The sequence below is a fragment of the Thermomonas haemolytica genome, assembly GCF_004346265.1.
GTDB classification, from domain to species: domain Bacteria; phylum Pseudomonadota; class Gammaproteobacteria; order Xanthomonadales; family Xanthomonadaceae; genus Thermomonas; species Thermomonas haemolytica.
The window spans coordinates 1-42,099 of record NZ_SMAP01000012.1 but is presented as its reverse complement, the minus strand read 5'-3'; the positions used below and the strand labels follow the sequence as shown (position 1 = coordinate 42,099).

43 protein-coding genes and 2 tRNA genes are annotated in these 42,099 nt (G+C 69.9%); 20 read left to right on the top strand and 25 right to left on the bottom strand.

The genetic code is table 11. From position 1 onward, the window contains the following. Positions 1 to 338 precede the first annotated feature (338 nt). The 4 genes from EDC34_RS11735 to EDC34_RS11720 all read right to left on the bottom strand — a co-directional run bounded on the left by EDC34_RS11735 (position 339) and on the right by EDC34_RS11720 (position 2,952). Complete coding sequence (locus EDC34_RS11735) at positions 339 to 686, bottom strand: TfoX/Sxy family protein (RefSeq protein WP_114961058.1); 348 nt, start codon at positions 684 to 686, stop codon at positions 339 to 341. A gap of 4 nt (positions 687 to 690) precedes the next feature. Next, complete coding sequence (locus tag EDC34_RS11730; RefSeq protein ID WP_114961057.1) at positions 691 to 972, bottom strand: hypothetical protein; 282 nt, start codon at positions 970 to 972, stop codon at positions 691 to 693. Positions 973 to 1,064: 92 nt separating this feature from the next. After that, a complete protein-coding gene (locus EDC34_RS11725; RefSeq protein WP_114961056.1) occupies positions 1,065 to 1,415 on the bottom strand; it encodes a TraR/DksA family transcriptional regulator in 351 nt (116 codons plus the stop codon). Continuing rightward, positions 1,408 to 2,952, bottom strand: a complete 1,545-nt coding sequence (locus tag EDC34_RS11720) for a transglycosylase SLT domain-containing protein (RefSeq protein WP_114961055.1) — start codon at positions 2,950 to 2,952, stop codon at positions 1,408 to 1,410. The genes EDC34_RS11725 and EDC34_RS11720 overlap by 8 nt, the downstream gene beginning before the upstream one ends. Before the next feature lie 133 nt (positions 2,953 to 3,085). On the opposite strand from EDC34_RS11720, the gene EDC34_RS11715 reads away from it, so the two are divergent. Both EDC34_RS11715 and greB read left to right on the top strand, forming a co-directional pair. Beyond that, positions 3,086 to 4,600 (top strand): helicase HerA-like domain-containing protein, encoded by a 1,515-nt coding sequence (locus EDC34_RS11715; RefSeq protein WP_114961062.1) that lies wholly within the window; start codon positions 3,086 to 3,088, stop codon positions 4,598 to 4,600. A 19-nt stretch (positions 4,601 to 4,619) separates the two neighbouring features. Beyond that, positions 4,620 to 5,123 carry a transcription elongation factor GreB gene (gene greB / locus EDC34_RS11710; RefSeq protein WP_114961054.1) on the top strand — a complete coding sequence of 168 codons (504 nt, stop codon included), beginning with the start codon at positions 4,620 to 4,622 and terminating at the stop codon, positions 5,121 to 5,123. Positions 5,124 to 5,291: 168 nt separating this feature from the next. Here greB and EDC34_RS11705 read toward each other — a convergent pair whose 3' ends face one another. Genes EDC34_RS11705 through EDC34_RS11695 form a run of 3 tightly spaced genes read right to left on the bottom strand, consistent with a single transcriptional unit; the run spans position 5,292 to position 6,854 of the window. Beyond that, complete coding sequence (locus tag EDC34_RS11705; protein WP_114961053.1) at positions 5,292 to 5,570, bottom strand: GNAT family N-acetyltransferase; 279 nt, start codon at positions 5,568 to 5,570, stop codon at positions 5,292 to 5,294. Positions 5,571 to 5,598: 28 nt separating this feature from the next. Next, a complete protein-coding gene (locus EDC34_RS11700; RefSeq protein WP_114961052.1) occupies positions 5,599 to 6,201 on the bottom strand; it encodes a rhomboid family intramembrane serine protease in 603 nt (200 codons plus the stop codon). Between the two features lie 17 nt (positions 6,202 to 6,218). Further along, positions 6,219 to 6,854: a glutathione S-transferase family protein gene (locus EDC34_RS11695; RefSeq protein ID WP_114961051.1), complete on the bottom strand. Its 636-nt coding sequence runs from the start codon at positions 6,852 to 6,854 to the stop codon at positions 6,219 to 6,221. Positions 6,855 to 6,992: 138 nt separating this feature from the next. On the opposite strand from EDC34_RS11695, the gene EDC34_RS11690 reads away from it, so the two are divergent. The 7 genes from EDC34_RS11690 to EDC34_RS11660 all read left to right on the top strand — a co-directional run bounded on the left by EDC34_RS11690 (position 6,993) and on the right by EDC34_RS11660 (position 13,606). Beyond that, the gene (locus tag EDC34_RS11690; RefSeq protein WP_425477504.1) at positions 6,993 to 8,777 is read left to right on the top strand and encodes a M14 family metallopeptidase; all 1,785 of its coding nucleotides are present in this window, start codon (positions 6,993 to 6,995) and stop codon (positions 8,775 to 8,777) included. A gap of 94 nt (positions 8,778 to 8,871) precedes the next feature. Beyond that, positions 8,872 to 9,288 (top strand): guanyl-specific ribonuclease, encoded by a 417-nt coding sequence (locus EDC34_RS11685; protein WP_114961061.1) that lies wholly within the window; start codon positions 8,872 to 8,874, stop codon positions 9,286 to 9,288. A 21-nt stretch (positions 9,289 to 9,309) separates the two neighbouring features. Beyond that, positions 9,310 to 9,744: a barstar family protein gene (locus EDC34_RS11680; RefSeq protein ID WP_114961049.1), complete on the top strand. Its 435-nt coding sequence runs from the start codon at positions 9,310 to 9,312 to the stop codon at positions 9,742 to 9,744. A 34-nt stretch (positions 9,745 to 9,778) separates the two neighbouring features. Beyond that, positions 9,779 to 10,330: a GNAT family N-acetyltransferase gene (locus tag EDC34_RS11675; protein WP_114961048.1), complete on the top strand. Its 552-nt coding sequence runs from the start codon at positions 9,779 to 9,781 to the stop codon at positions 10,328 to 10,330. After that, entirely contained in the window at positions 10,327 to 10,656 is a 330-nt protein-coding gene (locus EDC34_RS11670) for a non-heme iron oxygenase ferredoxin subunit (RefSeq protein WP_114961047.1), read from the top strand. Before EDC34_RS11675 ends, EDC34_RS11670 begins: the two co-directional genes overlap by 4 nt. A gap of 176 nt (positions 10,657 to 10,832) precedes the next feature. Beyond that, positions 10,833 to 12,965, top strand: a complete 2,133-nt coding sequence (locus tag EDC34_RS11665; RefSeq protein WP_114961046.1) for a TonB-dependent receptor — start codon at positions 10,833 to 10,835, stop codon at positions 12,963 to 12,965. An 8-nt stretch (positions 12,966 to 12,973) separates the two neighbouring features. Next, a complete protein-coding gene (locus EDC34_RS11660; protein WP_114961045.1) occupies positions 12,974 to 13,606 on the top strand; it encodes a PepSY-associated TM helix domain-containing protein in 633 nt (210 codons plus the stop codon). Positions 13,607 to 13,631: 25 nt separating this feature from the next. Here the strand turns inward: EDC34_RS11660 and EDC34_RS11655 are convergent, their stop codons facing one another. The 4 genes from EDC34_RS11655 to EDC34_RS11640 form a co-directional block, all read right to left on the bottom strand. Continuing rightward, entirely contained in the window at positions 13,632 to 15,905 is a 2,274-nt protein-coding gene (locus tag EDC34_RS11655) for a thiamine pyrophosphate-dependent enzyme (RefSeq protein WP_114961044.1), read from the bottom strand. A gap of 47 nt (positions 15,906 to 15,952) precedes the next feature. Further along, positions 15,953 to 16,504, bottom strand: coding sequence for a GNAT family N-acetyltransferase (locus EDC34_RS11650; RefSeq protein ID WP_114961043.1), 552 nt, complete (start codon positions 16,502 to 16,504; stop codon positions 15,953 to 15,955). A gap of 127 nt (positions 16,505 to 16,631) precedes the next feature. Further along, positions 16,632 to 17,795, bottom strand: coding sequence for an acyl-CoA dehydrogenase family protein (locus EDC34_RS11645; protein ID WP_114961042.1), 1,164 nt, complete (start codon positions 17,793 to 17,795; stop codon positions 16,632 to 16,634). 192 nt (positions 17,796 to 17,987) lie between these two features. After that, complete coding sequence (locus EDC34_RS11640; RefSeq protein WP_114961060.1) at positions 17,988 to 18,818, bottom strand: glycine zipper 2TM domain-containing protein; 831 nt, start codon at positions 18,816 to 18,818, stop codon at positions 17,988 to 17,990. Between the two features lie 169 nt (positions 18,819 to 18,987). Here EDC34_RS11640 and EDC34_RS11635 point away from each other — a divergent pair, with 169 nt between their 5' ends. Both EDC34_RS11635 and EDC34_RS11630 read left to right on the top strand, forming a co-directional pair. Next, positions 18,988 to 19,209 (top strand): DUF6116 family protein, encoded by a 222-nt coding sequence (locus EDC34_RS11635; protein ID WP_114961041.1) that lies wholly within the window; start codon positions 18,988 to 18,990, stop codon positions 19,207 to 19,209. A 2-nt stretch (positions 19,210 to 19,211) separates the two neighbouring features. Continuing rightward, positions 19,212 to 19,997 carry a TatD family hydrolase gene (locus tag EDC34_RS11630; RefSeq protein WP_114961040.1) on the top strand — a complete coding sequence of 262 codons (786 nt, stop codon included), beginning with the start codon at positions 19,212 to 19,214 and terminating at the stop codon, positions 19,995 to 19,997. Here the strand turns inward: EDC34_RS11630 and EDC34_RS11625 are convergent. Next, complete coding sequence (locus EDC34_RS11625) at positions 19,975 to 20,808, bottom strand: tRNA threonylcarbamoyladenosine dehydratase (protein ID WP_114961039.1); 834 nt, start codon at positions 20,806 to 20,808, stop codon at positions 19,975 to 19,977. The two genes, EDC34_RS11630 and EDC34_RS11625, sit on opposite strands and share 23 nt — an antisense overlap. Before the next feature lie 132 nt (positions 20,809 to 20,940). On the opposite strand from EDC34_RS11625, the gene phaR reads away from it, so the two are divergent. After that, positions 20,941 to 21,426: a polyhydroxyalkanoate synthesis repressor PhaR gene (gene phaR / locus EDC34_RS11620; RefSeq protein WP_114961038.1), complete on the top strand. Its 486-nt coding sequence runs from the start codon at positions 20,941 to 20,943 to the stop codon at positions 21,424 to 21,426. A gap of 26 nt (positions 21,427 to 21,452) precedes the next feature. Here the strand turns inward: phaR and EDC34_RS11615 are convergent, their stop codons facing one another. Together EDC34_RS11615 and EDC34_RS11610 are read right to left on the bottom strand one after the other, a co-directional pair. Then, on the bottom strand, positions 21,453 to 22,346 hold the full coding sequence (locus EDC34_RS11615) for a M48 family metallopeptidase (protein ID WP_114961037.1): 894 nt from the start codon (positions 22,344 to 22,346) through the stop codon (positions 21,453 to 21,455). Between the two features lie 46 nt (positions 22,347 to 22,392). Continuing rightward, on the bottom strand, positions 22,393 to 24,237 hold the full coding sequence (locus tag EDC34_RS11610; RefSeq protein ID WP_240311134.1) for a formylglycine-generating enzyme family protein: 1,845 nt from the start codon (positions 24,235 to 24,237) through the stop codon (positions 22,393 to 22,395). Between the two features lie 90 nt (positions 24,238 to 24,327). Between EDC34_RS11610 and rnd the strand changes: the two genes are divergently transcribed. From rnd to EDC34_RS11590, 4 genes are all read left to right on the top strand, one after another. Next, positions 24,328 to 25,413, top strand: coding sequence for a ribonuclease D (gene rnd / locus EDC34_RS11605; protein ID WP_114961035.1), 1,086 nt, complete (start codon positions 24,328 to 24,330; stop codon positions 25,411 to 25,413). A 44-nt stretch (positions 25,414 to 25,457) separates the two neighbouring features. Further along, positions 25,458 to 25,533, top strand: a tRNA-Ala gene (locus EDC34_RS11600). 65 nt (positions 25,534 to 25,598) lie between these two features. Further along, complete coding sequence (locus tag EDC34_RS11595; RefSeq protein WP_114961034.1) at positions 25,599 to 25,916, top strand: YnfA family protein; 318 nt, start codon at positions 25,599 to 25,601, stop codon at positions 25,914 to 25,916. 23 nt (positions 25,917 to 25,939) lie between these two features. Beyond that, complete coding sequence (locus tag EDC34_RS11590; RefSeq protein ID WP_114961033.1) at positions 25,940 to 27,166, top strand: MFS transporter; 1,227 nt, start codon at positions 25,940 to 25,942, stop codon at positions 27,164 to 27,166. Between the two features lie 65 nt (positions 27,167 to 27,231). Here the strand turns inward: EDC34_RS11590 and EDC34_RS11585 are convergent. The 6 genes from EDC34_RS11585 to murJ all read right to left on the bottom strand — a co-directional run bounded on the left by EDC34_RS11585 (position 27,232) and on the right by murJ (position 34,303). Next, a tRNA-Thr gene (locus tag EDC34_RS11585) sits at positions 27,232 to 27,307 on the bottom strand. A gap of 28 nt (positions 27,308 to 27,335) precedes the next feature. Beyond that, positions 27,336 to 28,286 (bottom strand): 4-hydroxy-3-methylbut-2-enyl diphosphate reductase, encoded by a 951-nt coding sequence (gene ispH, locus EDC34_RS11580; protein ID WP_114961032.1) that lies wholly within the window; start codon positions 28,284 to 28,286, stop codon positions 27,336 to 27,338. 9 nt (positions 28,287 to 28,295) lie between these two features. After that, positions 28,296 to 28,793, bottom strand: coding sequence for a signal peptidase II (gene lspA / locus EDC34_RS11575; RefSeq protein WP_114961031.1), 498 nt, complete (start codon positions 28,791 to 28,793; stop codon positions 28,296 to 28,298). Further along, a complete protein-coding gene (ileS, locus tag EDC34_RS11570) occupies positions 28,793 to 31,579 on the bottom strand; it encodes an isoleucine--tRNA ligase (RefSeq protein WP_240311135.1) in 2,787 nt (928 codons plus the stop codon). Before ileS ends, lspA begins: the two co-directional genes overlap by 1 nt. Before the next feature lie 59 nt (positions 31,580 to 31,638). Beyond that, entirely contained in the window at positions 31,639 to 32,658 is a 1,020-nt protein-coding gene (locus tag EDC34_RS11565; RefSeq protein WP_114961029.1) for a bifunctional riboflavin kinase/FAD synthetase, read from the bottom strand. A 55-nt stretch (positions 32,659 to 32,713) separates the two neighbouring features. Beyond that, positions 32,714 to 34,303, bottom strand: a complete 1,590-nt coding sequence (gene murJ, locus EDC34_RS11560; RefSeq protein WP_114961059.1) for a murein biosynthesis integral membrane protein MurJ — start codon at positions 34,301 to 34,303, stop codon at positions 32,714 to 32,716. 197 nt (positions 34,304 to 34,500) lie between these two features. On the opposite strand from murJ, the gene rpsT reads away from it, so the two are divergent. After that, the gene (rpsT, locus tag EDC34_RS11555; RefSeq protein WP_114961028.1) at positions 34,501 to 34,770 is read left to right on the top strand and encodes a 30S ribosomal protein S20; all 270 of its coding nucleotides are present in this window, start codon (positions 34,501 to 34,503) and stop codon (positions 34,768 to 34,770) included. Between the two features lie 76 nt (positions 34,771 to 34,846). On the opposite strand, the gene obgE is transcribed toward rpsT, so the two are convergent. The 3 genes from obgE to rplU all read right to left on the bottom strand — a co-directional run bounded on the left by obgE (position 34,847) and on the right by rplU (position 36,652). After that, complete coding sequence (gene obgE / locus EDC34_RS11550) at positions 34,847 to 35,950, bottom strand: GTPase ObgE (RefSeq protein WP_114961027.1); 1,104 nt, start codon at positions 35,948 to 35,950, stop codon at positions 34,847 to 34,849. Between the two features lie 105 nt (positions 35,951 to 36,055). Beyond that, a complete protein-coding gene (gene rpmA / locus EDC34_RS11545) occupies positions 36,056 to 36,319 on the bottom strand; it encodes a 50S ribosomal protein L27 (protein WP_114961026.1) in 264 nt (87 codons plus the stop codon). A 12-nt stretch (positions 36,320 to 36,331) separates the two neighbouring features. Beyond that, entirely contained in the window at positions 36,332 to 36,652 is a 321-nt protein-coding gene (rplU, locus tag EDC34_RS11540; RefSeq protein WP_114961025.1) for a 50S ribosomal protein L21, read from the bottom strand. Between the two features lie 330 nt (positions 36,653 to 36,982). On the opposite strand from rplU, the gene uvrA reads away from it, so the two are divergent. The 3 genes from uvrA to EDC34_RS11525 are packed head-to-tail and all read left to right on the top strand — an operon-like array spanning position 36,983 to position 41,085. After that, a complete protein-coding gene (gene uvrA, locus EDC34_RS11535) occupies positions 36,983 to 39,877 on the top strand; it encodes an excinuclease ABC subunit UvrA (protein ID WP_114961023.1) in 2,895 nt (964 codons plus the stop codon). Then, positions 39,874 to 40,287, top strand: coding sequence for an acyl-CoA thioesterase (locus tag EDC34_RS11530; RefSeq protein ID WP_114961022.1), 414 nt, complete (start codon positions 39,874 to 39,876; stop codon positions 40,285 to 40,287). The genes uvrA and EDC34_RS11530 overlap by 4 nt, the downstream gene beginning before the upstream one ends. Before the next feature lie 39 nt (positions 40,288 to 40,326). Continuing rightward, positions 40,327 to 41,085, top strand: coding sequence for an enoyl-CoA hydratase/isomerase family protein (locus EDC34_RS11525; protein WP_114961021.1), 759 nt, complete (start codon positions 40,327 to 40,329; stop codon positions 41,083 to 41,085). A 102-nt stretch (positions 41,086 to 41,187) separates the two neighbouring features. Here EDC34_RS11525 and EDC34_RS11520 read toward each other — a convergent pair whose 3' ends face one another. Together EDC34_RS11520 and EDC34_RS12545 are read right to left on the bottom strand one after the other, a co-directional pair. Further along, on the bottom strand, positions 41,188 to 41,679 hold the full coding sequence (locus EDC34_RS11520; RefSeq protein WP_132982893.1) for a hypothetical protein: 492 nt from the start codon (positions 41,677 to 41,679) through the stop codon (positions 41,188 to 41,190). Continuing rightward, positions 41,664 to 42,023, bottom strand: coding sequence for a D-alanyl-D-alanine carboxypeptidase family protein (locus EDC34_RS12545; RefSeq protein ID WP_114961020.1), 360 nt, complete (start codon positions 42,021 to 42,023; stop codon positions 41,664 to 41,666). Before EDC34_RS12545 ends, EDC34_RS11520 begins: the two co-directional genes overlap by 16 nt. Positions 42,024 to 42,099: the final 76 nt, after the last annotated feature.

Below are 42,099 nucleotides of genomic sequence, written 5' to 3'. Positions count from 1 at the left end.
GCGAAGACCTGAAACCCTTGATCTACAAGCTTCTCAAGCAGACGTCGATCCAGGAACTCATGCCAACTTTGGTCCGGAAAGGCTAGGAATTACCTAAAATTATCATTAGCCATGCCCCCTCCGTGCACCCTAACGCTTGTATAGCCCTCAAACGAGAGCCCTAACCCCGATCATGATTCCCCCCGCCCACCCCGCCAACGCGAAGCAGGCGCCCCACCGCCAGATCGCCCTGAACACAGCGCCGCGGCCCCTCAAACGCACACGCGTCCAGAACTACGGTAGCGCAACAGCCCATCTGCGGAACATATCGCCCCAACCAGTCCCCTGCAAATCCCCGGCTATTTCTTCTCCGCCTTCCCGGCTGCTTTCGCCTTCTTCACCCTCGGCGCCGGCATCAATACCGCCGTTTCCAGCAGCAATTCCCGCAGGCGGTCGGCGTCGTCCAGCAGCTCATCGGCCACCGGATACTCCCTGGCGCCGGGGTACGGCGGGCGCTGCGGGAGGTGCGGGGCCAGCCGCGTGGCGGCGGCGGAGGGTTTGACGAACAGGCTGTTGTCGCAGGCGAAGGCCACCACCTTCTCGTCCACGTACAGGGCGTATTCCCCGAACATGCGGCGGTGGGTCAGGCGGGCGCCCAGCCCGGCCTGTTCCGTGAGATAGGCGATGAAATCGGTGTCGGTGGCCACGGCGCTAACCGCAGAGTGCGGCGCAACGCTGCTTCGCATAGTCCCAGGCGGAGAACCCGGCCTCGCCGTCCGGCACCGGGACGATGTAAGGGTCTTCGCCGAAGGCGGTGTATTGCGCGAACAGCGCCTCGGCGTCCATGCCCGGCCGATGCTGTTCCTCCAGCCAGCGATCCACGACCCGCCTGGCGGCGGTGACGGCTTCGGCCCATGTCGGGAACTCGCCGAGCGTGCAAGTCTCGTCTTCGTCCATGTAGTGGAAGTTGTCAGCGACGCGCACCACAAACATGCCGCCTCCTCGACGATGGACATCCTGACCTGTCGCCAAGGAAGCCTACTCCACTTTTGCTCTCCCCGGCTTCCACTGGAACTGGCCGCAAACTATCGGGATGCCTGATCCGCGCAGGCGATGCAGTGCGTGGCCAGCGGGTCGGCATGCAGGCGCCGGGGGTCGATCGGCTCGCCGCAGGCCAGGCAGTCGCCGTATTCGCCCTGCTCCATGCGCCGCAGCGCCGCGGCGATCTGCTGCAGCTGCCGCTGCCGGCGCTGTTCGGTCGCCAGTGCCATCTGCTGCGCCTGCAGGGCATCCATGCGCGACAGCCGGCCCACGCTGGCCTGGTCCAGCTCGACCGTCTGCCCCGCGGCGGCGGAAGCGCCGGCGATCGATTCCAGTTGCCCGCGCAGCGCCAGCAGACGCGCGCGCAGCTCCGGCCACGGCAGGGCATCAGGCATCGCAGCCTTCCAGCTTCAGCGTCTGCCCCGGCTTGATCGCGTACTTGGGCTTCTTCAGCTTGTTGGCCTTGGCCAGATCATCGAGATCGCACTGCAGCTTGCGGGCGATGCCATGCAGGGTATCCCCGCGCTTGACCTGGTACGTGCGCACCCTGGCCGGCTTGCGCTCGACCGGTGCGGGCGCGGGCGTAGCCTCGCCGGCGGACGGCCCATTGGCCGGGGTGGGCTCGCCCACCCGTACCAGCGCGGACTGCACGTTGCTGGCCACCAGCTGCTGGGCCAGCTCGAGGCGCTTGCCGTGGGTGCAGTTGAAGCGGTACAGCCAGGCGATGCGGGTGGTGACGTTGAGCACGGTGCCGGCGGGCAACATCACATCCGGGCTCCAGCGCGGGTTGAGGTTGCGCAGCGGGCGCAGATAGCCATTGCGCGAGCCCCAGTTGCCCAGGCAGATGGTGAGCTCGTACAGCGAGGCCGGCTGCGTCAGGGTGATCGTCGTCGGCCGCACGCTCACCTTGGGCCAGTGAATGCCGTATTCCTTGGGGTGCAGATACAGCCAGGCCGCGGCGATCACCATCGGCACGTAGTCCTTGGTCTCGGCCGGAAACTGGCTGTACACGTCGATGTCCCAGAAGCTGCGCCCGCCGGTGGTCTGATACACGCGCAAAGCGCGCCCTTCGCCGCCGTTGTAGCCGGCCAGCGCCAGCTCGATGCTATTGCCGAGCTCGGCCAGGCGTTCCTGCAAGTATTGCGCGGCGGCATCGGCGGCGGCGCGCGGGTCGTAGCGGGTATCGAAGCCGCTGCCATCATCGCCCAGGCCGAAACGGCGACCGGTGGCCGGCATGAACTGCAGCGGCCCCACCGCGCCGGCGCGCGAGCCGGCGTGCACCTTGCCGTTGGATTCCTTGGCCAGGATGCCAAACAGCAGCGCCTCCGGCAGGCCATAGCGGCGGAACGCGGGCGACATCAGGTGCTGCATGTAGCGGTAGTTCTCGTAGCTGTCCATCAGCTGCGGGCGCAGATCGGTGAGCCAGCGGCGGATGCCGGCCTGCACCGCGGGATTGAACTGCACCATCTTCACGAAGCGCTGGCCCTCCTCGCTCAGCAGCGCCGCCGCGCTGGCGGAATCGGGCACGTCGGCGGCGGTGAAATCGCGTTCGTCCAGCGGGTCGCCACCGTCGTCGGTCGCGGCATCGTCGAAGCGCGGGGTGTCCTGCAGCAGGCGCTCGTAGGTGGCCAGCATCTGCTCCACCTGGCAGCCGCGCTGCTTGCCACACGCCTCCACCACCGCCTTCATTTCGGCCAGCGCAGCGGTGGTGGCCTTGGCGGCGGCATCCTCGTCCTCGGCCTGCATGGCGTCGCGGTAGCGCTGCTCGGCCTCGCTCATACGCTGCTGCAGCGCCGCCACCGCGGCCTGGTCGCGACGCGATTCGGCCGCCGCGCCATTGCCGCGCTCGCGCCGCGCCTCGTCGGCATGGACAGGCAGGCTGAGGGCTACCAGCAGCGGCAGCAGGACGGCGGCGACAAAACGAAGGTGCATCGGCAGGCATCGAGCAGTGCGTGGGGGCAGGCAGGGTAGCCGCGGCGGCCGCGCAGGGGCAAGGTTTGCGGTATGAATGCGCGGGCTTGGCGATAGAATCCGGCGCATTCCCGAACCCCGACGGAGCATGCGCATGGATCCCATCCTGGTCGGCAAGGCCATCACCACCGAGGACGGCGGCCCGGTGTTCCTGCAGCCGGGGTTCGGCAACCGCCACGGGCTGGTGGCCGGCGCCACCGGCACCGGCAAGACGGTGACCCTGATGACGCTGGCGGAAGGCTTCTCGCGGATCGGGGTGCCGGTGTTCCTGGCCGACGTGAAGGGCGACGTGGCGGGGCTGGCGGTGCCGGGCACGCCCAGCGAGAAGCTGGCCGCGCGGATCGCCCAGCTGGGCATCGCGGACTACCGCAACGAAGCCGCGCCGGTGGTGTTCTGGGACCTGTGGGGCAAGGCCGGGCATCCGGTGCGCGCCACCATCAGCGAGATGGGCCCCACCCTGCTCGGGCGCATCCTCGAACTCAACGACACCCAGGCCGGAGTGCTGGACATCGTGTTCAAGCTGGCCGACGACCGCGGTCTGCTGCTGCTCGACCTGCCCGACCTGCGCGCGCTGCTGAATCTGATTGCGGAGGAGCGCAAGGATGTCAGCACTTCCTACGGGCTGGTCAGCACGCAGTCGATCGGCGCGATCCAGCGCGCGCTGCTGCGGCTGGAGCAGGAGGGCGCGGATGCCTTCTTCGGCGAGCCGGCGCTGGAACTGGCCGACCTGATGCGCACCACCCCCGACGGCCGCGGCGTGGTCAACATCCTCGCCGCCGACCAGTTGATCCTGAAGCCGCGGCTGTATTCCAGCTTCCTGCTGTGGCTGCTGTCGGAGCTGTTCGAGACGCTGCCGGAGGTGGGCGATCTCGACAAGCCCAGGCTCGTCTTCGTGTTCGACGAGGCGCACCTGCTGTTCGACGACGCCCCGGCCGCGCTGCAGCAGCGGATCGAGCAGGTGGTGCGGCTGATCCGCTCCAAGGGCGTGGGCGTGTACTTCTGCTCGCAGTTCCCGGACGACGTGCCGACCAACGTGCTCGGCCAGCTCGGCAACCGCTTCCAGCACGCGCTGCGCGCCTACACCCCGCGCGACCAGAAGGCGGTGCGCACGGCGGCCGAGACCTTCGTGGCCAATCCCGCGCTGGACGTGGCGCAGGCGATCGGCCAGCTCGGCGTAGGCGAGGCGCTGGTATCCACCCTGCAGGGCAAGGGCGTGCCGATGCCGGTGGAGCGCACGCTGATCGCGCCGCCGCGCTGCCGGATGGGCGCCATCACCGAGGCCGAGCGCGCGCAGGTGCGCGCCGGCAGCCCGGTGGGCGGCAAGTACGACACCCGCATCGACCGCGAATCCGCGGCGGAGCGGCTGGCGAAGAAGGCCGGGACGCGCGCCGAGCAGGCGCAGGCACCGGCCGCCAAGACCGCGGAATCGGAGTCGGCCGGCGATGGCAACGGCTTCGGCCAGGCGGTGAAGGATGCGCTGTTCGGCACCAAGCGCCGGCAGGGCATGATCGAAACCATGGCCAAGCAGACCGCGCGCACGGTGGGCAGCCAGGTGGGCCGGCAGATCCTGCGCGGCCTGCTGGGCGGCATGTTCGGCGGCAAGCGCTGACCCAGGCAGGAACACGCGTATGGGCCGCTGGCGTCCACCCGCCGAGAAAAGCACGGCGCTGATCACCCGCGCCGGCCACGACCGCCTGAAGGCGGAGCTGGACGAGCTCTGGCGCGTGCGCCGCCCCGAGGTGGTGAAGGCGTTGGCCGCCGCTGCCGCCGAGGGCGACCGCTCCGAGAACGCGGAATACACCTACCGCAAGAAGCAGCTGGGCGAGATCGACCGCCGCGTGCGCTACCTCAGCAAGCGGCTGGAAGCGCTGAAGGTGGTGGACGCCGCGCCCGCCGACCGCGAGGCGGTGTTCTTCGGCGCCGAGGTGGAGCTGGAGGACGTGGCCAGCGGCGACTGCGCCCGCTACCGCATCGTCGGCCCGGACGAAACCGACGCCGCGCGCGGCTGGATCAGCATCGACGCCCCGCTGGCGCGCGCGCTGCTGAAGAAGCGGATCGACGACGAGGTGCAGGTGCAGCTGCCCGGCGGCCCCGTGCACTACGTGATCGTGGACGTGCGCTACCCGGACTGAAGCGCCGCGCATCCCGCGCCCGCGTGACCCTCCCCACCCGTTCGTCCTGAGCCCGTCGAAGAATGAACGGGGCCACTGGCCCGTCCGTGGTTCGACAGGCTCACCACGAACGGGAGTGGGGTGACCCACCGCGAACGGGACTGGACACGCTCACTGCGAGCCGGCGCTTCAGGCGCGCAGGGCGTCGAACTCTGGGTGGCGGCGCATCCAGGCATCGGCATAGGAGCACTGCGGGTCCACCTTCCAGCCTTGCGCGCGGGCGTGCTCCAGCGCGGCCTGCACCAGCGCGCCGGCAATGCCGCGGCCGCCGATCTCGGGAGGCACGATGGTGTGGGTGATGGCCATCACCGCGCCGGTCGGATCGAAGGTGTAGTCCACCCGGGCCGGGTGGCCATCCACTTCGGTGCTGAAGCGCTGGTGGGCGGGATCGTGCTGGATCGTGTGCATCGCGGTCTCCTCTCCGGGAACGGAGCTTTCAGCCCAGCAGGCGGCGGAGGAAATGCGCGCCCACCGCCGGCTGCAGCAGCAGGGTGAACAGCACGCCATAGGCGGCGCCCCACAGGTGCGCGCTGTGGTTGACGTTGCCCTGCCCGCGCCGGTCCATCCACAGGCTGTAGCCGACGTACAGCACGGCGAACAGGAACGCCGGCACCGGCAGCGGGATCGGGAAGATGATCAGCGTGCTCCAGGGGTCGAACAGGATCGCCGCGAACAGCACCGCCGACACCCCGCCGGACGCGCCCAGGCTGCGGTAGTTCGGGTCGCGCTGGTGCGCAAGATAGGTGGGCAGGATCGCCACCACGATCGCCGACAGGTAGAACAGCACGAAGCCGGCGGTGCCGATCCAGCCGGCGAACACGCGCTCGACCGTGCTGCCGAACGACCACAGGGTGATCATGTTGAACAGCAGGTGCGCCCAGTCCGCGTGCACGAAGCCGTAGGTGAGCAGGCGCTCGTACTGGCGGTTGCGCGCCAGCGCCGGCGGCCACAGCAACAGGCGGTCGAGCAGGCGCGGATCGCCGAACGCACGCCAGCTCACCAGCACGGTGACGAGCACGATGAGAAGGGTGGCCGACATCGCTCAGCCCCGCCCGCTCAGGCCCACTCGGTGAGGCCTTCGCGCTGGTACAGCTGCGCGAACGAGGGCCGCGCCTTCAGGCGCTGCGCAAGCTGCGCCAGCTGCGGCCACTCGGTGGCCGGGCGCGGCATGTTGCGCGACCAGCGCATCAGCATCACCAGGTAGAAATCGGCCACGCTCACGGCCTCGCCCAACAGGTAGGGGCCGTGCGCGGCCAGGTGCGCGTCGATCCGGTCCCATTGCGCCTCGATGCGCGCGGCGCAGTGACTGCGCACCGCCTCGGCCTGCGCCTCGCCCGCCGGCTCGTGCGGATACCACCACTGCCGGAATAGCGGCTGCACCATGTTGGCGAGGTTGAACATCCACTGCAGGTAGTCGGCGCGGCGCGGATCATCCGCGGCCGGGGCCAGGCCGGTCTGCGGGTGGCGCTCGGCCAGCAGCATCGCCAGCGCGGCCGCCTCGTACTGCGGCTTGCCGTCCAGCACCAGGGTGGGCACCACGCCGTTCGGGTTCAACGCCAGGTATTCGGGCGACTTCTGCGCCTTGCTGGCGGTGTCCACCAGGCGCAGTTCGTGCGGCAGGCCGGTTTCGATCAGCAGCCAATGGACGAGGAAACTGGCGGCACCGGGGGCGTAGTACAGGACGTTGGACATGGCACGCTCGCGGGATGGGCGCGGGAGGGATGCCCGGATTTTCCCATAGCCGCCGCTACGTGCCCCGTGCCCTTGGGCAGGGGTCATGCGCGGGCCACGCTGGGCTACCATCGCGCGGCCCACCGGAGACTGCCCATGATCCGCGCGATCCGCCGCCATTCGCTCGCCCTCGCCCTGCTGGCCGCCTGCCTGCCGGGCATGGCCGCGCGCCCTGCGCTGTCCACCGTGGCCGAGCGCAGCGGCTACCAGCAGACCGGCCGCTACGACGAGGTGGTCGCGCTGTGCGATGCCTACCAGCGGGCCTTCCCGAAGGCGGTGCGCTGCTTCGACTTCGGCACCACCCCGCAGGGGCGGCCGATGAAGGCGCTGGCGCTCTCCACCCGCGGCGCGCTGACGGCGGAGGACGCCCGCGCCCAAGGGCTGCCGGTGGTGCTGGTGCAAGGCGGCATCCACGCCGGCGAGATCGACGGCAAGGACGCCGGCTTCGCGCTGGCGCGCGACCTGCTGCAGGGCAAGCTGGACACGCCGGCCCAGCGCCTCCTCGACCGCGTGGTGCTGCTGTTCGTGCCGGTGTTCAACGTGGACGGCCACGAGAATTTCCGAGCCTGGAACCGCCCGAACCAGCGCGGCCCGGAGCAGATGGGCTTCCGGGTCACCGCCCAGCGCATCAATCTCAACCGCGACTACGTGAAGGCCGATGCGCCGGAGATGCAGGCGATGCTAGGGCTCATCAACCAGTGGGACCCGCTGCTCACGCTGGATCTGCACGTCACCGACGGCGCCAAGTTCCGCCACGACATCTCCGTCACCGGCGAGCCGGTGAACGTGGGCGACGAGGCGCTGCGCGCGGCAGGGCGCACGATCAAGGACGGCATCCTTACGCGCCTGAAGGCGCAGGGCTCGCTGCCGGTGGGCTTCTATCCCAGCTTCGTGCGCGAGGACGACCCGTCCAGCGGCTTCGTGGAAAGCGCGTACCCGCCGCGCTTCTCCAGCAGCTATTTCCCGCTGCGCAACCGGCTGGTGATGCTGGTGGAGACCCATTCCTGGAAACCCTATCCGGCGCGCGTGCGCGCCACCTACAACGCGGTGCTGGACGCCCTGCAACTGGTGGCGGAGAACGGCGCGCAGTGGAGCGCGCTGGCCGCGCAGGCCGATGCCCGCGCCCGCCAGCTGGGCGGCACGGCGGTGGCGCTGGACTACCGCACCACCGAGGACAAGCGGGTGATCGACTTCCTCGGCTATGCCTACAAGCGCGTGCATTCGGACATCTCCGGCGGTGAGATGACGGTGTACGACGAGACCACGCCGCAGCTGTGGATGCTGCCGCTGCGCGACACCATCGTGCCGGCCACCACCGTCATCGCGCCCGCCGGCGGCTACCTGGTGCCGGCCGAATACGCCGCGCAGGTGGGCGCGCTGCTGCGCCTGCACGGGATCGACTTCCGCACCCTCTCGGCACCGCTGGCACAGGCATCGGTGCAGGTGTTCAACGCCGACAAGGTGGCGTTCTCCGCCACCCCGATGGAAGGCCACCAGCGCACCAGCCTGTCCGGGACGTGGGCGCCGGAGCGCGTCGATCTCGGCCCCGGCGCACTGTTCGTGCCGATCGCGCAGCCGAAGGCGCGCCTGCTGATGGCGATCCTGGAGCCGCAGGCACCGGATTCGATGGCCGCCTGGGGGCTGTTCAACAACAGCTTCGAGCGCAAGGAATACATGGAAGGCTACGTCGCGGAGGAGCAGGCGCGGCAGATGCTGGCGCGCGACCCGGCGCTGAAGGCCGCCTTCGCGCAGAAGCTGAAGGACGACCCCGAGTTCGCCAAGAGCCCGCGCGCGCGGCTGGACTTCTTCTACCGCCGCCACCCGGCCTGGGACGCCGGCTACGACCACTACCCGGTGCTACGCACCGACCGCGTGCCGGAGTGAGCGCGATGCCGGCGCGTGACGGCGGTCGCTTGCCTGCACCCGCAACGCGCGCCATGCTGCCGGGCATGTCCGGCATCCCGTCCTCCCGGTGCGGCTGAATTCCCCTGTCGCCTGGCTGCTGCTGGCTGCCCTGGTGGGGCTGGCCGGGCGGCATGGCCTGCCAGGCGCGGGCAACGCGCCCATCAACCCGCCCATCGCCGTACCCACGGCCGCCGCCGCGCGCAGCGATGGCCCCGCCCTGCCCGCCTTCCTGCCGGTGGAGGCGCGCGCCACCGTCGCCCTGATCCAGCGCGGCGGTCCGTTCCCGTATGCGCAGGACGGCAGCGTGTTCGGCAATTACGAAGGCCATCTGCCGCGCCAGCTGCGCGGCTGGTACCACGAATACACCGGGCCTACCCCCGGCGTGCGCAACCGCGGTACGCGCCGGATCGTCACCGGCGGCACTCCGCCGCGCGAGTGGTATTACACCGACGACCACTACGCGAGCTTCCGCCGCTTCGACGTGCCCTGATCCCGCGCGCAAGGACCGCCCATGAATGACGATGACGCCTTCACCCTCGCCCTGGACGACCCACGCCAGGCCGGCGTGTTCTTCGTGACCGGCGACGACCTGGACGCACTGGCGGCCTCGGCGCTGGATGCCGACCTGCTGCTGCGCCGGATCGACCTGCGCGACTGCGACGGCAAGGACGCGCTGCTGGCGCGGCTGCAGGACGCGCTGGCGATGCCGCTCGGCGGCCACAACTGGGACGCCCTCAGCGACCGCCTGCGCGACCTGTCGTGGCTGCCGGCGCCCGGCTATGCGCTGCTGCTGGCGAACGCCGGCGACCTGCGCGATGCCGACGAAACCAGCTTCGACACCCTGCTGGACATCCTCGACGTGGCGACGGTGGACTGGCAGCAGCGCAACGTGCCGTTCTGGGCCTTCCTGGCGCTGCCGGAGAGCGATTTCCCGCCGCCCGGCTGACCCGCGCGCGGGCCCCGCGCGCTAGCATATCGGCATGAGCCTGCCTTCCGCTGCGGCGCTGCGCCGCGCCACCCACGATGACATCCCGGCACTGGTGGACCTGGTGACCCGCGCCTACCGCGGCGACGCCAGCCGCGCCGGCTGGACCACCGAAGCCGACCTGCTGGACGGCAACCGGATCGACCCGGAGGTGCTGGCCGCCGACCTCGCTCGCCCGCGCAGCGTGGTGCCGGTGCTGGAACAGGACGGCCGCCTGCTGGCCTGCGCCCACGTGGCCGAGGACGATGGCGCCGGCTATTTCGGGATGTTCGCGGTGGACCCCGCCCTGCAGCGCGGCGGCATCGGCAAGCAGGTGCTGGCCGAGTGCGAACGCATCGCCCGCGACGAATGGGGCCTGCCGGTCATGCGCATGACCGTGATCGACGTGCGCGCGGAGCTGATCGCCTTCTACGAACGCCGCGGCTATCGCCGCACCGGCGTGTTCAAGCCGTTCCCCTACGGCGATGCGCGCTTCGGCCTGCCGCGCCGCGACGACCTGCGCTTCGAGGTGCTGGAGAAGCCACTGCGCGCGGAGGCCGCGGCATGAGCGCGGCCTGGACCTTCGTCTGCACCACCGCCGAACTGCTGCCCGGCGAGATGAAGACCACATTCGACGAGACCACCGGCACGCCGATCGTGGTGTTCAACCTTGACGGCACCCTGTACGCGCTGGAAGACCGCTGCTCGCACGAGGACTTCGAGCTGTCCGCCGGCCATTTCGACGCCGCCAACGGCGGCGTGGAATGCGTACTGCACGGCGCCCGCTTCGACGTGCGCGACGGCCGCGCCCTGTGCGCACCCGCCTACGAGCCGGTGGCCAAGTTCCCGGTGAAGGTGGAAGACGGCGGCGTGTACGTCCGCGACGACCGCTGACCTCCCGGCCCGCGCGGCGCGCGGGCATCCTCCGTGTGCATCCCCTTGCTGCACCGCCCGGCCCACGTTGGCCGCTGGGGGGTGTCGCGCGATCTTTTGTTGTAAATGCGAATTGTTCGCATTATCATGCGCGCATCGCGGCCCCGCGCCGCCCTCCCCGTCTTCCCGAGGACCCGATGCCCACGCACCGCCCCCTGCACCACTTCCCGCTTGCCGCCCTAGCACTCGCCATCGGCGTCGCACTGGCCCCGGCCGCCCGTGCGGCAGACGCCCCGGCGGCCCCGGAAAAACGCGACCCGGCCAAGGACATCGATGCGGTGATCGTGGTCGGCCAGCGCTACCTGCCGGACTACCAGGCGCGCACCACCCGCGGCGCGACCAAGACCGACACCCCGCTGCTGGACGTGCCGCAGGCGGTCACCGTGGTCACCGACAAGCTGGTGGCCGACCAGGGCGTGAGCAGCCTCAACGAGACCTTCCGCTACATGCCGGGCGTCGGCACCGCGCAGGGCGAAGGCAACCGCGACACCCCGGTGCTACGCGGCATCAGCTCCACCGGCGACTTCTACGTGGACGGCATCCGCGACGACGTGCAGTACTTCCGCGACACCTACAACCTAGAACGGGTGGAGGCGCTGAAAGGCCCGAGCGCGATGATCTTCGGGCGGGGCGGCAGCGGCGGCGTGATCAACCGCGTCACCCGCCTGGCCGACGGCATGAACCACCGCAGCGCCACCCTGCAGTTCGGCGCGAACCTGCGCCGGCGCGCGACCGTGGACTTCGGCCAGGGCTTCGGCGAGAGCGCCGGCGTCCGGGTCAACGCGATGGCCGAGGATTCCGGCAGCTTCCGCGACGATGTGTACCTCAAGCGCCACGGGATCAACCCGTCGCTGAACTTCGACCTCGGCGCCGCGACCCGAATGGTGCTGTCCTACGAACATTTCCATGACGATCGCACCGCCGACCGCGGCGTGCCTTCCTACCAGGGCCGGCCAGTGCGCACCGACCCTTCCACCTTCTTCGGCAACCCGCGCCTGAGCCGCACCGAAGCCGACGTGGACGCTTTCGATGCCACGCTCGAACACGCCTTCAGCGACACCCTGCGCCTGCGCAACCACCTGCGCTGGGCCGACTACGACAAGTACTACCAGAACGTGTTCCCGGGCGCGGTCAGCGCCGATGGCAGCACGGTGACGCTGTCGGCCTACCGCAACGCCACCCGCCGCCGCAACCTGTTCAACCAGACCGACCTGGTCTGGGACGTGGAGGCCGGCGCGCTGCGGCATACCGTGCTGGCCGGGGCCGAGCTCGGGCGCCAGGTGACCGACAACTTCCGCCAGACCGGCTACTTCGCGCCGGGAACCAACGTGGTGCCGGTGGCCAGCCCGAACGTGGACGTGCCGGTGACCTTCCAGCAGAGCGCGACCGATGCCGACAACCACGGCATCGCGCGCACCGCGGCCGTGTACGTGCAGGACCAGATCGAGTTCTCGCCGCGCTGGCAGGCGATCCTTGGCCTACGCTACGACGCGTTCCGGGTCGATCTGCGCAACAACCGCAACGGGCAGTGGCTGCACAGCGACGACGGGATGCGCTCGCCGCGCGCCGGGCTGATCTACAAGCCGCGCGAGAATGTCTCGCTGTACGCCAGCGTCAGCACCGCCTTCCAGCCGCGCGCCGGCGACCAGCTGGCCTCGCTCAGCGCCAGCAATGCATCGCTCAAGCCGGAATCCTTCCGCAACCGCGAGATCGGCGCCAAGTGGGACATCCGGCGCGACCTGCAGGCGAGCATCGCGGTGTACCGGCTGGACCGCAGCAACGTGGCGGTCACCGACCCCAACGACCCCACGCGCCTGATCCTGGTCGATGGCCAGTACAGCCAGGGCGTCGAGCTGGGCCTGGCCGGCCGCCTGAGCGAGCGCTGGCAGGTGATGGGCGGCTATGCCTGGCAGGACGGCGAGATCACCGCCACCCAATCGGCCAGCGCGGTCAAGGGCAACCGGCTGGCGCAGCTGCCGCGCCATTCCGCCTCGCTGTGGAACCGCTATGACTTCAGCGAACGCGTGGGCGTCGGCCTCGGCATCATCCATCGCGGCGCGATCTTCGCCAGCGTGGACAACCAGGTGACGCTGCCCGCGTTCACCCGGGTGGATGCCGCGCTGTACTGGACGCTCTCACCGAAGCTACAGGTGCAGCTGAACGTCGAGAACCTCGGCAATGTGCGCTACTTCGCCAGCGCCAACAGCAACAACAACCTCAGCCCCGGCGCGCCGCGCAGCGCGTGGGTGACGCTCAACCTGCGCTACTGAGGCCGGCCATGCAGCATGCTGTCTCCTCGCCGCGCCGGCGCGGCACGCTCCACCGTTTCATCCGCCAGCTGCACCTGTGGATCGGCGCCTGGGGCGCGCTGGCCGCGATCCTGTACGGCGCCACCGGCCTGATCCTCAATCACCGCATGGGCGAGGGTGCCTGGCCGCAGGGCGACAGCCGGGACACCGCGCGCGTCACGCTGGCGATCCCGGCCAGCGCCCGCGCCACGCCGGAGCAGCTGTCGCTGTGGCTGCGCAACACCCGCGGGCTGGATGCGCAGCTGATCCGCAAAGGCGGGCCCGGCGCCGCCGGCGATGGCAAGCCGGCGCCGAAGTGGTCGCTCAGCGGCGGCACGGCGCGCAACTCGTGGGTGCTGGAGTACACCCCGGACAGCGACCGCGCCCTGCTCAAGTACAGCCAGCACTCGCCGCTGGCCGCATTCAACCGCCTGCACAAGGCCGTGGGCGGCGGGCTGCCCTGGCGCCTGCTGGCCGACAGCTTCGCCATCGGCATGCTGCTGCTCGGGCTGTCCGGAATCTGGATGTGGGCGCGCGGACGCAGCCTGCGCGGCATGCTGCTGAGCGTGATGGGCCTGTCCACCCTGGCCTTCGCGGCGGCGCTGGCCTTCGCGCTCGGCTAGCGCCCATGCCGCCGCGCTGGCGCGCTCAGCTCGCCAGGGCGTCGGCGGCGGCAAGGATGTCCTCGTCCTTCGGGATCACCAGGAAGGCCGCGCCGGCCAGCGGGGTGTAGGTGTCCGCGCCGACCACGCGCTTGAGCGGCTTGCCGCCGAAGCCGGCTTCCGTGATCGCGGTGATCACACCTTCGCCAATGCCGGCGCTGAAGCGGCCTTCGTCGACGATGAGGATGCGCTCGCATTCGCCGGCATGTTTCGCGATCGCGGCATGGTTCAGCGGCACCAGCCAGCGCAGGTCCACCACGCGCACCTGCCAGCCGTGCTTCCTCTCGATCGCGCGCGCCGCGCGCAGGCTCATCGGCACGCCGTTGCCAAACGTGAAGATCACGCAGTCGGTGGCCTGTGCGTTGTAAACGCGCTCCTCGCCCAGCACGAGCGCCTGGTCGGGCGCCGGGTACTCGGTCAGCCATTGGCCATCGCCCGCTTCGTACAGGTCCTTGGTCATGTACAGCGCGATGGGTTCGAGGAAGGCGGTCACGCGGCCGTCCACCTTCGCCAGCGCCGCCAGCGTACGCAGCATCATCGCGGCGTCGTCGCCGCGCGACGGGCAACCGACCACCAGTCCCGGGATGTCGCGCAGCGCGGTCACCGAGTTGTCGTTGTGGAAATGCCCGCCGAAACCGCGCTGGTAGCCCAGGCCGGCGATGCGCACCACCATCGGGTTGCGGAACTGGTCGTTGCTGAAGAACTGCAGCGAACAGGCCTCGCCGCGCAGCTGGTCGATGGCGTTGTGCAGGTAGGCCAGGTACTGGATCTCGGGAATCGGCAGCAGTCCCATGTTGGCGAAGCCCTGCGCCATGCCCAGGATCATGGTCTCGTCCAGCAGCGTGTTGAACACGCGCTTGCTGCCGAACGCCTTGTACAGGCCCTTGGTGACCGTGTACACGCCGCCCTTTTGCGCTACGTCCTCGCCGAATAGCAGCGTTTCCGGGTACTTGGCCAGCAGGTCGTGCAGGGCCTGGTTGATCTGGATGGCCAGGTGCTTCGGCGCCTGCTTCTCGGGCAGCTTGTCCTCGCCGCCGAAGGCCTTGATGCGGGCCTCCAGCGACGGCGCGCGGGTGGCCTCGGCCTGCACCGCATCCGGCGTGTACGGCGCCAAGGGGCGCATCACGTGCTCCAGCGTCTCGATGCGTGGGCGGCGGTCGGCGTCCTCGGCGGCAGCGAAGCACTTGCGACGGGTGTCCTCGTACAGCGCGAGGATCTCGTCCTTCGACATCAACCCCGACTCCAGCGCGATCGCGGCCGAGCGCAGCAGCGGATCGCCCGCTTCCACCGCGCACAGTTCCTCGATGCTGCGCCATTCGATCTCGAAGTCGGTGCCGGCGTGGCCCATGATGCGCTGGGTGCGCAGGTGCAGGAAGGTCGGCCGCCGGGTGCGGCGGCAGTGTTCCACCGCGCGCAGCACGTCGTCGTAGCCGGTGACTAGGTCCAACCCGTCGGCGAAGAAGTAGTCGAGGTCGGGACGGTGGCGGAAGCTCTCGCCGATCCAGCCGGTCGGCGTCTTCACCGAGATGCCGATGCCATTGTCCTCGCACACGTACAGCACCGGCGCCGGCAGCTTCTGGTAGGCAGTCCACGACGCCGCGTTGAAGGCGGTCTGCGCGGTGGCGTGGTTGGCGGAAGCATCGCCGAACGAGCAGATGACGATGGAATCCTCCGGCACCGGCAACCCGGTGCCGAGGCGCTTGGCGGTCTCGATGGCGATCGCCGTGCCCAGCGCCTTCGGCAGGTGCGAGGCGATGGTGGAGGTCTGCGGCAGCACCCACAGCGGCTTGCTGCCCCACACCTTGTGGCGGCCGCCGCTGGCCGGATCTTCCGCGCTGGCGGCAAAGCTCAGCGCCGAATCCATGATCGGATCCATCCCCGGCAGCTTGCGGAAGCGCTCGGCCATGAAGCCGCCGCTACGGTAGTGCAGGAACGCGGGGTCGGTATGGCGGGTGGCGCGCGCGACCATCGCATTGCCTTCGTGGCCGCTGCTGCCGATGGTGTAGAAGACCTTGTTCTGCACCCGCAGCACGCGCGCCATCAGGTCGAGGTGGCGGCTGATCAGCTGCGATTCGAACAGCTCGCGGAAGCCGCGGGCATCCAGCGCGCTGCCGTCGAGGATGGCCTCATCGGGCGCCGGTTTCGGCTGCACCTGCCCCTGCCAGTTGCGCACGAACTCCTGGAAGTTGACGTCGCAGATCTCGGCGCGGTTGAGGCCCTTCATGCGGGCCGGGATGGGATTGGGAACGGTGGCGAACATGCGGTTCTCCCCTTCCCGCAGACCCGGGAAGACATGGTGAAAAGGAATCAGGCGCTGCCGGTACGACGGGCCATCCACTGTGCGCGGGTCTGGCCCCAGACATCGATCACCACATCCTGGAACGGAGGCGGCAACCTCCCCGGACCCTGCAGCACCGAGCCAAGGCGCTTGGCCACGTTTTGCGAGGCGATATTGTCCGGATCGATACAGTGGATGATGGCGTCCCAACCGAGGTGGTCGAACGCCCAGTCGATGGCAGCGGTACCGGCCTCGGTCGCATACCCCTTACCCCAGGCGCGCGGATGGAAGGCGTAGCCGATCTCATTGCCGGGCCAGCCCTCCGGCCTCCATGGCCCGATCTGGCCCATCCACTGCCCGCTGGCCTTCTCGAGCACGGCGAACATGCCGAAGCCCTGCACCAGCCATGCGCCCGGTTGCCACAGGAAACGCCGCCATGCTTCGGCGCGACTCACCGCGCCGCCGATGAAGCGCGCGGCATCCGCATTTCCCTGCAGCTCGGCGAAGCCGTCGAAGTCCTCGGCGCGCGGAGGACGCAGGATCAAACGCTCGGTCTCGATGCGGATGTCGTCGATCTTCACTGCCTCGGCTCCTGAACCTCCTGTCGCGCCGGGTCGGCCCGCAGCTGGCAAGCCGCCGCCGAGCGCGCCGAACCCTCATCCGGCGCTGCGCGCCACCTTCTCCCGGAGGGAGAAGGAAGGGCTACGCTCAGAACGCGTTGATGCCGGTCAGCTCGCGGCCGACCACCAGCTCGTGCACGGTCTCGGTGCCCTCGTAGGTGATGACCGATTCGAGGTTCAGCGCGTGCCGGATAGGGCAGTGCTCGGTGGTGATGCCGGCGCCGCCCAGCAGGTCGCGCGCCTCGCGGGCGATGTCGATGGCCATGCGCACGTTGTTCCACTTCGCCAGCGACACCTGGGTGGGCTGCATGGTGCCGGCGTCCTTCAGGCGCCCCAGCTGCAGCGACAGCAGTTGGGCCAGGGTGATGCGGCGGGCCATGTCGGCCAGCTTCAGCTGCGCGGCCTGGGTGGCGGCCACCGGGCGCCCGAACAGGATGCGCTCCTTGCTGTAGCGCAGCGCCTCGTCGAGGCAGGCGATGGCGGCGCCGATGGGGCCCCAGGTGATGCCGTAGCGGGCCTGGGTGAGGCAGCCCAGCGGGCCTTTGAGTCCCTTCACGTTCGGCAGGCGGTTGGCCTCCGGCACGCGCACGTTGTCGAAGAACAGCGCGCTGGTGACCGAGGCGCGCAGGCTCATCTTGTGCTTGATCTCCTGCGCGGCGAAGCCGGGCATGCCCTTCTCGACGATGAAGCCCTGGATGCCCTCGTCGGTCTGCGCCCACACGATGGCGATGTCGGCCAGGTTGCCGTTGGTGATCCACATCTTGGAGCCGTTGATCACCCAGTCGCCGCCGTCGCGGCGCGCGTTGGTTTTCATGTTGGCCGGGTCGGAGCCGCCGTGCGGCTCGGTCAGGCCGAAGCAGCCGATCACCTTGCCTGCCGCCATTTCCGGCAGCCAGCGCTGGCGCTGCTCCTCGCTGCCGTAGGCGTAGATCGGGTACATGCACAGCGAGCTCTGCACCGACACGAAGCTGCGGATGCCGGAATCGCCGCGCTCCAGCTCCTGGCAGATCAGGCCGTAGCTGACCGAGTTCAGGCCGGCGCAGCCGTACGTCTCCGGCAGCGAGGACCCCAGCAGGCCAAGCGCGGCGATCTCCGGGATGAGTTCCTTCGGGAAGCGGCCGGCGTCGAAGCACTCGCCGATGATAGGCAGCACCTTCTCGTCGGTGAAGCGCGCCACGGTGTCCTGCACCGCACGCTCTTCTTCGCTGAGCATGGAACGGACGTCGTACAGGTCGTAGGGGTGCAGGGCCATGGCGGGTTGACGGTCAGGATGGACGAACCGCCATTGTAATCTTGCGGCCCGTACAGCCGGTACGTGCGATCCGACCAGGTTTTCCCTGCGGATCGTCGATCCCGCCGCCTCCGGCGTGCGTTTCGCCGGCTCATGCAAAACGGGGCCGGAGATCACTCCGGCCCCGCGTGCAATCCGCTTGCGGATGCGACGTCAGCGCATGGTCGCGCCGTCGGCGGCGGCGGTCTGGGTGACCACGCGGCCGTCGATCACCGGCAGCTGCGCGCCGGGCTTGCTGTCCATGCGCACCGTGTGCTGCTCGCCGTTGTAGCGGTAGGTCACGTCATAGCCGACGGTCTTGCTGCCGTCGCCCAGCGCGATGCGGGTGCCCGGCTTGCTGTCCATACGCATCTGGCCGGTACTGCCGTCGGGCTTGCGGTAGGTGACGTTCCAGCCGACCGTGCGCTCGCTGGTGGAGGTGCCGGTGACGGTATGGCACTGGCGCTCGGTGCGGTTCACCACCTTGCCGCCTTCATGGCGCTTGTCGATTTCACGGCCCGCATAACCGCCTGCCACGGCACCAGCCACGGTCGCCAGCTTGCGGCCATCACCCTTGCCGATCTGGTTGCCCACGATGCCACCGATCAGGGCCCCGGCCACGGTGCCGCCGACGTTGCCGTCGCGCTCGGGCAGGCGCTCCTGCACTACCACGTCCTCGCACACTTCGCGCGGGGTGTTGACGGTATTGGTCTCGCGGATCGGCTCGCTGCGCACCACGCTGGCGTACAGCGGCTCGCGTGCGGTCACCGGCTTGACGTCCAGCACGTCGGCATAATCCAGGCGCGGCGCGGCGGAGGCCGGGATGGCATTGCCGGCCGGCAGCGGCTCGCCGTTGGCGCCCGCCTGCGGCAGGCTGCCGGCCGGGGCGCCGGCGACGGCCTCCTGGGTCTGCGGCTTGCGGCTGTTCATGTAACCGGCGACGGCCACGCCGCCGACCACCAGGGCGGCCGCGACGGCGATGGCGAGGGTGGTGTTCTTGGACATGTTCGGCTCCCGCATGAGTTGAAGTGGAAAGGCCCCCTGAGGCGTGGCCGATTGCAGCACGGTGAATCTGAATCGGCCCCGAGCAACCAGTATGCGCGCCGCCACTGCGGCGGGATACGTTCAGCTTGATGAGCGCCGCATTCAGCCCCCACCGTGCTAGCGTGCCGGCATGCGCCATCTCCTGCTCGCCCCGTTGCTGCGCTGGCTGGGAAAGCTCAGCTTCCCGCGCCTGTTCCTGCTCAGCGCGATCCTGTTCCTGCTCGACCTGGCGGTGCCGGATTTCATTCCGTTCGCGGACGAACTGCTGCTGGGGCTGGCCACCCTGCTGCTGGCGCGCTGGAAGAAGCCCGCCGCGCCGGACGAGGCGGCCGCCCGTCACGCCGGGCACTGAGCATGTGGCTGGTCGATAGCCACAGCCATTTCGACGCGGCCGAATTCGATGCCGACCGCGATGCCGCCTGGCAGCGCGCGCGCGCGGCTGGAGTGGCCATGCAGGTGGTGCCGGCAGTCGCCGCCGACGGTTGGCCTGCGCTGCGCGCGATCTGCGCGGCCCGCCCCGGCCTGTTCCCGGCCTACGGCCTGCACCCGATGTTCCTCGACCGCCATCGCCCCGAACACCTGCCGCTGCTGCGCGACTGGATCGCGCGCGAACGCCCGCACGCGGTGGGCGAATGCGGGCTGGACTTCTTCGTCCCCGGCCTGGATGCGCAGGCGCAGCAAATCTACTTCGAAGGCCAATTGCAGCTGGCGCGGGAGTTCGACCTGCCGGTGATCGTGCACGCGCGGCGCGCGGTGGATGCGGTGATCGCCACGCTGCGCCGCATCGGCGGGCTGCGCGGGGTGGTGCACAACTTCTCCGGCAGCCCCGAGCAAGCCGCGCAGCTGCACCGGCTCGGCTTCCTGCTCGGCATCGGCGGACCGGTGACCTACGACCGCGCGCAGCGTCTGCGCCGGATCGTGGCGGGCATGCCGCTGGAGCAGCTGCTGCTGGAAACCGACAGCCCCGACCAGCCGGGCGTCGTGCACCGCGGCCAGCGCAACGAGCCGGCGTTCCTGCCGGAAGTGCTGGCGGTGGTCGCGCAGCTGCGCGGAATGCCGCCGGAGGCGGTGGCCGCGGCCACCTTCGACAACGCCGCGCGCCTGTTCAACCTGCCCGTCAACCTGCCCGTTTCGGCTTGAGCAAGAGTTCGATCGCCTTGCCCACCGCCGCGAACGCGAACGCGCCGGTGACGTGGGTGGCCGCGCCCAGCCCGGCACCGCAATCGAGCTTCAGCGCCTCGTCGCCGCCCAGCGCCGGACGCACGCCGCACACACTGCCATCGGCCTGCGGGTAGCGCACGTTCTCCAGCGAATACACCGCCGGCACCCCGAAGTAGCGGTCGTGGTTCTTGGGGAAGTTGAACTCGGCGCGCAGCTTCTTGCGGATCAGCGAGAGCATGGCGTCGTGCTCGGTGCGCGACAGGTCGCGCACGCGGATCTGGGTCACGTCGCTGCGGCCGCCGGCGGCGCCGACGGTGATGATGGGCTGCTTGCGGCGGCGGCAATAGGCAATCGCCTCGACCTTGGTGCGGAAGCTGTCGCAGGCATCCAGCACCAGATCGCCCGGTGCCTGCAGCAGCTCGGCCATGTTCGCCGGGGTGAGGAAGCGCGGCTCCAGCTGCAGCCGGATATGCGGATTGATCGCGCGGCAGCGTTCGGCCATCGCCTCGATCTTGGCGCGCCCGTACTGGCCGTCCAGCGCCGGCAATTGGCGGTTGGTGTTGCTGATGCAAATGTCATCCGCGTCGACCAGGGTCAGCGCACCGACGCCGCTGCGCGCCAGCGCCTCCACTGCCCACGAACCCACGCCGCCGATCCCGACCACGGTGACGTGGCAGGCGGCCAGACGCGCCAGCGCGCCGCGCCCGTACAGGCGGTCGATGCCGGAAAAGCGCCGTGCGATCTCCGGGGCAAGCTCGCCGGAAAAATTCGGATCAGGGTGTGCGTGCATGCGCATAGTCTAGTGGCGATGCCCGGCGGCGATGCCGAGGGCGCTGCCGCGTGCCACCACCCAGCGGCCATGTTGCAAGCGCTGCTGCGCTGCGCCATGCTGCGCCCAGCGCCGCCTTAGAGTTTCTGCTCCATGTCCGCGACCCGCGTCATCAAGAAGTACCCCAACCGCCGACTGTACGACACCGAGATCTCCAGCTACATCACGATCGAGGACGTGCGCCAGCTGATCGTCGATGGCGAGGAATTCGAGGTCCGCGACGCCAAGACCGGCGAGGACCTCACCCGCCAGGTCCTGCTGCAGATCATCGCCGAGCACGAGCAGGACGGGCAGCCGATGCTGTCCACCCAACTGCTCAGCCAGCTGATCCGCTTCTACGGCGACTCGCTGCAGGGCTTCATGGGCAACTACCTGGAGCGCTCGATGCAGCTGTTCCTGGAGCAGCAGAACCAGTTCCGCCAGCAGATGGGCGGCCTGCTGGGGCAGACGCCCTGGACCCTGCTGAACCAGCTCACCGAGCGCAACATGGCGCTGTGGAAGGACTTCCAGAGCAACCTCGGCAACGGCCTCGGCACCCCTACCCATCCACGCGAGAAGGACGCGCGCAAGCCGCGCTGAAGACACGGCCCGGGCCGGCGTGCCCTTCAGCCCGCGCGGGCGCCCGCGCCGCCGGCATCGCCGCAAAAGCGCGCGCGGTATTCCAGCGCCTTCGGCATCAGCGCCTGCAGCTGCTGGATGCGGGTGCCCGCGCTGGGATGGGTGGATGCGAACTCCGGCGGCGCGCGGTCCTGCGTGCCCTGCTCCATGCGTTCCCATAGCGGCACCGCTTCGCGCGGATCGAAGCAGGCCGCGGCGGCCAGCATCAGGCCGAGTTCGTCCGCCTGGGTCTCCTGGCTGCGCGCATAGGGCAGGGCGCTGCCATAGCCGTAGGCGGCCATCACCGTCTGCAGCGTGCCCTGGTCCATCCCGCTGGCCGCGCCCGCCAGCTGCCCCAGCTGTTCCAGCTTGGCCCGCGTCATCCGCTGCGCGCCATGCCGGAGCAGGGCGTGCGCGATCTCATGCCCCAGCACCACGGCCAGCGCATCCGCATTGCCCGCCACCGGCAGCAACCCGGTGTACACCGCGATCTTGCCCCCCGGCAGGCAGAACGCATTGACCTGGTCCGACTGCAGCACCGTCACTGCCCAATCGAAGCCGCGCTCCACGTGGCTGGCCTGCAGGCCGTGCTCGGCGGCCAGCGCATCCGAGACCGGCGGGATGCGCGCGATCAGCCGCTCCGCGATCGCCTCGACCTGCCGCGAGGCCTGCGCCTCGGCCGGCAGCGGCTGCTCCTGCCGCAGCACTTCCTGGTAAGCCTGCAGGCCAAGCGCCTTTTCCTGCTCGGGCGAGATGCCCTTGTCGATCACCACCGCCTGCCCGGTGAGCGGGTCGATGCTGCGGTTGGAATACCAGTAATACGCACCGTAGGCGGCGAATGCCAGCAGCACCCACAGCCGCAGCCCACCGCGTCGCCCGCCCGGCATCTGCCCCAGATTCATGCCCGTCTCCCGTCGTGCGCGAAGGTGCCCGCGCGCCATGGTGATACTACAGCTGCCGCACCACCCGGAAGCCCACCCGGGCGCTGGTCACGTCCACGCCGCCGGCGGTGCGCCAGGCCGAGCGCACCTGCGCCGGCGCGCTGGACCACCCTCCGCCGCGATACATGCGCACGCGGCAACCGGGATTGACCCAGGCTGCGCCGTTGGCAGGCGCGCGCCGGTAGCCGCGGTGCCAGCAGTCGGCCACCCACTCACTGACGTTGCCGTCGATGTCGTACAGGCCGAAGGCGTTGGCGCGGAAGCTGGCCACCGGCGCCGGGCCCCACCAGCCGTCGCCGTAGCCGGGAAAGGCATTACTCCAGCGCCGCCCCTGCGGCGAGACGTCGCGGCTGCCGGCCAGATTCGCTTGGCCCGGCGACGGCGATCCATCGCCCCACGGCCAACGCCCGCTGCCGCCGGCGCGCAGCACGTACTCGAATTCGGCCTCGCTGGGCAGGCGGTAATGCGCGCCGGTCTGCGCGCTCAGCCAGGCCGTGTACGCTTCGGCATCGCGCGCGGTGACATGGATCACCGGCATGTCGTCACTGGCGGGGCGGCCGTCGTAGCCGGCGCGCCAGTCGATCCCGCTACCGCGTACGAAGTTGCCGCTGCGGCCGTCGTAGGCCATCGAGTGGCCGCGCTTGCTGGCGCGGGTGACGTAGCCGGTGGCCTCCACGAAGCGGCGGAACTCGCCCACCGTCACTTCGTGGCGGCCCATCGCGAAGCCGCGATCGAAACGCACCGCATGCCGCGGCTGCTCGTCCGCCGAGGCATCCGGGTCGCCCGGGGTCGCCCCCATCATGAAATCGCCGTGCGGCACCACCACCAGCGTGGGCCCGCGGCCGCCGTCGGCCAGCGCGTCGCTGAATACCTGCCCGGGGCGAAACAGGCCGTAGCGGCTGACCTGGTCGATCCGCTGGCGCAGCGCCACGCTGACCGGATCGCCCGGGGCCGCGATGCGCAGGATCTCGGCCAGGCGGCCGCGCGCAAAGCGCAGATCGGCATCGCCCAGCGCCATCATGCCCTCGTCGCCGAGGCGGCGGATGCGGTCGGCGCGCGCGGCCTCGATATCGGCGCGTGCCGCGGCGATCACCCCGGCATCGTCGCGTGCGCGCTGGGCGCGCGCCAGCATGGCGTAGGCGGCATCGAAATCCCCCTGCTGCGCCAGCGCCAGTGCCTGCGCGACCAGGCGCGCCTGCACCGTGGCGATGCCCTGCTGCACGCGCGCCAGCGCCGGCCACAGCGCCTGCGCCTTGCGGTAATGCGCCAGCGCGCCCTGCTCCGGGGTATCCAGCAGACCGGCCTGCAGCGCGCGATCGCCGGCCTGCACTTCATCGAACGCCTGCCCGGCGCGATCCACCGCCTGCAGGTACTGCACCACCTCCGGCTGCTGCGGCCACAGCGTGCGCAACACGCTGCCGTGGCGCTGGGCAAAGCGCAGCGAGGCGAGGTCGTCGCCGCCGGCCAACGCGATCCACGCCTGCGCCAGCAGCGCCGCCTGCGCCTTCTCCAGCAGTTGCGCGTCGCGGGCGTTGCCCGGCTCGATCTTCTGCAAGGCCAGCAGCAGCGGGATGGCCGACTGTGCGGTCTCGAACAGATCGCCGCGCGCCAGTGCGCGCTGCGCCTGCATGCGCGCACGCGCCGGGGTGTCGATGTGCACTTCCGGCAGCGTCCAGCTGAGCACGTCGGCCAGCGCGTCATCGCCCTCGATCCGCACCTGTGCGCCGGCCTTCGCCGCCGCGGAGGTGGCGGTCGGCGCCGCGCGAACCTCGGTGCTTGCCGGCACCGATGGCGCCGGCTTGCAGCCCGCCAGCACCAGCAGCCCCGCGATGACCAGACCTCTTACGCGCACGCCCTCGCTCCCTGCCGCCGGCGACGCGCCGGCAACGCTGCAGGCGAACGTAGGCCATGCCCGCGCGCCCGACAACCGCATAATGCACGGATGAAGCACTGGATCGACACCCCCGACGCGCTGCGCGCGCATCTCACCAACCCGCCCGCCACGATCGGGTTGGACACCGAATTCATCCGCGAACGCACCTACTGGCCGCAACTGGCGCTGGTGCAGATCGCACTGGGCGAGTCCGACGACGCCATCCTGCTGGTGGACCCGCTGCGTCCCGGCATGGCCAAGGCGCTGGCCCCGCTGCTGGCCGATCCGGGCGTGCTGAAGCTGATGCACAGCCCCAGCGAGGACCTGGTGGCGTTCAAGCACGCCTGCGGAGTGCTACCGGCGCCGCTGTTCGACACCCAGGCCGCCGCCGCCCTGTGCGGGCTGGGTTCCGGTCTGGGCTACCAGAAGCTGGTGCAGGCCGTGACCGGGGTGGAGCTGGCCAAGGGCGAGACCCGGTCCGACTGGCTGCGCCGCCCGCTGTCGTCCGCGCAGCTGGCCTACGCCGCCGACGACGTGCGCTACCTGCATGCCCTGCACCGGGACCTGCAGGCCCGCCTGGCCGCGAACGGCCGCGCGGCGTGGCTGGCCGAGGACAGCGAACGCCAGCTGGCGAATGCCGCCGGCGACGACAGCGAACGTTGGCCGCACCTGGCCCTGCGCAGCGCGCAGTTCCTCGACCTCGATGGCCAGCGCCGCCTGCTGCGGCTGCTGCGCTGGCGCGAGGCCCAGGCCCGCGCCAGCGACCGCCCGCGCAGCTGGATCCTGGACAATGAACTCGCGGTTGCCCTCGCCCGCCAGCCGCTGGACAGCCGGCTGCGCTTCGATGCCCTGCTGGACGGCTTCCCCAAGGCCCCGCGCAACCTGCGCACGCCGCTGTGGGACGCCCTCATCACCCCACTCCCCGACGAGGCGCAAGCCCCGCCGGTACGCGGCGACGACCGCGACAAGAAGCAGCTGCGCGCCCTGCAGGAGGCGGTGGCGGCGGCCGCGGCGGAACTCGGGCTGCCGGAAGGCGTGCTGGCCTCGCGCCGCCTGCTGGAAGGCCTGCAGGACGGCAACGGCTGGACCGGACCGCTGGCGGGCTGGCGCCGGGCCGTGCTGGAGCCGCGGCTGTCGCCCCTGCTGGGGGGCTAGTTGGCAGCGCCCGATGGCATCCGTATAATCGCGCTTCCCTTCGTGGGGCCATAGCTCAGCTGGGAGAGCGCGTCGTTCGCAATGACGAGGTCGGGAGTTCGATCCTCCCTGGCTCCACCATCTTCCAACGCCCGACTGGCAACGGTCGGGCGTTTTCATTCGTGGACTCGCGTGGGCTCGCCGGCATGAAGACCTTCCTGCTGTTCCTGGCCACCGCCGTGGCCGAGATCGTCGGCTGCTACCTGCCGTGGCTGTGGCTGAAGCAGCAGGGCCCGGCCTGGCTGCTGCTGCCGGCGGCGCTGAGCCTGGCGCTGTTCGTGTGGCTGCTGACCTTGCACGATGCGGCATCCGGCCGGGTGTACGCCGCCTACGGCGGCATGTATATCAGTGTGGCCATCGCCTGGCTGTGGGCGGTGGACGGCATCCGCCCGAACGGCTGGGACGTGTTCGGCGTCTTACTGGCGCTGGCGGGCATGGCGGTGATCGCGTTCCAGCCGCGCTGAGCGGCCGCCACCGGAGGCAGCGCATGCCACATCCGCCATCGCCCAAAACTGCCGCCCCCGGCAAACGCACCCGGCTGCCGGCGGGGATCTGGCTGCTGGGGCTGGTCAGCCTGCTGATGGACACCTCCTCGGAGATGATCCACAGCCTGCTGCCGCTGTTCATGGTCGGCACCCTGGGCGCCAGCGCGCTGGCGGTCGGCCTGATGGAAGGCCTTGCGGAATCCACCGCGCTGATCGTGAAGGTGTTCTCCGGCGCGCTCAGCGACTATCTCGGCAAGCGCAAGGCGCTGGCGGTGCTGGGATACGGTCTGGCCGCGGTCACCAAGCCGCTGTTCGCGATCGCCTCCTCGTCCGGGCTCGTGCTCGCGGCCCGCCTGCTGGACCGGGTTGGCAAGGGCATCCGCGGCGCTCCCCGCGATGCGCTGGTGGCGGACATCGCGCCGCCGGAGGCGCGCGGGGCCGCGTTCGGGCTGCGCCAGGCGCTGGACACCGTGGGCGCCTTCCTCGGTCCGCTGCTGGGCGCGGGCCTGATGCTGCTATGGGCGAATGATTTCCGCGCCATCTTCTGGGTGGCGGTGATCCCCGCGGGCCTGGCGGTGGCCCTGCTCGTGGTCGGCGTGCGCGAGCCCCGGCCTGCCGCTGTGGAGAAGCGCCACAACCCGATCCGGCACGAGAACCTGGCCCGGCTGGGACGCCGCTACTGGTGGGTGGTGGCGGTGGGCGCGGTGTTCTCGCTGGCGCGCTTCAGCGAGGCCTTCCTGGTGCTGCGCGCGCAGCAGGGCGGGATCGCGGTCGCGCTGATCCCGCTGGTGATGGTGGCGATGAACGTGATCTACGCCGCCTCCGCCTACCCCTTCGGCTGGCTGTCGGACCGCGTCAACCACGGCGCGCTGATGGCGGCCGGCCTGCTTCCGCTGATCGCCGCCGACCTGGTGCTGGCGACGGGTGGCGGCTGGCCTACCGTGCTGTTCGGAGTGGCGCTATGGGGCATCCACATGGGCATGACCCAGGGACTGCTGGCGACGATGGTGGCCGAGCGCGCGCCCGCCGACCTCCGCGGCACCGCGTTCGGCATGTTCAACCTCGTCAGCGGCGGCGCGCTGCTGGTCGCCAGCGTGCTGGCCGGGCTGCTGTGGGATCGCTTCGGCGCGGCGGCGACCTTCCATGCCGGCGCCGCGTTCGGCCTGCTGGCGCTGCTGGGCCTGCTGGCCGGCGCGCTGCGCCGGCAGGATGGCCGCGGCCGCGCATGATGCCCGTACAGGTTACCGATAAAACGACGCCACGCCGCTGGAAAGCTAAGCGTGGCGCGGTTGCATGGTGCCGGAGATAGGAATCGAACCTACGACCCCATCATTACGAATGACGTGCTCTACCAACTGAGCTACTCCGGCGAGGCCGGGGAGTTTAGCCGCTGGCGGGTCATTGCGCCAGTTGCCGCAGCTCCTTGGGCAGGGCGAACACCATGTCCTCCGGCTCCCCGTGCAGTTCGCGCACGTCGGCCGCGCCCAGCGCGCGCAGGCGCTCCAGCACGCCACGCACCAGCACCTCCGGGGCCGAGGCACCGGCGGTGACGCCGATCCGCCGGCGCCCGGCAAGCCAGGCCGGGTCGATCTGGCCGGCGTTGTCGATCAGCCAGGCCGCGGCGCCCTCGCGCTCGGCCAGCTCGCGCAGGCGGTTGGAGTTGGAGGAATTGGGCGAGCCCACCACCAACACCGCGTCGCAGCCGTCGCGCACCAGTTCGCGCACGGCGTCCTGGCGGTTCTGGGTGGCGTAGCAGATGTCGTCGTGCTTCGGCCCCTGGATGGCCGGGTACTTCGCCTTCAGCGCCGCGATGATGTCGCGGGTGTCGTCCACGCTGAGCGTGGTCTGGGTGGTGTAGGCGCAGTTGTCCGGCTGCTCCAGCACCAGCGCGGCAACATCGTCGATGTCCTCGACCAGATGGATGCGCCCATTGCCGCCGTCGCCACTCCACTGGCCCATGGTGCCTTCCACCTCGGGATGGCCGGCATGCCCGATCAGCACCATGTCGCGGCCGCGCCGGCTTTGGCGGCTGACCTCCAGGTGCACCTTGGTGACCAGCGGGCAGGTGGCGTCGAACACCTTCAGCCCGCGCCGCTCGGCCTCCGCGCGCACCGCCTGCGAGACCCCGTGCGCGCTGAACACCACGGTGGCACCGTCCGGCACCTCGTCCAGCTCTTCCACGAACACCGCGCCGCGCGCCTTGAGGTCGTCCACCACGAACTTGTTGTGGACGACTTCATGGCGCACGTAGATCGGCGCGCCGAACACCTCGAGGGTGCGCTTGACGATCTCGATGGCGCGATCGACGCCGGCGCAGAAGCCGCGCGGATTGGCGAGCAGGACATCCATGCCGGCAGTTTACCCCTTCGCCTTCGTGCGCCCGCCCAGCAGGCCGGCCAGGGCCATGCCGATCGCGCCGCACACCACCGCGCTGTCTGCCACGTTGAACGCCGGCCAGTAGTGCTGGCCGACGTGCCACTGGATGAAATCCACCACGTGGCCATGCACGAAGCGGTCGATCACGTTGCCCAGCGCGCCGCCGATCACCAGCGCCAGCGGCAGCGCCTGCCGCCAGTCGCGGCGCGGCAGGCGCGCGAGCATCCACGCCATCAGCGCGCTGATCGCCAGCGCCAGCGCCACGAAGAAATATTTCTGCCAGCCGCCGGCATCGGCCAGGAAGCTGAAGGCCGCGCCGGTGTTGTAGGTGCGGTACCAGTTCCAGAAGCCCTCGATCACCGGCACCGCGGTGAACTCGGGCAGCGCCTTGAGCACCCAGGCTTTCGACCACTGGTCCAGTCCCAACACCAGCGCGGAGACGCCCAGCCAGGGCAGCGCGTTCGGCTTCGCGGCGGCCATCAGAAGTACACCCGGGTTTCGCCAGGACCGTCGATGTTGGACACGCAGCGACCGCACAGCAGCGGATGCGCGGCATGCGCGCCCACGTCCTCGCGGTGGTGCCAGCAGCGCACGCACTTGGGCTTGCCGGTGGCGCGCGCGGATACCCCGATGGCGGTTGCCTCCGCGTCCGGCACCACCGCGACATCGCCGCTGATGAACAGGAAGCGCAGTTCCTCCGCCAGCGGCGCCAGCCAGTTCTGGTCGGCCACCCCGCAACGCAGGGTGATCTCCGCCTCCAGCGCCGCGCCGATCTCGCCGGCGGCGCGCATCGGCTCCAGCACCTTGGCCACCTGCTCGCGCAGGACCAGCAATGCCTGCATGTCGGTCTCCGACAGCACGGCGTCCGCAGGCAGGGGCTCCAGCCCCCCGTACCAGGTCTCCAGCAGCACGTTGCCGGCACGCGCGCCGGGCAGGTAGCTCCACATCTCGTCGGCGGTGAAGCTCAGCACCGGGGCGATCCAGCGCACGAAGGCCTCCGCGATCCGGTACATCGCGCTCTGCGCGCTGCGGCGGCCGCGGGAGTCCTCCTGCATCGTGTACAGGCGGTCCTTGGTGACATCCAGGTACAGCGAGCCCAGGTCCACGCTGCAGAAGTTCATCAGCGCCTGCACCACCGCGGCGAAGTCGTACTCGGCATAGGCGCGCGCGACCTGCTCCTGCACCTGCCAGGCGCGGTGCACGATCCAGCGGTCCAGCGCGACCATCGCCTCCGGCGCCAGCAGGTCGCGCGCCGGGTCGAAGCCGTGCAGGTTGCCGAGCAGGAAGCGCGCGGTGTTGCGGATGCGTCGGTAGGCATCGGCGTTGCGCTTGAGGATCTCCTGCGACAGCGTCATCTCGTTGCTGTAGTCGGCGCTGGCGATCCACAGGCGCAGGATGTCCGCACCCAGGGTCTTCATGATCTCCTGCGGCTCGATCCCGTTGCCCAGCGATTTGCTCATCTTGCGGCCGTGCTCGTCCACGGTGAAACCGTGGGTGAGGCACTGCCGGTAGGGCGCGGCGCGGTCGATCGCCACCCCGGTGAGCAGGCTGCTCTGGAACCAGCCGCGGTGCTGGTCGGAGCCCTCGATGTAGAGGTCGGCCGGCTTGCCCAGCCCGCGCGCGGCCAGCACCGCCTCGTGGGTGACGCCGGAATCGAACCACACGTCGAGGATGTCGGTGATCTTCTCATAGTCGTCCGCCTCCTCGCCCAGCAGCGTGGCCGGCTCCAGCGAATACCAGGCGTCGATCCCGGCCTGCTCCACGCGCTCGGCCACCTGCCGCATCAGCTCCACGCTGCGCGGGTGGATCGCGCCGGTCTGGCGGTGCACGAACAGCGCGATCGGCACGCCCCAGGTGCGCTGGCGCGAGATGGTCCAGTCCGGGCGGCCCTCCACCATCCCCGCGATCCGCGCCTGGCCCCAGGCTGGATACCACTTGACGGTCTCGATCGCGGCCAGCGCATCGCGGCGCAGGTGCGCCTGCTCCATCGAGATGAACCACTGCGGGGTGGCGCGGAAGGCGATCGGGGTCTTGTGCCGCCAGCAATGCGGGTAGCTGTGGGTCAGCTTCGCGAAAGCCAGCAGGCGGCCGCTGGCGCGCAGCACGTCAACGATGACCTCGTTGGCCTTCCACACATGCAGGCCGGCGAGTTCGACCTCTCCTGCGGGCGGCGTTCCCGGCAGATACACGCCGCGGCCGTCCACCGGGTTGAGCACGGCGGCGTCGTATTTCTCGACCAGGCCGTATTTCTGCGAGACCGCGAAGTCCTCCTGGCCGTGGCCGGGCGCGGTGTGCACGGCGCCGGTGCCGTCCTCGGCGCTGACGTGGTCGCCCAGCAGTACCGGGATGTCGCGGCCCGGGTAGAACGGATGCGCGAACAGCATGCCTTCCAACTTCTCGCCGCGCGCGCGGCCGAACACGACGACCTCATCCACGCCGTAGCGCTTCAGCGTCTTCTCGGCCAGCGCCTCGGCCAGCACCAGCCAGCGGCGGGTGCCGTCGGTGCCCGCCGGGCCTTCCACCAGCACGTAGTCCAGCTCCGGGCCCAGCGAAATCGCCAGCGAGGCCGGCAGCGTCCACGGCGTGGTGGTCCAGATCGGCAGGGCCACCTCCACGCCTTCCGGCAGTTCGCTGCCGAACGCGCGGCTGACCTGCTGCGGGTTGCGCGCGGCGTAGGCCACGTCGATCGCGGGCGAGACCTTGTCCTGGTACTCGATCTCGGCCTCGGCCAGCGCGCTGCCGCAGTCGAAGCACCAGTACACCGGTTTCACCCCGCGCAGCAGGTGGCCGTTCTCCACCACCTTGGCCAGCGCGCGGATCTCGTCGGCCTCGAACTTGAAATCGAGGGTGCGGTAGGGGTTGTCCCAGTCGCCCAGCACGCCCAGGCGCTTGAAGTCGCGGCGCTGCACCTCGATCTGCTCGCTGGCGTACTCGCGGCACTTCTGGCGGAACTCGGTGGCGTCCAGCTTGGTGCCGACCTTGCCCCACTTCTTCTCGATCGCGATCTCGATCGGCAGCCCGTGGCAGTCCCAGCCCGGCACGTAGGGCGCGTCGAACCCTGCCAGCGTCTTCGACTTGACGATGATGTCCTTGAGGATTTTGTTGACCGCATGCCCGAGGTGGATGGCCCCGTTCGCATACGGCGGGCCGTCGTGGAGCACGAAGCGCGGGCGCCCGGCGGCCACCTTGCGGATCTGCGCGTACAGGCCTTCGGCCTCCCAGCGCGCCAGGGTGTCCGGCTCGCGCTTGGGTAGGTCGCCGCGCATCGGGAAGCCGGTCTCCGGCAGCAGGATGGTGGCCTTGTAGGGGTTCTCGGTCTTGTCGGTCACGCTGACGCCTGTGTGGTCGGTGCTGGGGTGGGGGAATCCGCATACGGGCGTGCGGTCGCCTGTCCGGGGCCGGACCCGGCGAGGATCGCACGTGCGTGCGCCTCGTCGCGCTGCATCTGCGCCACCAACGCGGGCAGGTCCGGGAATTTTTCCTCGTCGCGCAGGTGGGCGACGAACTCGACCTCGATCCGCTGCCCGTACAGGCTGCCTTCGAAATCGAACAGATGCGCTTCCAGCAGCGGCTCCACCCCGTCCACCGTGGGGCGGGTGCCGAAGCTTGCGACCGCCGGCCACGGCGTCGCCCCGACCCCGTGCACCCAGGTCGCGAAGATGCCGCGCAGCGCCGGCACCTTGCCACCGTAGCGCAGGTTGGCGGTGGGATAGCCGAGGGTGCGGCCGAGCTGGCGGCCGTGCACGACCCGCCCGGCGATCGCATACGGGCGGCCGAGCAGGCGCGCGGCATGGGTGAAATCGCCCTCCGCCAGCGCGGCGCGGATGCGGGTGCTGGAGACGCGCTCGCCTTCGACGTGGACCGGCGCGATCGCCTGCGCCGTGAACCCCAGCGCCGGGCCGATCTCCTGCAGCAGCGCGATGTCGCCGGCGCGCCCCTGGCCGAAGCGGAAATCCGGGCCGACCCAGACCTCGCGCGCGCCCAGCTGCGCGGCCAGCACCGTGCGCGCGAACTCCGCGGCCGGCATCGCCGCCAGGCGCGCATCGAAACGCAGCAGGCCCACGCCGTCACAGCCCAGCGCCCACAGGCCCTCGACCTTGGCCCGTGGCAGCATCAGCCGCGGCGGGCGCGCACCGGGGGCGAAGAACTCGCGCGGCAGCGGCTCGAAGCCCAGCGCTACCGCCGGCACGCCCAGCGCACGCGCACGCGCGACCGCGCGGTCGACCAGCGCGCGATGGCCGAGGTGGAGGCCGTCGAAGGCGCCGATGCAGACCACGCTGCCCTGCGGGCACAGCGCCCGCCCGTGCCCCGCGGCGGGGCCGGCATCGCGGAAGAGGAAGCTCATGGCAGGCCCGCAGTATAGCGGCGGCGGGCGGCGCGATGCCCGCCGGCGCGCGCGCTCAGTGTTCGCGGAAATCGCGCGGGCGGAACCCCAGCGCCAGCATCGCCAGCGCATACACCCCGGCCCCGCCGCCCACCAGCAGCGCCAGCCAGCCCAGGCGCTGCCACTTGTCCACCGCGGTGAAGTCCGGCGCCAGCTGCAACCCGGCCAGCAGCGCCGCGGCCATCGCCGCATTCGCCAGCGCCAGCCGCAGCAGGTAGCGGCCCCAGCCCGGCTGCAGGTCGAACACCCCCGCCTTGCGCAGCCAGCGCCACAGCAGCAGCAGGTTCAGGTAGCTGGACAGGGCGGAGGCGATGCCCAACGCGAAGTGCAGCCCCGGCACCCGCGCCAGGGTCTCCATCACTCCGCCGGCCTTGTCCGCCTCCGGCACCCACAGCCAGTACATCAGGGCCAGGATCGCCACGTTGAACAGCATGTTGGCCACCATCGCCACCAGCCCCGCGCGCACCGGGGTGCGGGTGTCCTGGCGCGCGTAGAACGCCGGCAGCACCGTCTTCACCAGCGCGAACGCCGGCAGCCCGAAGCTGAGGCCGAACACCGACAGCGCGGTCATGCGCGCGGCCTCGGCGGTGAACTTGCCGTACTGGAAGATGGTGGACACCAGCGGCAGCGACAGCAGCATCAGCCCCAGCATCGCCGGCAGGATGATCGCCAGGGTGGTGCGCAGGCCCCAGTCCAGCGACCTCGAGAACCCCGCGCGGTCGGTATTGACGTGGTGGCGCGACAGGGTCGGCAGGATCACCGTGCCCAGCGCGATCCCGAACACGCCCAGCGGGAACTCCAGGAAGCGGTCGGCGGTGGACAGCCAGCTCTGCGAGCCGTGCACCAGCATCGCCGCGATGAAGGTATCGAACAGCAGGTTGACCTGCGCCACCGACGAGCCCAGCAGGGTCGGCACCATCAGCCGCACCACCTTGCGCACGTCCGGATGGCGCCAGCCCCAGCGCGGCAGCGCCAGCAGGTCCAGCCGCGCCAATGCCGGCAGCAGGAACAGCAGCTGCAGGATGCCGGCGGCCAGGATCGCCCAGCCCATCGCCATGATCGGCGGATGCGCCAGGCGCGAGCCCCACAGCGCGCCGGCGATCATGCACAGGTTGAGGATGATCGGCACGAACGCCGGCAGGCCGAAGCGGTGGTAGCTGTTCAGCGCACCGCCCGCCAGCGCGGTCAGCGAGACGAACAGCAGGAACGGGAAGGTCAGCCGCAGCAGGTCGGCGATCAGCGCGTGCTGGCCCGGGGCCGGGTCGGCCTGGGTGAACACGTCCGCCAGCTGCGGCGCCAGCAGCATGCCCAACGCGGTCACCACCAGCAGCACCCCGCCCAGGGTGCCGGCGGCGCGCGCCACCAACGCCTTGAGGTCGGCGTGCGGGCGGGTTTCCTTGATCTCGGTGAACACCGGCACGAACGCGGTGGAGAACGACCCTTCCGCGAACAGCCGGCGCATGAAATTGGGGATCCGGAACGCCACCCAGAACGCGTCGGTCATCCAGGTGGCGCCGAAGGTGGCGTTGAACACCTGGTCGCGCACCAGCCCGAACACCCGGCTGAGCAGGGTCATGCCGCCGAACGACAGCACCCCGCGCGCCATGCTGCGGGGCCGCGCCCCGCCCTGCCCGCCGCCCGCGCTCACGCCGCCACCGCCGTCTGGCGCGTACGGCCGCGCGGGTTGACCCAAGCCATTGAATCGTCCATAATCGGCGGTCTTTCCGAATCCCTCGTTGGCCGGCCATTGTGCCAGCCGGCGAACCCCGCAGCCAAAACTCCAGACTTCCCAGGATTTTCCCCGTGGCCAACATCAAGTCCGCCAAGAAGCGCGCCAAGCAGACCGTCGTGCGCAATGCCCGCAACGTGGCCCAGCGTTCGCAGCTGCGTACCGCCGTCAAGAAGGTGATCAAGGCGATCGACGCCAACGACGCCTCCGCCGCCCGCGAGGCCTTTGCCGTGGCCCAGCCGCTGCTGGACCGCTTCGCCGCCCGCGGCCTGATCCACAAGAACAAGGCCGCCCGCCACAAGGCCCGCCTGACCGCGCGCATCAAGGCGCTGCAGGCCGCCTGAGGCCGCTTCCGCGGATTCGGCGAAAAACCCCGCGCAAGCGGGGTTTTTCGTGCCCGTCTTCCGGGCCGGGCGACGCTCACGCATCGGCGCGCCCGTGCCCCTCGCCGGCCGGCGCGCCGCCAGCACCCTGGCCCGCTTCGGCCTGCTCCTCGCGCAGGCGGTCGAAGAAGGCCTGCACCGCCAGCATGATCGGCCAGGTGCCCTCGCGCCCGATCGCCGACACCAGGAACCACGGCGCCTCCCAGCCCAGCTCGGCCACGATGGCCTCGGCCGCGGCGCGCGCCTCGTCCTCGAACATCAGGTCGGCCTTGTTCAGCACCAGCCAGCGCGGCTTCTCCAGCATCGCCGGGTCGTACTTGCGCAGCTCGTGCTCGATCGCGCGCACCTGCTCCACCGGCGAGGGCATATGCGCGCCGCCGCCCAGCGCATCCATCGGCGAGATGTCCACCAGGTGCAGCAGCAGGCGAGTGCGCTGGACATGGCGCAGGAACAGGCTGCCCAGCCCGGCGCCGTCGGCCGCGCCCTCGATCAGGCCGGGGATGTCGGCGATCACGAAGCTGCGGCCCGGCTCCACGCTGACCACCCCGAGGTTCGGGTACAGCGTGGTGAACGGGTAGTCCGCCACCTTCGGGGTCGCCGCCGAGACCGCGCGCACGAAGGTGGACTTGCCGGCATTGGGGAAGCCGAGCAGGCCGACGTCGGCCAGCAGCTTGAGCTCCAGCCGCAGGGTGCGGCTCTCGCCCTCCTCGCCCGGCGTCGCCTTGCGCGGGGCGCGGTTGACCGAGCTCTTGAAGTGCATGTTGCCGAGCCCGCCCTTGCCGCCCTTGGCCACCAGCAGGCGCTGGCCGTGCACGGTGAGATCGCCGATCACCTCGTCGGTCTCGACGTTGTGGACCACGGTCCCCACCGGCACCGTGATCACGATGTCCTCGCCGGCCTTGCCGTACATCTGCCGGCCCATGCCGTTCTCGCCGCGCTGCGCCTTGAACCTGGTCTGGTGGCGGAAATCCACCAGGGTGTTGAGGTTCTCGTCGGCCTGCAGCCAGACGTCGCCGCCATCGCCGCCGTCGCCGCCGTCCGGCCCGCCCAGCGGGATGAACTTCTCGCGGCGGAACCCGATGCAGCCGTTGCCGCCATTGCCGGCGGTGACCGTGATTTCAGCTTCGTCGACGAGTTTCATGCGGGGATTGTGCCGTGTTGGTGGGGATTCGGCGAAGCGGCGCCTCGCCTGCAAACGAAAAGCCCCGCCGGGGCGGGGCTTTTCGCGATCGCGTGCCGGCGCGCCTTACTGGGCGGCGCTGACGATGCTGACCGTGCGGCGCTTCTTCGGGCCCTTGGTGGAGAACTCCACGGTGCCGTCGATCAGCGCGAACAGGGTGTGGTCGCGGCCGAGGCCCACGCCGGTGCCCGGGTGGAACTGGGTGCCGCGCTGGCGGACGATGATGTTGCCCGCTTCGACGGCCTGGCCGCCGTACAGCTTCACGCCCAGGTACTTCGGATTCGAGTCGCGGCCGTTGCGGGTCGAACCACCAGCCTTTTTGTGTGCCATGACTGCGTCTCCTTACTTCTTGTCGCCACCGGCGATGCCGGTGATCTGGATTTCGGTGTAGTGCTGCCGGTGGCCCATCTGCTTGCGATGGTGCTTGCGGCGGCGGAACTTGACGATGCGCACCTTGTCGGCGCGGCCGTGGCCGACGACCTTCGCGGTGACGGAAGCACCCTTCAGCGCGTCGCCCAGCTTGATGCCGTCGGCGTCGCCCAGCATCAGGACGTTGTCCAGGGTGATCTCGCTGCCGGCTTCGGCTTCGAGCTTCTCGACGCGGAGCGTTTCGCCCTGCATCACGCGGTATTGCTTACCGCCGGTGACCAGTACTGCGTACATGTTGGAGTCTCTCGGTTCTGTAGTTCTTCTGGGTGCCTCGCCACGTCGCGGCGGCGGGGTCTGCCGCCATCGTGGGCGGACAGGAGCGGAATTGTAGGGGATTCAGCGGGTTAGGGTCAACCCGCCTACCGGACGGGCGGAATGCGGCCCCTCCGGGTGCCCCGCCCGCCGGCGGCGCGCTGCATCCGGACGGCCCCGTCGCCCGTCTCATCCCGGGCGACGCCCAGCACCGGAACTGGCAATCCCGCGATTTGCCCCCAAATCGCCCCCTCGCTACGCTTCCCGATTGGCCGGCGCATCCCGGCCTCCCCCACCCGGCAGGACATCGCGATGGCCCTGGACTACATCCGCATCCGCGGCGCACGGACGCACAACCTCAAGAACATCGACCTCGACCTGCCGCGCGACAAGCTGATCGTGATCACCGGCCTGTCCGGCTCCGGCAAGTCGTCGCTGGCGTTCGACACCATCTACGCCGAGGGCCAGCGCCGCTACGTGGAATCGCTCTCCGCCTACGCGCGGCAGTTCCTGAGCGTGATGGACAAGCCCGACCTCGACCACATCGAAGGCCTGTCCCCGGCGATCTCGATCGAACAGAAGTCCACCAGCCACAACCCGCGCTCGACGGTCGGCACCATCACCGAGATCCACGACTACCTGCGCCTGCTGTACGCACGCGTGGGCACGCCGCGCTGCCCGGACCACGGCTTCCCGCTGGAGGCGCAGACCGTCAGCCAGATGGTGGACCAGGTGCTGGCGATGGAGGCCGACCCGGCGCTGGCCGAGCAGCGCTGGATGCTGCTGGCGCCGGTGGTGCGCGAGCGCAAGGGCGAGCATGCACAGGTGTTCGACCAGCTGCGCGCGCAGGGCTACGTGCGGGTGCGGGTGGACGGCGTGCTGCACGAGATCGACGCGGTGCCGCCGCTGGCGCCGCGGGTGAAGCACACCATCGAGGCGGTGATCGACCGCTTCCGCCCGCGCGCCGACATCCGCCAGCGCCTGGCCGAATCGTTCGAGACCGCGCTCAAGCTGGGCGACGGCATGGCCATCGTGCAGTCGATGGATGCCGCACCGGACGCCGCGCCGCTGCTGTTCTCCTCGCGCTACGCCTGCCCGGTGTGCGATTACTCGCTGCCGGAGCTGGAGCCGCGGCTGTTCTCGTTCAACTCGCCGGTCGGCGCCTGCCCCGGCTGCGACGGCCTGGGCGTGGCGCAGTTCTTCGACCCGGCCAAGGTGGTGGCGCACCCGGAGCTGTCGCTGGCGGCCGGGGCGATGCGCGGCTGGGACCGCCGCAACACCTACTACTTCTCGATGATCGCCTCGCTGGCGCGGCACTACGGCTTCGACGTGGACACCCCGTGGCAGCAGCTGCCGGCGCGCATCCGCGACATCCTCCTGAACGGCAGCGGCAGCGAGGAGATCAACCTTGCCTACATCGGCGAGACCGGCCGCCGGGTGCAGCGCCGGCATCCATTCGAGGGCATCCTGCCGAACCTGGAACGCCGCTACCGCGAGACCGAGAGCGCCGCGGTGCGCGAGGAACTGGCCAAGTACATCAGCGAGCGCGCCTGCCCCGAGTGCGGCGGCGCGCGCCTGAACCGGCAGGCGCGCAACGTGTTCGTGGCCGACCGCCCGCTGCACGAGATCGCGGTGCTGTCGATCGACGCCTGCCTGGCCTTCTTCGACGGCCTCGCCCTGTCCGGCTGGCGCGGCGAGATCGCCACCAAGATCGTGAAGGAGATCCGCGAGCGCCTGGGCTTCCTGGTGGACGTGGGCCTGGACTACCTGAGCCTGGATCGCAAGGCCGATTCGCTCTCGGGCGGCGAGGCCCAGCGCATCCGCCTGGCCAGCCAGATCGGCGCCGGCCTGGTGGGCGTGATGTACGTGCTGGACGAACCCTCGATCGGCCTGCACCAGCGCGACAACGAGCGCCTGCTGGCGACCCTGACCCGCCTGCGCGACCTCGGCAACACGGTGATCGTGGTCGAGCACGACGAGGACGCGATCCGGCTGGCCGACCACATCGTGGACATCGGCCCCGGCGCCGGCGTGCACGGCGGCGAGGTGGTGGCGCAGGGCGACCTCGACGCCGTGCTGCGGGCGCCGCGCTCGCTGACCGGGCAATACCTGTCGGGCAAGCGCAGGATCGAGGTCCCGGCGCACCGCCACGCGCCGAACCGCAAACGCCTGCTGAAGCTCAAGGGTGCCAGCGGCAACAACCTGCAGGACGTGGACCTGGAGATCCCGGCCGGGCTGCTGACCTGCATCACGGGCGTCTCCGGCTCCGGCAAGTCCACCCTCATCAACGACACCCTGTACGCGCTGGCCGCCAACGAGATCAACGGCGCCGCGCATACGCCCGCACCGTATGCGGACGTGGCCGGGCTGGACCTGTTCGACAAGGTGGTGGACATCGACCAGTCGCCGATCGGGCGCACCCCGCGCAGCAACCCGGCCACCTACACCGGCCTGTTCACCCCGCTGCGCGAGCTGTTCGCGCAGGTGCCGGAGGCGCGCGCGCGCGGCTATTCGCCAGGCCGCTTCAGCTTCAACGTGCGCGGCGGCCGCTGCGAGGCCTGCCAGGGCGACGGCCTGATCAAGGTCGAGATGCACTTCCTGCCCGACGTGTACGTGCCCTGCGACGTGTGCCAGGGCAAGCGCTACAACCGCGAGACGCTGGAGATCCTGTACAAGGGCCACAGCATCCACGACGTGCTGGAAATGACGGTGGAGGACGCGCTGGAGCTGTTCGCGCCGGTGCCGGCGATCGCGCGCAAGCTGGAAACGCTGGTGGACGTGGGGCTGTCGTACATCAAGCTGGGCCAGAGCGCGACCACCCTGTCCGGCGGCGAGGCGCAGCGGGTGAAGCTGTCGAAGGAACTCAGCCGCCGCGACACCGGGCGCACCCTGTACATCCTCGACGAGCCCACCACCGGATTGCACTTCCACGACATCGAGGCGCTGCTGGCGGTGCTGCACCGGCTGCGCGACGACGGCAACACGGTGGTGGTGATCGAGCACAACCTGGACGTGATCAAGACCGCCGACTGGATCGTGGACCTCGGGCCCGAGGGCGGCCACCGCGGCGGCCGCATCATCGCCACCGGCACCCCGGAGGAGGTGGCCGCCAACCCGGCCTCGCACACCGGGCGGTTTCTTGCGCCTTTGCTCCAACGCGATCGGGCAAGCTCCACCGCCCGCCCCCGCAAGAAGGCCTCGCCATGACGGCACCCCACGCCCCGTTCCGCACCCCGGTCGCGCTGCGCTGGAGCGACCTCGACGCGTTCAACCACGTCAACAACGCGCGCTACCTGACCTTCCTGGAGCAGGCGCGCATCGAATGGCTGGAAGGCATCGGCGATGCCTGGGTCACCGACGAAGCCGGGCCGGTGGTCGCCTCCGCCACCCTCAACTTCAAGGCGCCGATCACCTACCCGGCCGATGTCTTCGTGGAGCTGTTCGCGGAGAAGCTGGGCACCAGCAGCGTGGTGATCGGCCACCGCATCCTCGCCGCCGACGGCACCCTGCACTGCGACGGCCAGGTCGTGGTGGTGTGGATCGACCGCCGCAGCGGGCGCGCCACCCCGCTGCCGGACGGCGTGCGCCGCGCCGCCGAGACCCTGCTTCCGGCCTGACCGCCCGCGGCCCTTCCCGCCCACCGACGGAGCACCGCCATGTCCCTAATCACCACCCGCGTCCACGGCGACATCCACGAACTGCAGCTGGCGCGGCCCCCTGTCAACGCCCTGAATCCGCTGCTGTGTCTGGAGTTGGCGCATGGCATCGAACGCGCGGTTATGCAAGGCGCCGCCGGAATCGTGCTGGCGGGCGGCCCCAAGGTGTTTTCGGCCGGGCTGGACGTGCCCTACCTGCTGTCGCTGGGCGACGACCGGGACGCCCTGCTGCAGGCCTGGTCGGCCTTCTTCCGCGCGGCGCGCGCGCTGGCCGCCTGCCCGGTGCCGGTGGCGGCGGCGATGGCCGGCCATGCTCCGGCCGGCGGCTGCGTGCTGGCGCTGTGCTGCGACTACCGGGTGCTGGCCGACGGCCCCTACCGGATCGGCCTGAACGAAACCCAGGTCGGCCTGGTCGCACCGGAGGGCATCCAGGCCCTGCTGGCGCGCGTGGTCGGCGCGCACCGCGCCGAACGCCTGCTGGTGGAAGGCGCGATGCCGGAGGCGCGCGAGGCGCTGCGGATCGGCCTGGTGGACGAGCTCACCGACATCGACGACGTCCCCGCACGTGCCCGCGCCTGGCTGGAGCAGTTGCTGCAACTACCGTCGATGCCGATGCGCGAGACCCGCGCGATCGCCCGCCGCGACGTCGTGGCGGCACTGGCCCCGGAGCGCATCGAGCTCGAACGCTTCGTCGAACAGTGGAGCCACCCGGACACCCAAGCCGCACTGCGCGCGATGCTGGCGCGGATCGGCAAGTAAACCGGCGTTTTCTGAATACCCAACGCCCGCTGTTGCTGCACCAGGGCGGGCTGTTCAGATCCCCTTTAGCTTCGAGTGGTACGGCGATTGGGGGCAGGTCAATCAATCGCCATCAAAGATGGGCATATCAAAATCGAGATACCAATTCCCTTCTCTTTCATAGAAGCTCTCACAGACGATAGATTCTAGATCTAGCGAGTACCCCCGCAAGCTCTCCGGCGACCATTCACCTTTGAAACGATCAGGATCGTAATAACAGACATAGTATGTTCCCGTCCCCTTAATGCGAATAATTCTTCTCGTAAGATTCTCATTTCGATTGAAGAAATCTCTGACGGACCTCTTGCTTCCAAAAAAGTAATTTGCGATGGGATCGCTCGGGTCGGGAAGACTTTCCCGCAAAGCCTGTCTCGTCGAGGGCTCTTCTGCCAAGGCCATGATTGCGCGCCAATCGCCTCGCATAACTGCATCTTTCCACTCTTGGCTTGCTCGCTGCAATCCAAATGGCGCATCAACAACGCCCTTCAACTCCTGCCTTGAGGCATGGCAAGCAGACACAAGAAATAGAAGTGTAGCAATTACTGGCACACGCATGACGTCCCCTTGTCCGCTTGATTCTCCTTGATTGCGGAAATCCGATCTTTGTATCCGTGTTTTATTGGATCCGCTTCAAAATGCGGCGGATCCTTGTCGTTTGGAAGCCTGAAGAACCCGTCCTGATTGGCAATGTTAATCAGTTGCTGCTGCTGACTTACCGGCAATCTGCTTATGTTGATGTCGAATGCGAATCCAGATTCATGACGTGAAGTGCCAGGCCTCGCGACAGGATTTGGATTGTTACGACGGTTATTCCACAACTTCGTCTGCTCCTCAGTTGTGCGGAAGACGTAATTGAACGTCGCGTTTATTCCAGCCGCCTGCGTAAGCTCCCCCGTCAAGCGGACATTTCAAAAGTAGAACATCTGGCGGGTTGGTTGCGGTATTCGATGGGCGTCATGCCGTCGAGGGCGTCGT

Excerpts from the sequence above, each read along its gene's own strand:
- EDC34_RS11730 (WP_114961057.1), bottom strand. The coding sequence starts at position 972 with ATGTTTGTGGTGCGCGTCGCTGACAACTTCCACTACATGGACGAAGAC.
- EDC34_RS11725 (WP_114961056.1), bottom strand. The coding sequence starts at position 1,415 with ATGCCTGATGCCCTGCCGTGGCCGGAGCTGCGCGCGCGTCTGCTGGCG.
- EDC34_RS11720 (WP_114961055.1), bottom strand. The coding sequence starts at position 2,952 with ATGCACCTTCGTTTTGTCGCCGCCGTCCTGCTGCCGCTGCTGGTAGCC.
- EDC34_RS11715 (WP_114961062.1), top strand. The coding sequence starts at position 3,086 with ATGGATCCCATCCTGGTCGGCAAGGCCATCACCACCGAGGACGGCGGC.
- greB (WP_114961054.1), top strand. The coding sequence starts at position 4,620 with ATGGGCCGCTGGCGTCCACCCGCCGAGAAAAGCACGGCGCTGATCACC.
- EDC34_RS11705 (WP_114961053.1), bottom strand. The coding sequence starts at position 5,570 with ATGCACACGATCCAGCACGATCCCGCCCACCAGCGCTTCAGCACCGAA.
- EDC34_RS11700 (WP_114961052.1), bottom strand. The coding sequence starts at position 6,201 with ATGTCGGCCACCCTTCTCATCGTGCTCGTCACCGTGCTGGTGAGCTGG.
- EDC34_RS11695 (WP_114961051.1), bottom strand. The coding sequence starts at position 6,854 with ATGTCCAACGTCCTGTACTACGCCCCCGGTGCCGCCAGTTTCCTCGTC.
- EDC34_RS11680 (WP_114961049.1), top strand. The coding sequence starts at position 9,310 with ATGAATGACGATGACGCCTTCACCCTCGCCCTGGACGACCCACGCCAG.
- EDC34_RS11675 (WP_114961048.1), top strand. The coding sequence starts at position 9,779 with ATGAGCCTGCCTTCCGCTGCGGCGCTGCGCCGCGCCACCCACGATGAC.
- EDC34_RS11670 (WP_114961047.1), top strand. The coding sequence starts at position 10,327 with ATGAGCGCGGCCTGGACCTTCGTCTGCACCACCGCCGAACTGCTGCCC.
- EDC34_RS11665 (WP_114961046.1), top strand. The coding sequence starts at position 10,833 with ATGCCCACGCACCGCCCCCTGCACCACTTCCCGCTTGCCGCCCTAGCA.
- EDC34_RS11660 (WP_114961045.1), top strand. The coding sequence starts at position 12,974 with ATGCAGCATGCTGTCTCCTCGCCGCGCCGGCGCGGCACGCTCCACCGT.
- EDC34_RS11655 (WP_114961044.1), bottom strand. The coding sequence starts at position 15,905 with ATGTTCGCCACCGTTCCCAATCCCATCCCGGCCCGCATGAAGGGCCTC.
- EDC34_RS11645 (WP_114961042.1), bottom strand. The coding sequence starts at position 17,795 with ATGGCCCTGCACCCCTACGACCTGTACGACGTCCGTTCCATGCTCAGC.
- EDC34_RS11640 (WP_114961060.1), bottom strand. The coding sequence starts at position 18,818 with ATGTCCAAGAACACCACCCTCGCCATCGCCGTCGCGGCCGCCCTGGTG.
- EDC34_RS11635 (WP_114961041.1), top strand. The coding sequence starts at position 18,988 with ATGCGCCATCTCCTGCTCGCCCCGTTGCTGCGCTGGCTGGGAAAGCTC.
- EDC34_RS11630 (WP_114961040.1), top strand. The coding sequence starts at position 19,212 with ATGTGGCTGGTCGATAGCCACAGCCATTTCGACGCGGCCGAATTCGAT.
- EDC34_RS11625 (WP_114961039.1), bottom strand. The coding sequence starts at position 20,808 with ATGCACGCACACCCTGATCCGAATTTTTCCGGCGAGCTTGCCCCGGAG.
- phaR (WP_114961038.1), top strand. The coding sequence starts at position 20,941 with ATGTCCGCGACCCGCGTCATCAAGAAGTACCCCAACCGCCGACTGTAC.
- EDC34_RS11615 (WP_114961037.1), bottom strand. The coding sequence starts at position 22,346 with ATGAATCTGGGGCAGATGCCGGGCGGGCGACGCGGTGGGCTGCGGCTG.
- rnd (WP_114961035.1), top strand. The coding sequence starts at position 24,328 with ATGAAGCACTGGATCGACACCCCCGACGCGCTGCGCGCGCATCTCACC.
- EDC34_RS11595 (WP_114961034.1), top strand. The coding sequence starts at position 25,599 with ATGAAGACCTTCCTGCTGTTCCTGGCCACCGCCGTGGCCGAGATCGTC.
- EDC34_RS11590 (WP_114961033.1), top strand. The coding sequence starts at position 25,940 with ATGCCACATCCGCCATCGCCCAAAACTGCCGCCCCCGGCAAACGCACC.
- ispH (WP_114961032.1), bottom strand. The coding sequence starts at position 28,286 with ATGGATGTCCTGCTCGCCAATCCGCGCGGCTTCTGCGCCGGCGTCGAT.
- lspA (WP_114961031.1), bottom strand. The coding sequence starts at position 28,793 with ATGGCCGCCGCGAAGCCGAACGCGCTGCCCTGGCTGGGCGTCTCCGCG.
- ileS (WP_240311135.1), bottom strand. The coding sequence starts at position 31,579 with ATGCGCGGCGACCTACCCAAGCGCGAGCCGGACACCCTGGCGCGCTGG.
- EDC34_RS11565 (WP_114961029.1), bottom strand. The coding sequence starts at position 32,658 with ATGAGCTTCCTCTTCCGCGATGCCGGCCCCGCCGCGGGGCACGGGCGG.
- murJ (WP_114961059.1), bottom strand. The coding sequence starts at position 34,303 with ATGGCGCGCGGGGTGCTGTCGTTCGGCGGCATGACCCTGCTCAGCCGG.
- obgE (WP_114961027.1), bottom strand. The coding sequence starts at position 35,950 with ATGAAACTCGTCGACGAAGCTGAAATCACGGTCACCGCCGGCAATGGC.
- rpmA (WP_114961026.1), bottom strand. The coding sequence starts at position 36,319 with ATGGCACACAAAAAGGCTGGTGGTTCGACCCGCAACGGCCGCGACTCG.
- rplU (WP_114961025.1), bottom strand. The coding sequence starts at position 36,652 with ATGTACGCAGTACTGGTCACCGGCGGTAAGCAATACCGCGTGATGCAG.
- uvrA (WP_114961023.1), top strand. The coding sequence starts at position 36,983 with ATGGCCCTGGACTACATCCGCATCCGCGGCGCACGGACGCACAACCTC.
- EDC34_RS11530 (WP_114961022.1), top strand. The coding sequence starts at position 39,874 with ATGACGGCACCCCACGCCCCGTTCCGCACCCCGGTCGCGCTGCGCTGG.
- EDC34_RS11525 (WP_114961021.1), top strand. The coding sequence starts at position 40,327 with ATGTCCCTAATCACCACCCGCGTCCACGGCGACATCCACGAACTGCAG.
- EDC34_RS11520 (WP_132982893.1), bottom strand. The coding sequence starts at position 41,679 with ATGCGTGTGCCAGTAATTGCTACACTTCTATTTCTTGTGTCTGCTTGC.